The sequence below is a fragment of the Ensifer sesbaniae genome (assembly GCF_013283665.1).
Classification (GTDB): Bacteria; Pseudomonadota; Alphaproteobacteria; order Rhizobiales; family Rhizobiaceae; genus Ensifer; species Ensifer sesbaniae.
Window position 1 is genome coordinate 351,769 of sequence record NZ_JABEKU010000002.1, and the last position, 56,225, is coordinate 407,993.

53 protein-coding genes (1 of these 53 running past the window's edge) are annotated in these 56,225 nt (G+C 62.1%); 20 read left to right on the forward strand and 33 right to left on the reverse strand.

The annotated features are described in order from the left end of the window. The first annotated feature begins 287 nt into the window (after nt 1-287). Nucleotides 288-1,157 (forward strand): DMT family transporter, encoded by an 870-nt coding sequence (locus BHMPCIPO_RS19455; RefSeq protein ID WP_173518482.1) that lies wholly within the window; start codon nt 288-290, stop codon nt 1,155-1,157. Between the two features lie 251 nt (nt 1,158-1,408). Further along, entirely contained in the window at nt 1,409-1,705 is a 297-nt protein-coding gene (locus BHMPCIPO_RS19460) for a hypothetical protein (protein ID WP_312033053.1), read from the forward strand. A 24-nt stretch (nt 1,706-1,729) separates the two neighbouring features. On the opposite strand, the gene BHMPCIPO_RS19465 is transcribed toward BHMPCIPO_RS19460, so the two are convergent. Further along, the gene (locus BHMPCIPO_RS19465) at nt 1,730-2,224 is read right to left on the reverse strand and encodes an NUDIX hydrolase (protein ID WP_246304484.1); all 495 of its coding nucleotides are present in this window, start codon (nt 2,222-2,224) and stop codon (nt 1,730-1,732) included. 240 nt (nt 2,225-2,464) lie between these two features. Between BHMPCIPO_RS19465 and BHMPCIPO_RS19470 the strand changes: the two genes are divergently transcribed. Continuing rightward, a complete protein-coding gene (locus BHMPCIPO_RS19470; RefSeq protein ID WP_173518484.1) occupies nt 2,465-3,061 on the forward strand; it encodes a DJ-1/PfpI family protein in 597 nt (198 codons plus the stop codon). Between the two features lie 23 nt (nt 3,062-3,084). Further along, nucleotides 3,085-3,435: a ribbon-helix-helix domain-containing protein gene (locus tag BHMPCIPO_RS19475; protein ID WP_173518485.1), complete on the forward strand. Its 351-nt coding sequence runs from the start codon at nt 3,085-3,087 to the stop codon at nt 3,433-3,435. A 232-nt stretch (nt 3,436-3,667) separates the two neighbouring features. Here BHMPCIPO_RS19475 and BHMPCIPO_RS19480 read toward each other — a convergent pair whose 3' ends face one another. The 3 genes from BHMPCIPO_RS19480 to BHMPCIPO_RS19490 all read right to left on the reverse strand — a co-directional run bounded on the left by BHMPCIPO_RS19480 (nt 3,668) and on the right by BHMPCIPO_RS19490 (nt 7,632). Beyond that, nucleotides 3,668-4,093: a plastocyanin/azurin family copper-binding protein gene (locus BHMPCIPO_RS19480; RefSeq protein ID WP_173518486.1), complete on the reverse strand. Its 426-nt coding sequence runs from the start codon at nt 4,091-4,093 to the stop codon at nt 3,668-3,670. A 326-nt stretch (nt 4,094-4,419) separates the two neighbouring features. After that, a complete protein-coding gene (locus BHMPCIPO_RS19485) occupies nt 4,420-6,975 on the reverse strand; it encodes an SH3 domain-containing protein (RefSeq protein WP_210266610.1) in 2,556 nt (851 codons plus the stop codon). Nucleotides 6,976-7,416: 441 nt separating this feature from the next. Next, complete coding sequence (locus BHMPCIPO_RS19490; RefSeq protein ID WP_173518487.1) at nt 7,417-7,632, reverse strand: hypothetical protein; 216 nt, start codon at nt 7,630-7,632, stop codon at nt 7,417-7,419. A 191-nt stretch (nt 7,633-7,823) separates the two neighbouring features. On the opposite strand from BHMPCIPO_RS19490, the gene chrA reads away from it, so the two are divergent. Both chrA and BHMPCIPO_RS19500 read left to right on the forward strand, forming a co-directional pair. Beyond that, on the forward strand, nt 7,824-9,026 hold the full coding sequence (chrA, locus tag BHMPCIPO_RS19495; protein WP_173520106.1) for a chromate efflux transporter: 1,203 nt from the start codon (nt 7,824-7,826) through the stop codon (nt 9,024-9,026). A gap of 160 nt (nt 9,027-9,186) precedes the next feature. After that, nucleotides 9,187-9,408 carry a heavy-metal-associated domain-containing protein gene (locus BHMPCIPO_RS19500; protein ID WP_173518488.1) on the forward strand — a complete coding sequence of 74 codons (222 nt, stop codon included), beginning with the start codon at nt 9,187-9,189 and terminating at the stop codon, nt 9,406-9,408. Nucleotides 9,409-9,442: 34 nt separating this feature from the next. Here BHMPCIPO_RS19500 and BHMPCIPO_RS19505 read toward each other — a convergent pair whose 3' ends face one another. Beyond that, complete coding sequence (locus BHMPCIPO_RS19505) at nt 9,443-10,003, reverse strand: c-type cytochrome (RefSeq protein ID WP_173518489.1); 561 nt, start codon at nt 10,001-10,003, stop codon at nt 9,443-9,445. Between the two features lie 118 nt (nt 10,004-10,121). Between BHMPCIPO_RS19505 and BHMPCIPO_RS19510 the strand changes: the two genes are divergently transcribed. From BHMPCIPO_RS19510 to BHMPCIPO_RS19520, 3 genes are all read left to right on the forward strand, one after another. After that, complete coding sequence (locus BHMPCIPO_RS19510) at nt 10,122-10,484, forward strand: hypothetical protein (protein WP_173518490.1); 363 nt, start codon at nt 10,122-10,124, stop codon at nt 10,482-10,484. A 98-nt stretch (nt 10,485-10,582) separates the two neighbouring features. Then, nucleotides 10,583-12,034 (forward strand): multicopper oxidase family protein, encoded by a 1,452-nt coding sequence (locus BHMPCIPO_RS19515; RefSeq protein ID WP_173518491.1) that lies wholly within the window; start codon nt 10,583-10,585, stop codon nt 12,032-12,034. 82 nt (nt 12,035-12,116) lie between these two features. Then, nucleotides 12,117-14,336 (forward strand): copper-transporting P-type ATPase, encoded by a 2,220-nt coding sequence (locus BHMPCIPO_RS19520; protein WP_173518492.1) that lies wholly within the window; start codon nt 12,117-12,119, stop codon nt 14,334-14,336. A gap of 137 nt (nt 14,337-14,473) precedes the next feature. Here the strand turns inward: BHMPCIPO_RS19520 and BHMPCIPO_RS19525 are convergent, their stop codons facing one another. The 4 genes from BHMPCIPO_RS19525 to BHMPCIPO_RS19540 all read right to left on the reverse strand — a co-directional run bounded on the left by BHMPCIPO_RS19525 (nt 14,474) and on the right by BHMPCIPO_RS19540 (nt 19,073). Continuing rightward, nucleotides 14,474-15,454, reverse strand: a complete 981-nt coding sequence (locus BHMPCIPO_RS19525; protein WP_173518493.1) for an extracellular solute-binding protein — start codon at nt 15,452-15,454, stop codon at nt 14,474-14,476. Between the two features lie 63 nt (nt 15,455-15,517). Continuing rightward, entirely contained in the window at nt 15,518-17,158 is a 1,641-nt protein-coding gene (locus BHMPCIPO_RS19530; RefSeq protein WP_173518494.1) for an ABC transporter permease, read from the reverse strand. Then, entirely contained in the window at nt 17,155-18,216 is a 1,062-nt protein-coding gene (locus tag BHMPCIPO_RS19535) for an ABC transporter ATP-binding protein (RefSeq protein ID WP_173518495.1), read from the reverse strand. Before BHMPCIPO_RS19535 ends, BHMPCIPO_RS19530 begins: the two co-directional genes overlap by 4 nt. A gap of 32 nt (nt 18,217-18,248) precedes the next feature. Then, on the reverse strand, nt 18,249-19,073 hold the full coding sequence (locus BHMPCIPO_RS19540) for an inositol monophosphatase family protein (RefSeq protein ID WP_210266611.1): 825 nt from the start codon (nt 19,071-19,073) through the stop codon (nt 18,249-18,251). A 262-nt stretch (nt 19,074-19,335) separates the two neighbouring features. Between BHMPCIPO_RS19540 and BHMPCIPO_RS19545 the strand changes: the two genes are divergently transcribed. Then, nucleotides 19,336-20,124 (forward strand): DeoR/GlpR family DNA-binding transcription regulator, encoded by a 789-nt coding sequence (locus tag BHMPCIPO_RS19545; protein ID WP_173518497.1) that lies wholly within the window; start codon nt 19,336-19,338, stop codon nt 20,122-20,124. Between the two features lie 301 nt (nt 20,125-20,425). Continuing rightward, complete coding sequence (locus BHMPCIPO_RS19550; RefSeq protein ID WP_173518498.1) at nt 20,426-21,010, forward strand: tyrosine phosphatase family protein; 585 nt, start codon at nt 20,426-20,428, stop codon at nt 21,008-21,010. Between the two features lie 120 nt (nt 21,011-21,130). On the opposite strand, the gene doeB is transcribed toward BHMPCIPO_RS19550, so the two are convergent. The 10 genes from doeB to ehuR form a co-directional block, all read right to left on the reverse strand. Then, nucleotides 21,131-22,135 carry a N(2)-acetyl-L-2,4-diaminobutanoate deacetylase DoeB gene (gene doeB / locus BHMPCIPO_RS19555; RefSeq protein ID WP_173518499.1) on the reverse strand — a complete coding sequence of 335 codons (1,005 nt, stop codon included), beginning with the start codon at nt 22,133-22,135 and terminating at the stop codon, nt 21,131-21,133. Between the two features lie 3 nt (nt 22,136-22,138). Then, nucleotides 22,139-23,320 carry an ectoine hydrolase DoeA gene (gene doeA / locus BHMPCIPO_RS19560; protein WP_173518500.1) on the reverse strand — a complete coding sequence of 394 codons (1,182 nt, stop codon included), beginning with the start codon at nt 23,318-23,320 and terminating at the stop codon, nt 22,139-22,141. A gap of 34 nt (nt 23,321-23,354) precedes the next feature. Further along, nucleotides 23,355-24,347 (reverse strand): ectoine utilization protein EutC, encoded by a 993-nt coding sequence (gene eutC / locus BHMPCIPO_RS19565; protein WP_173518501.1) that lies wholly within the window; start codon nt 24,345-24,347, stop codon nt 23,355-23,357. Next, nucleotides 24,344-25,345, reverse strand: coding sequence for a hydroxyectoine utilization dehydratase EutB (gene eutB, locus BHMPCIPO_RS19570; RefSeq protein ID WP_173518502.1), 1,002 nt, complete (start codon nt 25,343-25,345; stop codon nt 24,344-24,346). Before eutB ends, eutC begins: the two co-directional genes overlap by 4 nt. 3 nt (nt 25,346-25,348) lie before the next feature. Further along, nucleotides 25,349-26,125, reverse strand: coding sequence for an ectoine utilization protein EutA (gene eutA, locus BHMPCIPO_RS19575; RefSeq protein WP_173518503.1), 777 nt, complete (start codon nt 26,123-26,125; stop codon nt 25,349-25,351). Next, entirely contained in the window at nt 26,125-26,787 is a 663-nt protein-coding gene (gene ehuD, locus BHMPCIPO_RS19580) for an ectoine/hydroxyectoine ABC transporter permease subunit EhuD (RefSeq protein WP_173518504.1), read from the reverse strand. Before ehuD ends, eutA begins: the two co-directional genes overlap by 1 nt. 2 nt (nt 26,788-26,789) lie before the next feature. Next, nucleotides 26,790-27,449: an ectoine/hydroxyectoine ABC transporter permease subunit EhuC gene (gene ehuC / locus BHMPCIPO_RS19585; RefSeq protein ID WP_173518505.1), complete on the reverse strand. Its 660-nt coding sequence runs from the start codon at nt 27,447-27,449 to the stop codon at nt 26,790-26,792. Nucleotides 27,450-27,518: 69 nt separating this feature from the next. Then, nucleotides 27,519-28,364 (reverse strand): ectoine/hydroxyectoine ABC transporter substrate-binding protein EhuB, encoded by an 846-nt coding sequence (gene ehuB / locus BHMPCIPO_RS19590; RefSeq protein ID WP_376741711.1) that lies wholly within the window; start codon nt 28,362-28,364, stop codon nt 27,519-27,521. Between the two features lie 71 nt (nt 28,365-28,435). Next, the gene (ehuA, locus tag BHMPCIPO_RS19595) at nt 28,436-29,221 is read right to left on the reverse strand and encodes an ectoine/hydroxyectoine ABC transporter ATP-binding protein EhuA (protein ID WP_173518507.1); all 786 of its coding nucleotides are present in this window, start codon (nt 29,219-29,221) and stop codon (nt 28,436-28,438) included. 122 nt (nt 29,222-29,343) lie between these two features. After that, complete coding sequence (gene ehuR, locus BHMPCIPO_RS19600) at nt 29,344-30,729, reverse strand: MocR-like ectoine utilization transcription factor EhuR (protein WP_173518508.1); 1,386 nt, start codon at nt 30,727-30,729, stop codon at nt 29,344-29,346. Between the two features lie 102 nt (nt 30,730-30,831). On the opposite strand from ehuR, the gene BHMPCIPO_RS19605 reads away from it, so the two are divergent. The 6 genes from BHMPCIPO_RS19605 (at nt 30,832) to BHMPCIPO_RS19630 (ending at nt 36,772) form a co-directional block, all read left to right on the forward strand. Continuing rightward, the gene (locus tag BHMPCIPO_RS19605) at nt 30,832-31,314 is read left to right on the forward strand and encodes an Lrp/AsnC family transcriptional regulator (protein ID WP_173518509.1); all 483 of its coding nucleotides are present in this window, start codon (nt 30,832-30,834) and stop codon (nt 31,312-31,314) included. 118 nt (nt 31,315-31,432) lie between these two features. Further along, nucleotides 31,433-32,929 carry an NAD-dependent succinate-semialdehyde dehydrogenase gene (locus BHMPCIPO_RS19610; protein ID WP_173518510.1) on the forward strand — a complete coding sequence of 499 codons (1,497 nt, stop codon included), beginning with the start codon at nt 31,433-31,435 and terminating at the stop codon, nt 32,927-32,929. 36 nt (nt 32,930-32,965) lie between these two features. Next, nucleotides 32,966-34,342 (forward strand): aspartate aminotransferase family protein, encoded by a 1,377-nt coding sequence (locus BHMPCIPO_RS19615; RefSeq protein WP_173518511.1) that lies wholly within the window; start codon nt 32,966-32,968, stop codon nt 34,340-34,342. A gap of 475 nt (nt 34,343-34,817) precedes the next feature. Beyond that, nucleotides 34,818-35,216 carry a hypothetical protein gene (locus BHMPCIPO_RS19620; protein WP_246304485.1) on the forward strand — a complete coding sequence of 133 codons (399 nt, stop codon included), beginning with the start codon at nt 34,818-34,820 and terminating at the stop codon, nt 35,214-35,216. Nucleotides 35,217-35,688: 472 nt separating this feature from the next. Next, nucleotides 35,689-36,372 carry an acyltransferase family protein gene (locus BHMPCIPO_RS19625; RefSeq protein ID WP_282439082.1) on the forward strand — a complete coding sequence of 228 codons (684 nt, stop codon included), beginning with the start codon at nt 35,689-35,691 and terminating at the stop codon, nt 36,370-36,372. Further along, a complete protein-coding gene (locus tag BHMPCIPO_RS19630) occupies nt 36,359-36,772 on the forward strand; it encodes an acyltransferase family protein (RefSeq protein WP_173518513.1) in 414 nt (137 codons plus the stop codon). The genes BHMPCIPO_RS19625 and BHMPCIPO_RS19630 overlap by 14 nt, the downstream gene beginning before the upstream one ends. A gap of 362 nt (nt 36,773-37,134) precedes the next feature. On the opposite strand, the gene BHMPCIPO_RS19635 is transcribed toward BHMPCIPO_RS19630, so the two are convergent. From BHMPCIPO_RS19635 to BHMPCIPO_RS19660, 6 genes are all read right to left on the reverse strand, one after another. Next, nucleotides 37,135-38,187 (reverse strand): alpha/beta fold hydrolase, encoded by a 1,053-nt coding sequence (locus BHMPCIPO_RS19635; protein WP_173518514.1) that lies wholly within the window; start codon nt 38,185-38,187, stop codon nt 37,135-37,137. 154 nt (nt 38,188-38,341) lie between these two features. After that, entirely contained in the window at nt 38,342-39,283 is a 942-nt protein-coding gene (locus BHMPCIPO_RS19640; protein WP_173518515.1) for a GlxA family transcriptional regulator, read from the reverse strand. A gap of 76 nt (nt 39,284-39,359) precedes the next feature. Further along, nucleotides 39,360-39,998 (reverse strand): VOC family protein, encoded by a 639-nt coding sequence (locus tag BHMPCIPO_RS19645; protein ID WP_173518516.1) that lies wholly within the window; start codon nt 39,996-39,998, stop codon nt 39,360-39,362. Between the two features lie 53 nt (nt 39,999-40,051). Continuing rightward, on the reverse strand, nt 40,052-41,395 hold the full coding sequence (locus BHMPCIPO_RS19650) for an epoxide hydrolase family protein (RefSeq protein WP_173518517.1): 1,344 nt from the start codon (nt 41,393-41,395) through the stop codon (nt 40,052-40,054). 87 nt (nt 41,396-41,482) lie between these two features. Next, complete coding sequence (locus tag BHMPCIPO_RS19655) at nt 41,483-42,283, reverse strand: SDR family NAD(P)-dependent oxidoreductase (RefSeq protein ID WP_173518518.1); 801 nt, start codon at nt 42,281-42,283, stop codon at nt 41,483-41,485. A 134-nt stretch (nt 42,284-42,417) separates the two neighbouring features. Continuing rightward, entirely contained in the window at nt 42,418-42,621 is a 204-nt protein-coding gene (locus BHMPCIPO_RS19660) for a hypothetical protein (RefSeq protein WP_173518519.1), read from the reverse strand. Here BHMPCIPO_RS19660 and BHMPCIPO_RS19665 point away from each other — a divergent pair. Next, complete coding sequence (locus BHMPCIPO_RS19665) at nt 42,608-42,802, forward strand: hypothetical protein (RefSeq protein WP_173518520.1); 195 nt, start codon at nt 42,608-42,610, stop codon at nt 42,800-42,802. The two genes, BHMPCIPO_RS19660 and BHMPCIPO_RS19665, sit on opposite strands and share 14 nt — an antisense overlap. Here BHMPCIPO_RS19665 and BHMPCIPO_RS19670 read toward each other — a convergent pair. From BHMPCIPO_RS19670 to BHMPCIPO_RS19705, 8 genes are all read right to left on the reverse strand, one after another. Further along, nucleotides 42,789-44,558: a cytochrome c biogenesis protein DipZ gene (locus tag BHMPCIPO_RS19670; RefSeq protein ID WP_173518521.1), complete on the reverse strand. Its 1,770-nt coding sequence runs from the start codon at nt 44,556-44,558 to the stop codon at nt 42,789-42,791. The genes BHMPCIPO_RS19665 and BHMPCIPO_RS19670 overlap by 14 nt on opposite strands. 300 nt (nt 44,559-44,858) lie before the next feature. Continuing rightward, entirely contained in the window at nt 44,859-45,632 is a 774-nt protein-coding gene (xth, locus tag BHMPCIPO_RS19675; protein WP_173518522.1) for an exodeoxyribonuclease III, read from the reverse strand. A gap of 16 nt (nt 45,633-45,648) precedes the next feature. Continuing rightward, a complete protein-coding gene (locus BHMPCIPO_RS19680) occupies nt 45,649-46,287 on the reverse strand; it encodes an alpha/beta hydrolase family protein (protein WP_173518523.1) in 639 nt (212 codons plus the stop codon). Between the two features lies 1 nt (nt 46,288). After that, nucleotides 46,289-47,374: a tetratricopeptide repeat protein gene (locus BHMPCIPO_RS19685; RefSeq protein ID WP_173518524.1), complete on the reverse strand. Its 1,086-nt coding sequence runs from the start codon at nt 47,372-47,374 to the stop codon at nt 46,289-46,291. Further along, entirely contained in the window at nt 47,374-48,258 is an 885-nt protein-coding gene (gene ku, locus BHMPCIPO_RS19690; RefSeq protein ID WP_173518525.1) for a non-homologous end joining protein Ku, read from the reverse strand. Before ku ends, BHMPCIPO_RS19685 begins: the two co-directional genes overlap by 1 nt. Before the next feature lie 26 nt (nt 48,259-48,284). Continuing rightward, nucleotides 48,285-50,747, reverse strand: coding sequence for a DNA ligase D (ligD, locus tag BHMPCIPO_RS19695; RefSeq protein WP_173518526.1), 2,463 nt, complete (start codon nt 50,745-50,747; stop codon nt 48,285-48,287). Nucleotides 50,748-50,881: 134 nt separating this feature from the next. Beyond that, entirely contained in the window at nt 50,882-51,892 is a 1,011-nt protein-coding gene (locus BHMPCIPO_RS19700; protein WP_173518527.1) for an HlyD family secretion protein, read from the reverse strand. Between the two features lie 10 nt (nt 51,893-51,902). After that, on the reverse strand, nt 51,903-53,555 hold the full coding sequence (locus tag BHMPCIPO_RS19705; RefSeq protein WP_173518528.1) for an MFS transporter: 1,653 nt from the start codon (nt 53,553-53,555) through the stop codon (nt 51,903-51,905). A gap of 83 nt (nt 53,556-53,638) precedes the next feature. Here BHMPCIPO_RS19705 and BHMPCIPO_RS19710 point away from each other — a divergent pair, with 83 nt between their 5' ends. Both BHMPCIPO_RS19710 and BHMPCIPO_RS19715 read left to right on the forward strand, forming a co-directional pair. Next, nucleotides 53,639-54,289, forward strand: coding sequence for a TetR/AcrR family transcriptional regulator (locus tag BHMPCIPO_RS19710; protein ID WP_173518529.1), 651 nt, complete (start codon nt 53,639-53,641; stop codon nt 54,287-54,289). A gap of 170 nt (nt 54,290-54,459) precedes the next feature. Further along, nucleotides 54,460-56,225: the 5' portion of a methyl-accepting chemotaxis protein gene (locus BHMPCIPO_RS19715; RefSeq protein ID WP_173518530.1), read on the forward strand. The gene runs 505 nt beyond the window's last position; the window shows 1,766 of its 2,271 coding nt (coding positions 1-1,766); the start codon lies at nt 54,460-54,462; its stop codon lies beyond the right edge, outside the window.

A 56,225-nucleotide genomic window follows, 5' to 3' on the forward strand; every position in this document is an offset into this window, starting at 1 on the left:
GCTGCCCCTGCTGCCATCCGATAGCGGCGCCTCGGTGTTACGGTTCGCCGATGAAGACCGGCTTGATGAAGCCCAGCTAGAATTGCAAGAAACCGGCCTCGGCAAATGGGAGACGCCGTTAGAAGGGCACAGAGCTCGACGGGTACCATTTCGCCATGACGCTTAGCCTGAACCGATGGGTGGGAAGGGTTGGCAGGTGGCGGCTGAGAAGCGACCATCGTTTGCTTCGAGCGCCTGCGAAACGACTATGCTAATCAAGTGGCGAACGATTCTGAGTTTAGAGTGTGATGAGTCTGAAGACCCGCGGCTATCTGTTTGCCTTCCTCGCCATCTGCATCTTCGCGGGCCAGGACGCGATAACCAAATATCTGGGGGATCGTTATCCGGCGCTCTTCATAACGATGATCCGCTTCTGGGCGTTCGCGCTCTTCGTATTTGCTTTTGCCGCGTCGTCGCCGAAAGGCATTCGGGGATCCATTCAAACGCGACATCCCTGGCTGCAGCTTGTCCGCGGCCTTCTGCTGGTCGCGGAGATCGTCGTCATCGTTTTTTCCTATGTTCACGCCGGGCTCGCCATGAGCCAGTCGATCTTTCAGGCCACACCACTGATCATCACCATCCTATCGATACCTCTTCTCGGAGAGGTGGTCGGATGGCGGCGCGGAACTGCGGTGTTGGTTGGTCTGGTGGGCGTTCTGGTGATCATCAATCCGGTGGACGTTCACTTCGACATCTCTCTTCTGCTGCCGCTTGTCGCCTCCGTGCTGTTCGCGCTTTACAGCATCGCCACGCGCGCAGTCAGCCGGGAGGATTCCGCTGTAACGAGCCTTTTTTATGCGGGCGTCGTCGGAGCACTGGCGATCTCGCTGATCGGTCCGTTCTACTGGACCGAAGTCGTCCCCTCCGACTGGTTCGCGTTGGCAGCACTTTGCGTCTGCGGCACTCTCAGCCACTACTTCCTCATCCGGGCCTACGGGCTGCTGCCTGCGGCGGAAGTTCAGCCGGTCACCTATTTTCAGTTGGTTCTCAACGTGATGTTTGCCGTCCTGTTGTTTGGCGAAACGATCACGTACAACATGCTCGTCGGCGCCCTCATCGTGGTAGGTGCGGGCCTTTTCACGATCTGGCGCGAACACCAATTGGCAAAGCGGTCATAGGCTGACCCTACTCCCGAAACGCGCCCTGTTTGCGATCCCAGTCGGACGCGAGGTCCGGGAGTCACAGCCACGCCAACACTTTAAGCGCCAGGCGGCGGAACTATTTCCACCTTCCCGTGTTGTCGGAACAGCGCGAGCCGATGCCAAAGGCGTCGCTGCGGATGGAGTATGCGATGAAGTGGCTTCTCCCAGTTCTGTGTATCGCGGCAGGGCCTGCCTACGCGCAGAGCCCCTCCCTCGAGTCGACTTGCATGGCTGTCGCCAAGAACTTCTTCATGGTCGAGGCCCTCAATGTCGGGGTGGTGCAATCCTTTCCCGAGATTGAGCCGCCGGGCGCTCGCTTCAAATATTCCGAAAGAGCCGACACCAAGAAGGCAGATATGACGGACACCTTTGATTGCCAGTTCGACAACGCGAACGCGCCGAAGAGGATCCTGCGCTTCTGCGTTTCACGCATTTGCTACGCTGCCGATGAGGACGATCCCGAGCGCAAGAGACGATTTCAGGAGATGCAGATTCTCCTGCAAAGAGCGAACGCAGCAAAGTGAATTCCGTGCCTCAGGCTGGTAGACCTACCAGGCCTCGCGTTCCAACCCGACAGGCAGCCCGTTTTCTGCAGCGACCAGCATCAGCTCGCGAAGCTTTGGATGAAAGATTTCCCGGACCGCAGTTTCAAAGGGCGCCCACAGCAGTCTCCGGCTTTGCTTCTCTGGGAAGTCCGAAATAGTTTCGTGGACTTCGAGCAGGTGCACGCTGAGGTGGTAGCTCAGGTCGATACTATCCTTTGTGTAAAGGAACGAGCCAACGGCACCAATCGATACCCTGCCTCGAACACCGGCCTCTTCCATCGCTTCGCGCGCCGCGGCGGCGCGCGACGTCTCTCCTGCCTCTATGCGGCCTTTTGGGATTCCCCAGCGGCCATTACGCCGACTCGCAACAAGCAGTACCTCCGGAAAGCTATCTGCAGAAGCTCGAAAACAAATCGCGCCCGCTTGCTGGACGCAGGTCATTGAGCGCGCAGCATTTGGTGACAACGCTTCGCATACCGGCGAGAATTGCTCGGACATATTTCTCGGTTCCGACGGATTGTAACCAGAAGTTTGCCTTCGTTTATGACAGATTTGCGACGGCCGGTCTCGCAAGGTGCGATTGAAAATGACCCCACGGCGCGTTCCTGTGCGCGAGTTTCCACCACGAAGCTGATCGCCAGCGACGAACCTCCTCGGAATTATCGTTGTAGTATTCCGTTAGTACCTGCTGGCACGCCTGCTCTGCTAAGCTCCTTTCGTCGGTTTTGGGAGGAACATATGACAGCTTCGAAAGTACTGATGATCACCGGTGACTTCACCGAGGATTATGAAACGATGGTTCCGTTTCAAACACTGCTGGCCTGCGGCTACACCGTTCATGCCGCCTGCCCCGGCAAGAAGGCCGGAGATACGGTCGCGACCGCGATCCATGATTTCGAAGGCGACCAGACCTATTCGGAAAAGCGAGGCCACAACTTCACGCTCAACGCCACCTTCTCCAACATTCGCGCCGAGGACTACGATGCGCTTGTCATCCCCGGCGGCCGCGCGCCGGAGTATCTGCGCCTCACCCCCGATGTCATCAAGGCCGTCCAGCATTTCTTCGAGGCCGGAAAGCCGGTGGCAGCCATCTGCCACGGGGCCCAGCTTCTCGCCGCAGCCGGCGTACTGGAGGGGCGCACATGCTCGGCCTATCCCGCTTGCCGTCCGGAAGTCGAACTCGCCGGCGGCATCTATGCCGATATCGCAATCGATGATGCGGTCTCAGACGGCAACCTCGTCACCGCACCGGCATGGCCGGCGCACCCGTCGTGGCTGCGGCAGTTCATGACTGTGCTGGACGCTTCGGCCCTGCTACAAACAGACGCCGCCTGAGGACGCGGCAAGGGAGGGTCGCGATGTGCGAGTTGTTCATCAAGGCGGACGCAAGGCTCTGGGAAAGTACGACCCGTTCGCTACGCATCGATGGCATGGTGACAAGCGTTCGGCTGGAGAATTTCTTCTGGTCGAAGCTCGAGGAGATCGCACACCGCGATCGCATGAACGTCACGCAGTTGATAACCAAGCTGCATCACGAGTCCATTGATGCCGGTCACGATCTGGGGAACTTTACCTCGTTCCTGAGGGTCTGCTGCGCGCGCTACCTCGATCTTCAACTGACCGGAGACATTCCGACGGATGTCAGCCAACCGATCGCCGGGCTGAACGCTCCGGCGATCCTCGTCCGCGAGCAGGAAAAATACCACTGAGCCAGCGGCCCGCGACGCGCGAAAGCTGGCGAACACCACCGCGCATTCGGCTGGTGCGCGATTAGAAGCGACTGACCAGCGTTCCCGCTGGGAATGCGAGGTTGCGGCAGCCACGAGTGTATCGCTGTATGCGGTGGCTTTTGCGACCTTTGCCTAGATCGGAGGAGACGACGACTTGCCCGCGCCGCGGTGACCGCCGGCGCAATCGGCCACCGCCGCGGCAGACCCGAAGCTACTTCGTAACTGTAAGCATCGTGTGCATGCCCGCCTCGAAGTGGCCCTTGATGTTGCAGAGTAGTACATAGGAGCCTGGCGTGAGCTTGGCCTTCATCTGCCCATCGGCACCTGGTTTCAAATCAGACACTTCGCCAAGGCTCTTCAACTGCTTTTCGTTGACACGATGCTTGGCCGCGACGACATCGATCTTCTGGTCGGGCGACTTCAGCTTGATCAGCACCATCTCGTGTTCTTCTGTCATTGCGTCGTTGTGAACCATAAAGGTCGTCTCGCCGGCCTTGATGGTCGATTGATCCAGTGTGAGGGTCATCGGTCCGCCGGCCTCGCCGCTCTCGACAACGTTGACGGTCGTCGCGGCAAATGCAGGCGGCGTCATGCAGATGAAAGTAAGTACTGCTAGGTTGTTTCGGGTGAACCGCATTTTTTAGTTTCCCTTTTGCTGACGTTATTGGCGAAGTTCGCCATATCGAGAGACCGATTGGCCTTGCTGCCGGCGGGCTTTTCCCTGTGTCGGCAAAGTATCGCGCGCTCAGCCCCGCCTATCCGCGGGAACCAACTCCGCAAAGCCGTGCGGTCGCGAAGCCTTTCTAGGCGACGCACCCTGTCCATTAACTGTCCTGCGGCCTGCTTTATTGCGCCGCCAAGTTTTCGAGGAACAGGATCGACCCGCCGTCGCTTGGTCGCAAGCCACCCCATCGGCGCTTCTTCCAAGGGGTCGAAAGCGCTTGTGGCCAATCAATCGCGTGTCTACCGCCGGCCGCCACCACCACGCCCGCCGCCGCCACGGAAGGCTGCTCCACCGCCCCGACTGCCGCCACCATGATAGCCACCGCGGCTTCCGCCCTGGAAGCCGCCGCCGCGATAGCCGCCGCCACCGTCGAAGCTTTGGAAGTTGCGGCCAGACTCCTGATAGAGCCGCCCATAGTTGCGGCTCAGTTCATTCTGGTTGCCGAACTGTCGTCCGGCCCGGTCGAAGGAAAGATGATCCGGCGCCCGCTGACGAACCTGCTGACTGCGGCGTGGTGCCGGCCGCGTCTCCACCCTGTTCTGAATACGTTGCGTGGCTTCTGGCCTGCTGGACGGCGCACCCTGACCGACATTCCTGAGGCTCTCTCCTTCCGGGCGCTGAACGGGCTGCCAGCCATCCGGCGTGTGCTTCTGCCACTGCCCGTCCTGGCGGCGATAGACGCTGCCGTCACGGCCGGCATAGACGTCACCGCCTTTGCTGCCGACGATAAAGCCTTTGTTGCCTTCCGTATTGCGCCAGCGCAGACCGCCGGCACTGCCCGTCGTTCCGCCGCTGATGCGTGCGAATTCTCCACCGTGTTTGACGGCAATGCTGCCCCAGGAACCGTAGACATTCTGCCCGCCCCGCGCCACCATCGCGTTGCCGGTGCGTGGATTGTAGGCGGAGATGAAGCCTCTTTCGCCGGCCGGTCCTGCCACCGCGCCGCCGCGGAACCGGGTCCCTGTGACGGGATTATAGGCCGCACCGAATACCAGGCCTCTCTCGGGACCATAGGCGTAGCCATAGCGGCCAAAGGTGCCGTAGGCAGGATTATATGAGGCGCCAAAGCCGTAGCTGATCGGAGGCGGATAGTAGGGCCAATCGTCGTCGTAATAGTCCCAGTAGGGCGGATAGTACCATCCCGAACCCCAGACGACGGTATCCCAGGCGAGATAGGTATAGAGATAGCCGAGGGTGTAGCCGTACCAGACAGCATCGGGTTCGGTGTCGTAAACCCGAACATAGGTGGCGTTATAGACCGGAGACGATGATGGGATCGTGTAGATCTCATCGGCTACGGCACGCGCAACGGCGAAGGGGCCGGTCGGCGTATCGCCCACGAACCAGATGCCATCCTTGAGGACGAAATACTTGTCCGCCACCTTGATGACCTGCTCGTTCGCGTTGACGGCATAAAACAGGGACGTGCCTTCAATCGGCTCGAACTTCGGCTCGCCATTATAGTGCACGTCCACCTTCAACGATCCATCGGTGGAAACCCGTGCAAGCTTCGGGATGCTCGCCCTCAGACGCGCCATCGCGCTTTCGGACGTGCCGGGTATCGATGCGCGTACGGCGGAATATGGGGCGCCGTCGGGTAGATTCAGGAAATCTTCCGGCAGATCGGGCGTGGCAAAACGCCAGGGTCCTTCGAGCGAAGCGGATGAAAACCACCGTCCGGAAAGAAGGGTGTACCAGTTCTTGCTGGCCCGATGGAAAAAGACCGAACTGGTCGTATTGGAAACCCAATCGAGCCCTGTACCGGCTATCGGTTCCAGGGCCGGCTTTCCTTCAAATATCAAAAGTTCAGCCGGCTTCTCCGAATAGAAGACCTTCGGTACCTCGTTCTCGTTGAAGCGCGTTGGCGGCAGGGAGGCCTTTACGCCTTTCCAGTTCTCGATGTCCGGCAGCTTTGAAAACAGGTCCGGAACCGTTTCGGTCTCGGTCCAACCGGTCTCCAATGTCTTCGAGGTGAGCCAGCTCTTGTCGCTTCGGACATAGTAGTCGCCCGACTGTTCCACTTTGAACAGGTCCCAGTTCGTATTGACCACGAACGACAGGCCCTCGACGCCCTTGACCGGAGCCGTCACGGCCTTGCCGTCCGTCTGCAACAGGATCGCTGGCGTTTCACTGACGAAGATCGGTGGCGGATCAGCCTTGATATCTGGAACATCTGCAAGCCGCTCGAAATCCGCAAGGCTTGCTGCCAGACGTTGCTGCGACACCACGATCGGGTCGGTAGGAATGAGCTTGCCGATATCGAGTGCCAGATCGGCAAGCTGCTGACGATCCAGTGCGGAGAAATCGAGCCGCGTGGTTCGAACATCGGTCAGCGTGACGTTTTCGGATGCATCGTCGGCGACAGTTTTGGCCGAAAGCCCGATGATCCCATAGACCGGTTTCGCATCGGCGGACGATTTGAGTTCGGTGGCTACGAGCGCCTCGAGTTCCTTGAAATCCTTCCACGACGTTATCTGCGGCTGGAAGAGAGTGATCGTCGCGCCCTTGTCGGTGTTGAACACCCTTGGCCAGGCCGGCGCGGTGGCATCGGACTGGTTGAGATATTTGCCCGCGACGAACCCATTTGCGCCGGAATAGCTCACGGCACACCAGGAAGCCTCCGCATCACACCCCTTGATATCGACTTCCTCGCCCTGAGGGATAACGCGCATCGCGTCAAATCCGGTGCCCGGCCCCACCCGGAAATTCACATTTGCCGTCAGGACGGCGGGATCCGCAAAGGCAGAGGTCGAGACGAACGACGCGATCGTCAGATACGCAAGAATTCTACGCATGATCACAATCCCTCAGTCTAAGATGTTCGAAATCCCTGTGCGCTGGAAGTGTCCCCGGAACGGCTCGCTGCGACGAGCGCTCTCGCAGCCGATTAAAGTCGTTTAATTTCAACATCATTGCACATTCGATGACGAGTGCAACCGGCAACGCCGCCAACTTCTAATTAAACCGGGCGATGCCGCGCTTGATCCTTACGTGTTCGGCCACCTCGCCGACGGAATTCTCCATATCGTTCTCAATGCAGCCGACGGCGATGTTTCGGCCGAAAAGGCGAAAGCCGTCGAGACGATCCTGGACAGGCAATGAAGACGTCATAGCTGTCACAGTCACATGCCTGTCACCGAAGCCAGCAATATCTCGGTTCCAATTTGACAAGGATCGAGGACTTGATGCTGGGCGGACACTACCGTGCGCGTATCATTGGTGGCACCGGTCGAGTTCTAGCGGGACCGCCATGCTGCCTCGTTCTTCTGTTCGTAGTCGCTGAACGCCTTCTTGAGACCACCCAGGACCTCGGCCGCCGTTTCGAACATAGCCTTCAACTGCGGCTCGTCGACCTTCCCGATATCTTCGCGCAGATGATCCATGGTGTCCTGCAGGCGCATTTGCATCCTTTGCGTATGATGACGAAGCTCGCGATCGCTTTCACTGGCCATCAGAGGCTCTCCTTCGGTTTCGGCTTCAATCGACCGCCATCATTTGGCGGAATATATCCTAACCCATTGCCTCTGCTGTCGGTTCCGGTATCGAGGCAGAGATGTGATGCCATGAAGACGCCTGGCTCGCGGCATCGGAATTGGTCAACGAGATGACCCAGGAGTTGTTGGTGAAGTCATCGGCGAAAGCAATGCAGGAACAGGTAACTGGGGCCCATCAAGGCACTCCGGCTGAAGTCTTCGCGGCATTTTTGAAACTCGGTCTGACATCGTTCGGTGGACCGATCGCTCATCTTGGTTACTTCCGAGACGAACTGGTCGTGCGCCGGAAGTGGATCGATGAAGCCGGCTATGCCGATCTCGTCGCGCTTTGTCAGTTTCTGCCCGGTCCCGCCTCAAGCCAGGTCGGTTTTGCTCTGGGACTCCTGCGCGGTGGCCCGCTGGGCGCACTCGCCGCCTGGGCCGCATTCACGCTGCCGTCTGCCCTCCTGCTGATCATATTCGCAATGGCGGCGACGGCCTTCGACGGTCCGATCGGAACGGGCCTGCTGCACGGGCTGAAGATCGTTGCCGTAGCGGTCGTTGCGCAGGCTGTGTGGGGCATGGCGAAGAGCCTCACTCCGGATCGCGAGCGTGCCAGTATCGCCCTTGCTGCCGTATTGATCGTCGTGTTTGCGGCGGGCGCGATCGGGCAAATCGCAGCGATCACGTTTGGCGGCCTCGCCGGGCTCCTGCTGTGCCGCAACGGCCCGGTCGCGGGATCCACACATCTGACGTTCCGCGTCACGCGCCCCGTCGGCATCATCTGTCTCGCGGCCTTCTTCGTTCTGCTTGGCGTCCTGCCGATCGTTGCAGCCGTTTCCCATAGTTGGGCGCTATTCGACGCCTTCTATCGATCAGGTTCTCTCGTCTTTGGCGGCGGACACGTGGTCTTGCCGTTGCTCCAGGCCGAAGTGGTCGCTCCCGGTTGGGTTTCGAATGATGCCTTCCTCGCCGGTTATGGCGCGGCGCAGGCAGTACCGGGTCCCCTCTTCACCTTCGCCGCCTATCTCGGTGCGGTCATGGGACCGGCACCGATTAGCATCCTCGGTGCGGGCATCTGCCTCGTTGCGATTTTCCTGCCCGGGTTTCTGCTGCTCGTCGGCGCTCTGCCCTTCTGGGACAGTTTTCGTAAACGGCCCCTTGCTCAGGCTGCAATGCGCGGCGCGAACGCGGCCGTGGTCGGCATTTTGGGAGCGGCACTTTACAGTCCGGTCTGGACCAGCGCCGTATCGAATCCCAACGACTTCGCGCTCGCCCTGACGGCATTCATCCTGCTCGTCGTATGGAAAGCGCCGCCATGGATTGTGGTCGTGGCCAGCGCGATAGGCGGAGCGTCGCTCCAGCTTCTCTGAGTTCGTCGGAAGCGGCCGTGGGCATACTGTCCTGGCGTGGGGAGAATCGTGTCAGTTTCATCTCCTGGAGGAAAGAGAAAACTGTTTGCGGCTTTGCTCTTGACCTTGCCACCGTTGGAAGCCCCACATTCACACCGGTCAAATCGAACGGAGTTTCCAAATGCACCATCTCAACATCCCCGACATGACCTGTGGGCACTGCGCCGGAGCGGTCGAGAAAGCAGTCAAGTCGGTCGACCCCAACGCCAAGGTCGCTGTAGATCTCGATGCGAAGACCGCATCGATCGACTCGGAGATCCCCTCCGATGCCTTCGTTGCCGCGATCGCAGAAGCCGGCTATCAGGCCTCCTTCAAGAAATCCTGCTGCAGCCACGTCGGATGATCCTGGTTTTGCGACGCCCGCCTGCTGCCGTTGACTAGTTGTCTTTCGTGCGGAACTTGGCGTGGCAGGACGTGCAAACCTGCAGCATCAGGTGGAAAGCGTGCTCGGCGGGCATGGACATCGGGTCGGGCATTGCCGAGTTTCTCTTGGCGAGTGGCCCGCCCATCCGCGCATCGACACCCTTCATCCGCATGTCAGGCGCAAGAACATCAGGATTGCGGTCTGCCGCAACTGAAAGCACCTCGGCGTAAGCGCCAAGTTCGGTCGCCAGCTTGTCGAATGTCGGTCGCTCTGCCTCGATATTGGCGCTGGCCTTGGAGCCCTCGGCGACGACGGGCGCCTCGAACAGTTTCGACAGGCGTTTCCCCGAATACGCCCTGATGGTTTCGGCGGCCGATTTGAACGCCTTCGCATCGTAAGGGGACGTGCCTTTGAAGACGGCGTCGATGCTCTTGGCGGCAGCCGCCACCGCCTTCATATCCCGCTGCCTCTCACGAACGACGTCATCGCCAGGCTGTGCGGTCGCAGCCGAGACCGACAAGACCGCAACCACAGCAAGAATGAGGCCGGACGATTTAACCGCATTCAAACACATTCGGGTGCCATCCTTTCATCGAGCGCCGTGCCATTGTCGCCTCTTGATCAAGGTCAAGGCGAAGCCGGCGAGCATCGCGCATTGTGGGTGAATACAGCATGAGGTGTCGGACGAAAACATGATCGCCGCCAGCCAGACCGTCCGGAAACATGCAAGAGGATTGCTTGCCGCCTTGGTCGCCATCCTGTTTCTGGTCGCGCCGATTGCCGAGGCAGCCCCCATCGCATGCGAGCCACACGTTGCCGGCAGCGAACATGTCATTTCCTCACAGGGGAAAGCCGATCTCCGTGGCAAGACCGAAACAGGCGATCATAAAGCATGCTGCAAACGCATCTGCAGCCTGTGCAACACGCTTTTCCCGGCCCCTACCTTCGGTGCAATCACCCTGAAGTCGGGCGGGCACCGGGACCTCGCCCCCCAACCGCCCATCGCCGGCATCATCTCCCGGCCGCCCATCGGCCCTCCTCGACCCACCGGATGAGCAGGCCAGCCGCCGTTGGGCGGTGGCCCTCCGCGGCCGCGCCCGCTTGGCGCGGCCTTCGCCGGCATTGCCCGGCATGGAACAAGAGGTCAATGAGCATGAAACGCCGTGAATTCCTGGGCGGGCTGATGTCGGGCGTCGCAGTCGCCGCATCGGCTGCCGCCCTACACCCAAGCAGAAGCTGGGCTGAGGCCAGCAAGGCAACATCTTCGGGCGCGGGCGCGCGCTCGCTTGCAATCACAAAACGCGTCATCGAGGTAAACGGCAGAGCCGCCGACGTCTTCGGGCTTCTCCAACCGGATGGCACCGTCGGACTGACGCTCGACGCCGACAGCCCGTTCGACGTCGCGCTTTCAAACCAAGGCGGCGAAGCGACGCTCATCCATTGGCATGGGCTCGCCCCGCCATGGGACATGGACGGTGTACCGGACAATCCTGCAGCACTCCTGAAGGCAAAGGAGACCCGGCATTACGCGTTTCCGGTCGGTGCGGGCGGCACGCACTGGATGCATGCGCATACGCTCCAGGAACAGAACCTGCTCGCCGCGCCTCTGATCGTGCGAACCGCCGACGACAGGCAGCGCGACGAGCAGGAAGTCGTTATCCTGCTGCACGACTTCTCCTTCACGCCTGCCGAGGAACTGCTCGCCAAGCTGAAGGGATCGTCAGCCGGTCATGGGATGGACCACGGCGCGATGATGAAGAACATGGCATCCAATATGCAGGGAGGCGGGATGGCGATGCCGGGCATGGCCGCCATGGATCTGAACGACATCGAGTATGACGCCTACCTCGCGAACGACCGTACGCTCGATGATCCGGAAGTCGTCGCCGTCGAAAACGGAGGACGGATCCGCCTGCGCATCATCAATGGCGCAACGGCCACCGCCTTCACGGTCGACACCGGCGCCCTGACCGGACAATTGATCGCGGTCGACGGCCAGTCGGTGCAGCCGGTTTCCGGGAACCGTTTCCCGATTTCCATGGGCCAGCGGCTCGATATCCGGCTTGAGCTTCCGAAGTCAGCAGAAGCCCAACCCATCCTCGCGCTGCGGGAAGGAAGTGACCATCGTACAGGCATCATCCTGGCGCAGTCAGGGGCAAAGATCGCCAAGATTGCATCGCGTGGGAAGGAGCCAGGACCGGTGGTCGGGCTCGACCTCGAAGAGCGGTTGGCGGCCGTCGCGCCCCTTTCCGCTCGTCCTGCAGACCGTCGGTTCGAGTTGACCCTGACGGGCAGCATGAGCGGCTACGACTGGCGGATCGAGGTTGGCGACGGCCTTGGCGTCCGCGAAGGCGAAAGGATCGAGATCGCCATGCGCAACATGTCGATGATGTCCCACCCGATGCATCTCCACGGTCATCACTTCCAGGTCGTCGACATAGGTGGAAAGGTGCTCGGCGGTGCCGTGCGGGATACCGTTCTCCTGCCGCCGATGGGAAGCGTGAAGGTCGTGTTCGACGCCAACAATCCGGGCCGCTGGCCGCTCCACTGCCATCACCTCTATCACATGGCATCGGGAATGATGTCCTTCGTCGCCTACACGTAACGAGGGTGAGACGGCCCGGAAGGCGGGGAGGCGCCGGGCCCTATCCTTGATATCGGCGAGTACCGTTTACGGAGACGCTCCAATGGACGACCATAAGCATCACCACCGACATGAAGGTCACGACCATCATCATGCCGAAAAGAGGGCGGCACCTGCCAAAGCCGCAGACAAGCAAAGCTCGGAGCAAGAGGGGGTGATCTACACATGCCCCATGCATCCGCAGATACGGCAAAACGGCCCTGGCAACTGCCCGATCTGCGGCATGGCCCTCGAACCCGAAGTCGTCACCGCCGACGCGGGGCCCAGTCCAGAGCTTGTCGACATGCGCCGGCGGTTCTGGATAGGGTTGGTCCTGACGCTGCCTGTGCTGGCGCTCGAAATGGGCGGTCACCTTACAAACCTGCATATGCTGCTCGGTGTCCAGACTTCGAACTGGCTGCAGTTCATCCTGGCGACCCCGGTCGTCCTTTGGGCGGGCGCTCCTTTTTTCGAACGGGCCTGGCAATCGATCGTCACCCGGCACCTCAACATGTTCACGCTGATCGCGATGGGCACGGGCGTCGCTTGGATTTACAGCGTCGTCGCAACCGTCGCTCCCGGTCTGTTTCCGACTACGTTCCAATCCGGCGAAGGGGCCGTTGCGATCTATTTCGAGGCGGCCGCCGTCATCACCGTGCTGGTGCTCCTCGGGCAAGTGCTCGAACTGCAGGCGCGCGAGCAGACCGGCGGCGCGATCCGGGCGCTTCTCGACCTGGCGCCGAAAACCGCCCGCATCATCCGCAGCGATGGAACCGAAGAGGATGTGGAACTCGAGGCCGTCGCCGTCGGCGATAATCTGCGGGTGCGTCCGGGCGAAAAAGTCCCGGTCGACGGCACCCTCGTCGAAGGCCGCAGTTCAGTCGATGAATCGATGATCACCGGGGAGTCGATGCCCGTCACCAAGGAAGTCGGGGCAAAACTGATCGGTGGTACGATGAACCGGACGGGCGGCTTCGTCATGGAGGCTGGCAAGGTCGGCAGGGATACCATGCTGTCTCGGATCGTCCACATGGTCGCCGAGGCGCAACGCTCTCGCGCCCCGATCCAGCGGCTCGCCGACGAGGTCTCCGGCTGGTTCGTGCCTGTCGTCATCCTGATCGCCGCTGTCGCTTTCGCAATATCGATGCTGGTCGGCCCGGAGCCGCGCTTCGCCCATGGGCTGGTCGCGGCAGTCGCGGTGCTGATCATCGCCTGCCCCTGCGCTCTCGGCCTTGCAACACCGATGTCGATCATGGTCGGCGTCGGTAAGGGTGCCGGCGTCGGTGTGCTGATCAAAAACGCCGAAGCGCTCGAGCGCTTCGAGAAGGTCGATACGCTGGTGGTCGACAAGACCGGCACCCTGACCGAGGGCAAACCCAAGGTTACCGAAATCGTCGCCGTCAGCGGGGTATCCGAGGACGAATTGCTGCGGCTGGCCGCTACGCTGGAGCGCGCGAGCGAGCATCCTTTGGCAAGCGCCATCGTCGACATCGCCAGCGAGCGCAATGTGAAACTCGGATCTGCCGAGGACTTCGACAGTCCGGTCGGCAAGGGCGTGACCGGCGTCGTCGATGGCCGCAGGCTGATCATCGGCAGTCATCGGATCATGTCCGACGAAAAAGTCGATGTCTCCGCCCTCTCGCAGAAAGCAGAAGACCTGCGCAGCGAAGGAGCAACCGTCATCTTCGCCGCCATTGACGGTCGCCTGGGCGGACTGTTTGCAATTTCCGATCCGATCAAGTCGACGACACCTGCAGCGGTCGAAGCGCTGATCAAGGACGGCGTGCGCGTGGTGATGCTCACAGGGGACAACAAGACCACCGCCAGTGCGGTCGCCCGCAAGCTCGGCATCAAGGAGGTCGAGGCGGAAGTGCTCCCGGAACACAAGAGCGAGATCGTCGCTCGCCTGCGCAAGGAAGGCAGGATCGTCGCCATGGCGGGTGATGGCGTCAACGACGCCCCTGCCCTTGCCGCCGCCGACGTCGGCATCGCCATGGGAACCGGGACCGATGTGGCGATCGAAAGTGCTGGCGTGACGCTGCTCAAAGGCGATCTGCAAGGCATCGTCCGGGCGCGGCGGCTCAGTCACGCGACGATGGCGAACATCCGGCAGAACCTCTTCTTCGCCTTCATCTACAACGCCGCCGGCGTACCCGTTGCGGCGGGCATACTCTACCCTGCCTTCGGGCTTCTGCTGTCGCCGATCATCGCAGCCGCCGCCATGGCGCTTTCGTCCGTCAGCGTGATCGGCAACGCCCTTCGATTGAGGAGCGCGCGAATCTGAGGCCGTAGCTCGTCGACGGCCGCCCCGGTTGACTGCAGGACGGCATGCGGACGGGAGAACGTCCGCATGCCGTCTCCCGCAGGCAAGGAAACCGGCGCAAGCTTTGCAGGGACCGGCCAGCCTCCTTGCGCAGGCTGCTATTTGCTCGAACCGGCTTTCGGCAGGGTCGCCCACTCAGCGAGGAACGCATCGCGGTTGCGAGCCGCCTCTTCCTCGTCAATCTTGACGACCTTGATCGAAGCGAGTTCCGGCAGCTTGACGTAATCGGAAACCTTGATGTCCATTCGGCTCGGGCGACGGAACGCCACCTTCAGCAATTCGATCTGCGCCTCCTTGGAAAGCAGCGCGTCAATCGCCTTCTTGGCCACTTCTCCGGCCGGCGCGCCTTTTATCAGCGCCGCATATTCCGGCGTCGTGAATGTGCCGGAAGACGGATAGACGATACTGATTTCCGTCTGGCCACCGTCGACATAACTGTAGCTGTTGGTCTCGAATGTAACCCCGGCTGCGTATTCACCCATGGCTACGCCCTTCGGCACGGCTGACGAGGAACTGCTGACGACGACGTTGCTGACCAGGCCCTTGTAAGTCACCTCGTCGAGCAGTTTCGACAGACCCCAGACGATCGTATAGCCGGTCGAGCTATTAGCCGGATCGGGAAGAATGATCCGTCCTTTCCAGACCGGATCGGCGAGATCCTTCCAGTCGGCAGGCGGCGCTGTTCCGTTCAACTGGTCAGTGTTGACCATTACCGTCACGACATGGACGTTGGCCGGCTGGAAATAGTCGTCAGCAACGCGCAGTTCCTTTGGCATGGCCGCAAGTTCCGGTGAGGCATAGGGTTCCAGCGCGCCTTTGAACGCCCCCATCGTATTGGCCGAAGAGGACCAGAAGACGTCGCCCTGGGGCGCGGCCTTCTCCGCCTCGACGCGGCGCAGCAGCACGCCGCTGCCGCCGGTAATGACACCGGTCGGCGTGCCCGCCTTCTCCTGGATGACGGCCTGTACGGCCTCAACGGCCGGCATGGGGTTGGTGGTATAGATCACCGGATCGGCCGCGCTGGCGCTCGTTGCCGCCAGGCAAGCGAAAAACATGGGCGTTGCAATTCTTACTGTCATGACAGTTCCTCTCTCTTGGTTGGCACCCGACGCGTCCCTCGCGCGATCGGCTTTGGCTTGGCCTCACTTGGAGGCAAACAGGTCGACCTTGAACATCGTCGTGGCGATGACCACCGGCACCAGGATGACGGCGACCAGCACAAGGCCATAGGCGGAGGCGTAGGCCATCAATCCGGAGTCGATCAGCCGAAAGATCTGGATCGGCAAGGTCTCGCGGCCGCCGGAATAGACCAGCAGCGAAGCCGACAGCTCGGATACGGTCGTCGTCCATGTCAGGATCGCGGCGGAGGCGACAGCGGGCAGCATCATCGGCAGCACGACGCGCAGGAAGGTGCGCAACGGTGGCGAGCCAAGGCTGATGGATGCCTCTTCAATCGAGTTTGGTATGTTGTGCAGGATCGCCTGGCCGTTACGCATCCCGAAGGGCATGCGGCGGATGACGTAGGCGAGAACGATGATCGTCGACGTACCCGTCAGTGCCAGGAAACCGTCATTGAAGGAAGCAAGAAGCCCGACACCGAGAACCGTGCCTGAAAGCGCGAGCGGTATTGCCGAAACATAGTCGATGAATGGTGTCACCAGGTTCGACTTCTTGACGACGAGGTAGCTGACAAGCGTGCTGAACATGACAGAGATGAGCGTTGCGACACCGGCGTAGAGGATCGAATTGACCAGCGGTCCAGGAGCGGTGATGAAAACGCGCGCCATGTTGTCGAGCGTCCACTCTCCCCAGCGCAGAACCGGCCCGCGCGAGGCAGTGAAGGCACCAACCGCGATCGTGACGAGCGGCAGGAGGGAAACGGCGACAACGATGCCGCCCGAAGCACTGACGAGGACACCATGCATGCCCCGAAGCGGTTGTGGCTTGGCTCCTCGGCCTTGGACGATTTCGAAGCGCCCTTTGGCGATAATTCGCCGGTTCAAAAAAAGTACCGCCATGACGATCAGCACGGAGGTGCTGGCAAGCGTGCTTTGCATGGTGAGGTTCGTCGCCCCCTCCGCCACGGCCGCCTGGTAGATCGCGACCGAAAGCAGTGGCACGTTGTGGCCGAGGATCGTCGAGATCGCGAAATTGCCGACCACCATGGTGAAGACGAGCAGCGTCGAGGCCAGGATGGCTGGCCGGATAACCGGCAGCATCACATGGAGCCGGGAGCGAAGCGGCGCCGTTCCGAGACTCTGGGCGGCCTCTTCCAATTGCGCATCGAATTTGCCGATCGCCGCCACCGTGCCGATGTAGACATAGGTGTAGTAGATGAAGCTCATCGAGGTGATGAGACCGAACCAGCCGTAAAAGCTCGGCAAAAGAATGCCGTAGCCCTTCAGGAAACGGGTGACGACGCCGTTGTTGCCAAGGATCATCAACCAGGTCTGCGCCGTTACCACCTCCGGAATGACGAGGGTAATCAGGGGCAGAAGCGTGATCAGCAGCTTGCCACGAAAACGATAGCGCGCCGAGACATAGGCGAGCGGCACGCCGATCAGTGTCGAAAACAGCGTGACGATGCAGGCGAGCACAAGCGTGTTGCCGATAGCGGCGAGGCTGTGTCCGTCCCCGACGAGCTGGAGCCATCCGGAGCGCCCCTCGCCGAGAAAACTCGCGGTGAAGACATAGAGCAGCGGGTAAAGGACGAAGACCCCGAGAAGACCGAGGGCAAGGGCGGAAAGCCAGGGCCAGGGAGAGCGAAGAGCAGAAGCGTTCATGACCGGATCACCCGAGCGGCGGCCGGATCGAAGCCGAGGTGCACACTGGCGCCCGGTTGAAATGCATCGTGCCCCGCACCATGCATTTCCGCGTTGAGGACGAGGCCGCCGGCGCATTCGACGCTGTAGCTCGTTCGGGAGCCGAGATATTGGCGGCCGCGCACGACGGCCGGAAGCGATTGCAGACCAGAAACGACCGTGGCCGAAATCTTGAGGTCTTCGGGCCGCAAGACGAGGAGGCCGCGTTCGGCCGGGCCGTTCAGCGAATCCGTCGCGAGCAGCCGGCTGCCGGCGACATCAACCTCGACGCGTCCCGAGGCAGCAGCGCGGACGGGCACCTCGGTCCGGTTTGCCGCGCCAACGAAATCCGCCACATAGCCAGTGCGCGGTGTCGCATAGATCTCGTGTGGCGTACCAAGCTGTTCGACCTTGCCTCTGTTCATGACGCCAATCAGGTCGGACATCGACAACGCTTCCTCCTGGTCGTGCGTCACGAAAACCGTGGTGATGTTGGCCTCTCGCTGCAATTCGATGATGGTCTCGCGGATCTGGACCCTGAGCTTGGCATCGAGGTTGGAAAGCGGCTCGTCCATCAACAGCACCTGAGGCTTGATGACGAGCGCGCGGGCAAGCGCCACGCGCTGGCGCTGACCACCAGAAAGAGCGGCGGGATGCCGGGAAAGAACATGCCCGAGACCGACGCGATCAAGCGCAGCCTTGACCTTGCGCGCCGCGCCTTCGCCCTTCTCGCCGCGAGCGCGCAGACCGTATGCGACATTCTCGGCCACGGTTTTGTCCGGGAAGAGCGCATAGTCCTGGAAGACCATCCCGATCGCCCGCTTGTGTGGTGGCAGCTCGGTGACATTCCGTCCACCGAAACGAATTTGGCCTCCGCTTGCCGGCGCAAAGCCCGCGATGGTGCGCAAGAGCGTGGTCTTGCCGCAGCCGGACGGGCCGAGCAGCGTAAAGAAGCAGCCCTCCGGAATATCAAGGGAAAGTCCGGATATGACGGTCTCAGCCCCATACCGAACCGAGAGGTTGGAAATTGCTATACCCATAGGTTCCCCTTCTTTTTTATGATCGCGTCGCCTCAGTCCCGCGGGCCGGCCAACAGGTCTGCGGCGGGTCTGAGATCTGCGATGATTTCGAGCGCCTGCCGGTGAATGCGCGCGTCACCCGCCCCCAATAGTTGCCCCGAGCTTTCGAGTGTCAGCGGTTCGCCGAACCAGTCGGTGACGATGCCGCCCGCCCCCTCGACAATCGGCCGGAATGGCGCAAAATCGAAAACCTTCTGGCCACCATCGAGTGCAAGATCGGTCCTCCCGTCGGCGAGCAGACCGTAGTTCAGGCTCGCCCCCCCGTAGACGCGGGCGCTGGTGACGGAACGCAGTCGGTCGAGAGCAGGGCGCTCATGCGCAGCCAGATAGTCCTGGTTGCTGTTCGTCATGATTGCCTGGGCCAGCGACGGACAGTTCCGCACGCTGACAGGCGCGCCGTTGCGCGTCGTCTGCCGGCCGTCGGCGCCGATCCAGCGTGAATCGATCGCCGGAATATCGATGATGCCGATGCGTGGTATACCGGCGACGGCGAGCGCGATCAGGGTGCCATAGACGGGCATTCCGGCAATGAAGGCCGTCGTACCGTCGATCGGATCGAGCACCCATACGTACTCGCTGCCCGGGCGGACCCACTCCCGCTCCTCGCCGATTATGCCATGCGCGGGGTAGCGCGTGGTAATCATGCTGCGAAGCCGATCCTCGATCAGCATGTCCATCGCTGTCACCAGGCTGCGATCCGGCTTCACCGAGGCATCGAAGCGAACCGCGCCATTTTCCCTGAGCACGGCACGGGCGACATCCGCCAATTCGGCAGCGAATGCCACATACTGGCCTTCTATGAGGGGGGTGCTGCTCATTCTCGCATCGACACTTTCCCGGTTCTTGGCAGCCGACATCGCTCCCGCAGCATGTGCGAGCTCGTTGCCGGACAATGCTTCCGACCGATTGAAGGGTTTTCTCCAGCCGTTTCTGGCCTTTGTTTCTCCTACCTACATGCGATCGGCGTTTGTGGCAATATGTGTTTTTAGTGGCATTATGTGTTTTTGTGCGACAACCTGCATGGCGCTTGTGGCAATACGAGGCATCGCGTATCTAGCTTGCGCAAAGGGAGATGGGACGATGTGGCAAGAAGAGCGCCAACAGAAAATCCGTTCACTGCTTGCGGCCTACGGCCAGGTGTCGATCGATCGCATCGTCGAGGATTTCGGCGTGTCGCGCGAAACGATCCGCCGTGACTTCATGGAAATGGAACTGGCCGGGGAGTTGCGCAGGGTGCGCGGCGGGGCTGTACCTGTTGCGCGCGAGGACACGACCTTTGGCGTCCGCATAACCCAGCGGCTCCAGGAGAAACGGGCAATTTGCGCGGCGGCGTTGAGCTTCCTCGAAAGCGGCCTGACGGTCTTCATGGATGCCGGCTCGACAAGCTCGACGATGGCCGAGGCGCTTGCCGGGCCGACCGGGCTTACCAATCTCACCATCCTCACCAATTCCATTGACGTCGCAAGCCAACTGACCGAGCGGTCAGGCGAACTTTCACGTGGCACGCGCGTCATCCTGCTTGCCGGCAACGTGAAGCAGGATCCGTTGGAAACCTACGGCGAGGCGACGATCAACGACATCCAAAGGTATCGGGCGGATGTCGCACTGCTCGCCCCTTGGGGCGTCGATGCCACGATGGGCGCGATGAACTACTTCCTGCATGGCGCGGAGATTGCGCGTGCGATGGTCCGCAACGCCGGCCGGACGATCATCCTTGCCGACCACTCCAAGATCGGGGTGGTCAGCCGTTCGGTCTTCTGCGAGACGCGCGAGATGGCCCACCTCATCACCGACGCAAAAGCGCGGCAAAAGGCTGGTTTCGAGGCACTTTGGACCGCAGTGCCCGGCCTTATCGTTGCAGGCGAGTAATTCGCCTTGAACGTGGGTTTTCGCCGAGCCGGCTAGGTGGCGAAAAACTGATGTAGCTTTCGTACATTTCGAACATCGAGATTGCCAAGAAGGCCGGCGCACGTATAGTTTCCATCTTCCCTGGCGGCTTCGTCGTCGCCTCCCTCGCCGATGGAAACATCAATCTCAACGCCTGCCACGCGCCGACCCATCCCTCATCATGCCGACGCCCCCGATGTCTGTGATGCTCGACGTGCTCTTTGTCCTGCTCGCACGCAAATGCGAGGCAGACGCTTCATGAAACCGATGCTAGGATATGGACATGGAAACGATCCTTTCTCCAATGCTGACCGTTTGCGGTATCGAGGAACTACCGGGTCAGAGCAGCCGAAACGTGACCCATGTTCTGTCGATCGTCGACCCGGAACTCCCGGAGCTGGAAGCTTTCGACGCCTACGGTGAGCATTACCGCACGATCTTGCGCTTCCACGATATCATTGAGGCGGCGCCAAACCGGGTGATGCCTCGCCCGGACCATGTGGAAGCCATCCTTCGCTTCGGTACAGATTTCCTGATGCGTGAAGATCGGGAAGCCGCCAGCCATGTGCTGGTTCATTGCCACATGGGCGTATCACGCTCGACGGCAGCCATGCTGACCCTGATGGCGCAGGCAAATCCGGAGGAGTCCGGTGAAAAGCTCTTTGCCCGCCTCGCCGCAATCCGCCCCCAGGCCTGGCCGAACTCCCAGATGATCGTCTTTGCCGATGAACTGCTCGGGCGCGCGGGCGAGCTCACCACTGCACTCGGCCGCCATTACGGCCGCCAGATCAAGAGCCGCCCGGAGTTCAGCGATTGGATGACGTCCCTCGGCCGTCAGGCCGAACTGCAGATGGCCATCCACGACTGACGGCTGAAGGCGCACCCCTCGTCCGGCATCACCCGCAAGGGCAGCTAACGCGGACCCGCTTCCGTCGACGGGTCCGCCGATGGACGGCACCTGCAAGGACCAGTAGGTGCGCTTCCGTCCTCATGTCTCGACGGCAAGCACGCTGACGCAATCGCCGGCCTTGACGAGCCCGGGGAAGTGACGGGCCGCGAGGATGCCATCCATCTTCGCCTCGACGTCCAGTGGTCGAACGCCCGTGCGGCCGATGGGATAGATACGGGCGACAACCTCCCCCTTCTTCACCTGATTGCCGAGATCGAAGAGCGGTTCGATGAGGCCGGCGTCCTCGGCGAAGGAAAAGCAGTTTTCATCCGGCATGTCGAGCCAGGTGGTCGTTGCACTTTCAACAGCCCCCTTGAGGATACCGGCCGCCCTCAACACGTTCGAAACGCCTGTCTTGGCGATGCGAGCGCTTTTGGCCGTGGCCGTCCCCCCTCCGCCAAGCTCTGTGGTGACGAAGATCTTGCCCATCTCCTCCGCTGCCGTGTCGTACATGCCGACGGCGTCGATCTCCAGCATCTTCATCGACCACGGGGCGCCGAAGGCGCTGACGAGGTCGAAGGCTTTTGCCTCTTGCGCCTTGTCGGGCAGGATATGGGCGGCGCAGAAGGGCAGGAAATCGAGCGTCTTGCCGCCCGAATGGAAGTCGAGCACGATGTCGGCGAGCGGCAGCAGGGTGCGCTGGAAATAGTCGGCAATCTTCTGGGTGACTGTGCCGTCCGGCGCACCCGGAAAGCTGCGGTTCATATTGCCCTTGTCGATCGGCGAGGTGCGCGTGCCGGCGAGAAAGGCCGGATAGTTCATCGCCGGCACGATGATGACCCGGCCTGTCACGTCCTCGGCCTTCAATGTGCGGGCGAGATCGAAAAGCGCGATCGGCCCCTCATATTCGTCGCCATGGTTGCCGCCGGTGAGAAGGGCCGATGGGCCCTCCCCATTCTTGACGACCGTGACCGGAATCATCACCGAGCCCCAAGCGGAATCGTCGCGACTGTACGGCAGACGCAGAAAACCGTGCTGTACGCCTTCGGCCACAAAATCGACCGTGGAGCTGATCGGCGAAGGACGAAATATGAGGTCCCGCATGGCTCAATCCTTCACGAGAAGCTTGCGCGGCACATTGGCGAGGCACTCGACGCCGGTCCCGGTAATCAAGATGCTTTCCGTCGTCTCGAAACCCATGTCCTCGAGCCAGAGCCCCGTCATGAAGTGGAAGGTCATGCCCGGCTTCAGTTCGCTCCGGTCGCCGGGACGCAGGCTCATCGTGCGCTCGCCCCAGTCCGGCGGATAGGAAACGCCGATACCGTAGCCCGTGCGGTTATCCTTCACGATGCCGTATTTCTTGAGCACGGCGAAGAAGGCGTTGGCGATATCCTCGCAGGTATTGCCGGGCCGCGCCTTCTCGAGGCCCGCTTCCATGCCTTCGAGCGTTGCCTTTTCGGCGTCGAGGAAAGCTTGTGTCGGCTTGCCGAGGAAGACGGTGCGTGAGAGCGGCACATGGTAACGGTGGTAGCAGCCGGCGATCTCGAAGAAGGTGCCCTCGCCGGATTTCATCGGTCGATCATCCCAGGTCAGGTGCGGCGCGGAGGCCTCTACGCCCGAGGGCAAGAGCGGCACGATCGCCGGATAGTCGCCGCCGATGCCGTCCACGCCACGCGTCCCGGCATCGTAGATTTCCGCGACGAGGTCGCACTTGCGCATGCCGACCTCGATCTTGTCGAAGATGCGCTCATGCATTTTCTCGACGATCTTCGCGGCATTGCGCATGTAGCGGATTTCCGCCTCGCTCTTGACCGCGCGCTGCCAGTTGACAAGCGCGGTCGCGTCGACGAAGCGGGCATTCGGCAGGTGTTTCGTGAGCGAGGCGAAGGCGGCGGCGGAAAACCAGTAATTGTCCATCTCCACGCCGATCGTCAGCTTGTCGAGGCCACGCTCGGCGAGTTTGGCCGAGAGATAGTCCATCGGATGGCGCTCGGTGGACTGCACGTAGTGGTCCGGATAACCGATGATGTTCTCGTGTTTCAGATAGGCGGTGAATTTGGCGCCGTTGGCATCCTGCCCGCGGCCGTACCAGATCGGTTCGCCCGTCGGCGGAACGACGACGCATTGGTGCACGTAGAAGGACCAGCCGTCATAGCCGGTCAGCCAGTTCATGTTCGACGGATCGCTGACGATCAAGACGTCGATACCCTTGGCTTCCATGGCAATGCGCGTTTTTTGAAGACGCGCTTCATACTCCGGAAGTGAGAACTTCAGGTTCGCTTGTTTCATCGGTTTTTCCTCTATACCCGGCGAAAAGCCGGTCTCAACTCTCGAAGATCGTGCCGGCGCCCGCCGTTGCCGCGCGGGCGGCAGCAAGTGTTGCGATGGCCGTATCCTGAATGCCCGTGCCGGTAAGGTCCGCCACGGTGATCTCATCGGGGCCGCTGCGGCCCGGCTTACGCCCGGCGATGATCTCGCCGAGTTCGGGGAAGATCGCGCTGTCCTTCACAAGGCCCGCCTCTATGGCATGATGCAGTTCGCCGAGCTTGCGCGTCTGCTTGAGGCTATCGGCGACATAGAGGCCGGCGCCGGCAATCACGGCGGGCTCGATCTCATTTTTGTGCTCAGCATCCGAACCCATGGCCGTGACATGCTGGCCAGGCTGGAGCCATTCGGCCTTGAGCACCGGTGTTTCCGAAGGGGTCGTGGTAACGACGATGTCGGCGCCATCGACCGCTGCCCTGCCATCGACTACTGTGCGAACGGGAAAACCGAGGCTCCTCGCCAGCTCCGTTGCCGCGGCTTCGGCCTTTGCTGCGTCCCTCGCCCAGATGCGGGCTTCGCGGATCGGCCGCACCAGCCGTAAGGCTTCGAGCTGAAGCCTGGCCTGCATGCCGGCGCCGAAGATGGCAGCAACCGCGGCATCCGGGCGCGCGAGATGCCGAGCCGCGACCGCGCCGGCGGCCGCGGTGCGCACATCCGTCAGATAGCCATTGTCGAGCAGCACGGCCTGTACCAGGCCGGTCTTCGTCGAAAGCAGCACCATCAGGCCGTTGGTGCTCGGCAGGCCGATCTTCGGATTGTCGAAGAAGCCGGGGCTGATCTTGATGGCAAAACCGTCGAGGCCCGGCACATAGGCGGTCTTCACATCCACTTCGCCGCGCGCTTCGGGCATGTCGAGCCTGAGGATCGGCGGCATGGCGACTGCCTTGGTGGCGAGCGCGTGGAACGCTTCCTCCACACAGGCAATGGCTTCAAGATCGAGCGGGACGATGCGCCGGAGTTCCGCCTCGGTGAGAATTTTCATCGTCGTCATGCCGCTGTCTCCTGCAACGCATCGGCACTCCCATTGATGACCCGCCGGTGCAGGTCCATGTCCACATTGCGACCGGAGAGGATCACCGCCACCGGCCCGTCCAGTCGGCCGAGCCGGTCGGAAAGCAGCGCCGCGATGCCGACGGCCCCGGCCCCCTCGATCACCTCGCGCTCCTCGGCATAGGCATGCCGCATGCCGGCCGCGATCTCGTCTTCCGAAAGCAGGATCACCCCTTCCAGCAGAGCGCGGCACATCTTAAAGGTCACGGCATTGTCAAGGCCGATGCCGCCGCCCAGCGAATCGGCAAGGCTTGCCACTTCCTCGACCTGCACCGGCCGCCTGGCATCGAGGCTGGCCTTCATCGCCGCGCCGCGCTCCATGGTGAGACCGATGACGCGGGTTTTCGGCAAACGCCCTTTCACCGCCGCAGCAACACCGGCCGCAAGCCCACCGCCGGAAAGCGGCACAAGAACCGTTGCCACATCCGGCATTGCCTCAACGATCTCCAGGCCGAGCGTGCCCTGCCCCGCCACGACGGCTCGATCGTCGAAGGGCGGCACCATGACGAGGCCGTCTTCGGCCACCAGCCGGTCGACCTCGACCTGCGCCTCGTCCTGCGATTTGCCGACGATGCGGACATTCGCGCCAAGCCGGCGGATTTCCGAAACCTTGTTGTCAGGCACGAGCCGCGACATGCAGATCGTCGCGACCGCGCCTTCCGACTTGGCGGCATGGGCAAGCGCCCGGCCGTGATTGCCTGTCGAAGCGGCGACGACGCCCCTCGCCCGCTCTTCCGGCGTCAGCGAAAGCACCGCGTTCGTCGCGCCGCGCAGCTTGAAACTACCCGTCGTCTGATGGTGTTCGAGCTTGAGGCCGACAGGCACGCCACAGCGTTCGGAAAGCGAAGAGGAAGGCACGAAGGGCGTATGCAGAACCCGGCCCTTGATACGCCGGGTCGCCTGTTCGATATCCGCCAATGTCACGGGAAGGTTCGACATGGGTCACCGGTCCGAATAGGCAAGCGTCATCAGGCGGCCGCGCTCCGGTCGCACCGTCTCGTCGCCGCAAAGGCGCAGGCAGGCCCAGGCGGTGGCAAGGTTGCTGGTGACGACCGGCTTGCCGATCGCAGCCTCGATTTCGGCTGCCACCCCCGCCGCGCGAACCGCCGTGCAGGAGATGAAGAGTGCGTCGCTATCGGGCGCAGTCGCTTCCTTCGCGAAGGCAACGATTTCCTCCGGGGAAATGCGTGCCATCTCCCGATCGTCGGTGAGGCCAAGGCAGGTGAAGCGGGCGAGGTCGAAGCCGAGTGCCAGGAAGTAATCGGCCATCGGCTTGCTGGTTTCGATCGTGTAGGGCGTCAGCACCGCAATCCGCTTCGCGCCGAAGGCCCTGAGGCCCGAGGCAGCAGCAGCCGTCGGCGTGACGACGGCGGCGGTGGGCTTGGCGGCCCGGATGGCCGCCCGCACCTCCGCGTCGCCTATGACGACGGAGGCGGAGGTGCAGGAATACATGACGACGTCGAGAGGTTCGTCCGGCAGGATCAACGCAGCCGCCGATGTCAGCGAGGGCTGCATGGCGCGGAGGTTTGCCGGCGTCACCGGGTTGGCGTAGGGGATGCGGGTCGCGTAGACGCCGATCCGCTCGTTCGCCACCATCCGCTGGAAGTCCACTTCCGTCGTGTGGTCGGTCGCAAGGGCGATCAGGCCGACGCGTTTGTCGAGCGGGCGATCGTCCAATTTCGGCGCTCGCGCGGCGAGCTTAAGGTCGAGCGTCTGCATCAGTGTTCCTCCACCCGGGCGTAACGGTCCTCCAGCCAGCGCAGGAAGACGACGGAGATCAGGCTCATAATCAGGAAAAACACACCGACCAGCGTCATCGGCTCGATATAGCGATAGCTGCTGTTGGCGACGCTTTTCGCCTGATTCATCAGTTCGAGCACGGTGATGGCCGAGAGCAACGGCGTCTCCTTGAACATGGCGATGAGATAGTTGGCGAGCGCCGGGATCATTGGCGGGATCGCCTGCGGCAGGATGACGTGGATCCAGGTCTGGCGTCCCGTGAGGTTCGTCGCCTTCGCCGCTTCCCATTGACCGCGCGGCACGTTCTCGATGCCGGCGCGGTAGACCTCCGCCGCATAGGTGCCGTAGTGCAGCCCGAGCCCGATGATGCCGGCGAGCAATGCCGGCAGCCGAATGCCGATGTCAGGCAGCACATAGAAGATGAAATAAAGCTGCACGAGCAGCGGCGTGCCGCGAATGAACTCCACGACGAAAGCCGTGGCGCGGGCGATCGGCTTTGGCGCAGTCATGCGCAGGATGGCAAAGACGAGGCCGATGGCGGCGGCGAGCGCCGCACCGAACACGGTGGCCAGAATGGTGATCTTCAGGCCCTCGATAAGGGTCGGCATGATTTCCCAGACGAAGTTCCAGTCCCATTCCATCGTCAGGTCCTCACGCCATCGAGGCCGCGTGTAACCCGGCGTTCCAGCCAGCGCATGCCGTAGGAGATGGCAAGCGCCATCAGGAAGTAGAGCACGAGGATCGTTGCGAAAGGAACGAGCGTGCTGCCGGTCTGGGCGCGCACCACCTGCGCCTGGAAGGTCATGTCGGTCAGCGAAATCAGCGAGACGACGGCCGTGCCCTTCAAAAGTTCGATCGCATTGTTGCAGAAGGTCGGAAGCATCAGCGGCAGGGCCTGCGGAAGAATGACGTAACGCATCGACTGATAACGCGAGAGATTGAGGGCAATGCAGGCTTCGCGCTGCTCACGGCCGATCGCCTTGACGGCGCCGCGTACGACTTCGGCCCCATAGGCACCGACATTCAGCCCCAGCGCCAGGACACCCGCTTGAAGCGGCGACAGCGTGACTCCGGCGAAAGGCAGGACGAAATAGACCCAGAAAAGCTGGACGAAGATCGAAGTACCGCGGAAAAATTCGATATAGGTGGTAGCGAGCGCGCGAACCGCCAGGAAGCGGCTGACGCGCCCGAGGCCGGCGACGAACGCCATGACGAGAGCGAGCACGGAGCCGAGCACGGTGAGCTCAAGCGTCACGAGCGCACCCTGCAGGATCAGTCCTATGTAACCGGGCCAATCGGTCATCGTTCTTCCATATAGCAAGGAGATGGCTGCCTCTCCCCGAACTGGGGAGAGGTCGGATTGCTGCGGCGCTTACTTGGCGGCGCAGAGCTTCTCGCGTGTCGTTGACATCGCGGCCGCAGCCGAGAAGCCATAGGGTTCGATGATCTTGGCGAACTCGCCCGACTTCTTGAGCTTGGCGAGTTCCACGTCGAAGGCGTCGCGCAGCGCTTCGTCACCCTTCTTGAAGGCCGCGCCGTCGCAATAAACCGGCGCGCCTTCGACCGGCGCCACGACTTCGACACCGGGATCGTTCGCCTTGGCGACGAGATCGTTGATCGAAAGCACCGGCAGCGAATAGACGTCGATACGGCCATCCTGCAGCATCTTCAGTCCGCTCTGGCCATCCGGCACGACAATGACGCGTTCGCGCGGCACGCCAGCTTCAAGCGCGAGCTTCTCTTCCGTACCGCCACCGGGCGCCCCGATCTTGGCATCCGGATTGTCGGCGATATCCTTGTAGCTCTTGAGCTTGAGCGGGTTGCCCTTCTTCAGCGCGAAGGCCTCGGCGTCACAGAGGATCGGCTCGGAATAGGCGACGGCGGCGCAACGTTCCGGCTTCATGAAGAGGCCGGCGGTGATGACATCGTGCCGGCCGGCCTGAAGACCCGGGATCATCGCGCCATATTCCGAGATCGAGGCAACGATGTCGTTGACGCCGAGGTGCTTGAAGACCTCACGCGCCACATCAGGTGCAGCACCTGAAACCTTGCCGTCGGCGGCGACCGCCGTGAAGGGCGGTTCGTTCGCGATCGCGACACGGGCGAACCCCTGTTCCCGCAGTTCCTCAAGCTTGCTGTCGTCGGCCGAAGCGGGCGCCGCGGCGACAATCGCCGTCAGGACGCCCGCGCCGGCGGTCATGGTCAAAAAGGTCCGCATGCTCATTGTTCCGAACTCCTCTCGCTGTCCCTGTTGTTGTTTGGAGCATTGTTTCCGGGTGACGAAACCACTCAGACGCGGTGCCCTGCCGCGATGATCTTGCGCAGGAAGGTCTGCGTGCGCTCCTGCTTGGGATTGCGGAAAATCTCGTCCGGCTTGCCTTCCTCGACGATCTTGCCGCGATCAAAGAAGAGGATGCGGTCGGCAAAATCATGGGCGAAGCCCATCTCATGCGTGACGAGCAGCATGGTCATGTCGGTCTCGACGGCGAGCTTGCGCATGACGTTCAGCACTTCTTCGACCAGTTCCGGGTCGAGCGCGGAGGTGACCTCGTCGAACAGCATGATCTTTGGCGAGAGCGCGAGCGCACGGGCAATGGCAACGCGCTGCTTCTGTCCGCCGGAGAGTTGCGCGGGCATGCTCTTCGCCTTGTCGGCCATGCCCACCATGTCGAGAAGTTCCATCGCCCGTTTCTCGGCGGCCGCCCTTGCCACGCCTTTCGTCAACATCGGAGCCAACGTGACATTGTCGAGAACGCATTTGTGCGGGAAGAGATTGAAGTGCTGGAAGACCATGCCAATCTTCTCGCGCATCCTGTGAAGATGGCGGTCGTCGGCGGGCGCGAGGCTGCCATTCTTCGGTATGTGATAGAGCTGGTCGCCATCGACCTCGATATGGCCGCCGCTGATCGCCTCCAGCGTCATGAGAATGCGCAGGATCGTCGTCTTGCCGGAGCCGGAAGGGCCGATGAGCGCCAGCTTTTCGCCTGGCAGCACCTCCATCGACAGACCGTCGAGTACGGTCAAGGGACCGTAGCGCTTGGTGATGTTGTCGATGCGGATGATCGGCGCGACCATGCATGTCTCTCCCTGTTGAGACAAGTGATGGAGCAACGATGCGCGGCAATCGAAATCATGTCAATCCGAATAATAATATCAGTACAATTATTGTTGTACTGCCCAATTGGCAGGCATCTTCCTCAGATCGCGAGCAGCAGCGCCTCCGGGTTTCCGCTGGCCAAAGAGGCGAGAATGCCGAGGCCAGTACGCAGTTCCTGCTCGGTCGTCGAGCCGAGCGAAATGCGCACCGCCGGATGCCAGCCCTGGTCCGCGGTGCGGAAAGAAGAGCCAGGCGCGATCGCAACGCCGCGCAGACGTGCCTGAGAAACGAAACCTTCTTCCGTATGCCCTTCCGGCAGCGGCAACCAGACATGCAGGCTCTGCGGGTGGGAACAGTGAGGCAGGCCCGCAAGGGCCTCCTCCGCAATGGCATGGCGAACGGCGAGCGCCCGCCGTTGCCAGTTGACGAGCTCCATTGCCGTGCCGTCGCTGACCCACAGCGTCGCAATCTCCGCGATCGAGGGCGTCGCCATCCAGTTGGAGACGAGGTGTCGGTTGGCGACGGCCGCGACGTAGCGGTCCGGCGCAGCAAGATAGCCGATGCGCAGGCCCGGCACCGTGATCTTAGTGAAGCTCGTGACGTAGAGAGTGCGCTCCGGCGCATAAGCCGCGATCGGCGGTGCCCGCCCCTCCACCAAGGGCCCCAGAATGTCGTTCTCGATGATCGCGATATCGTGGCGCCGCGCGACCTCCGCGAGCGCCTGCCGACGCTCGGCACTCATCAGCGCCGCGGTCGGATTGATCACCGAAGGCTGGAGAAATACGGCACGGATGACACCCTTGCGGCAGGCCTCGTCAAGCGCCTCAGGAACCATCCCTTCGCGGTCGATCGGCAAACCTTCGAGGTGGAGGCCGAGATAGGTGGACAGCGGAACGAGCGTGTGATGGCTGATCGCCTCCGTCGCAACGGTGGAACCGGGCGGCGCAACGCTCATCAGCGCGACCGTCATGCCCGAGGTGGCACCGTTCGTGAGGCTGATGTTGAGCGGTGAAATATCGAGGCCGCAGCGCGCCAGCCAGTCGGCCGCGACATTGCGATGGCGCGGGAAGACCATGTTCGGCCGGAAGGAGAGCGCCGAACTCGAGGGCAGGTTTTCCGCCAGCCACCCGAAGGCCCCCCGCATGCGCTCCAGGTGGAGCTGCTCGCAGACGGGCTTAAGGATCGAGAGATCGACCAGCTCGCCGAGCCGCTCGGGCAAATAGGGCGGCTCGGGTTCCTTCGGCCTTGTCTGAACGAAGGAACCGCGCCCGATCTCGCCGGAAATGAGCCCGCGCCGAATAAGCTCGTCATAGGCGCGACTGACGGTTTGCACGGAAAGCTTCAGGTCGTCGGCAAGCTTTCGATGCGGCGGAAGGCGCGTCCCGTTCGGCAAATGGCCTTCCTGGATGGCGCGGGCGATCTGCTCGGCAAGGGAGAGATAGGCCGGCCGGCGCAATTGGGATATGTCGGGTCGCCAATTTGTCATGATTTTAACAGTGCGCAAAATCAGTTCAATTGACAACGCCAAAATGCCTTCCCATTGTCTTTTTCTCCACTTTGACGTGATCTTCGCCCGGAGGGCGCCGGAATGAAACTCGACGCCATTGACCTGCGCATCCTCGAAGCGATTCAGCAGAACGGGCGAATTACCAAGCTGGCACTGGCGGAAAAGGCGGGCCTTTCACCAACCCCTTGCTGGCTGCGCCTGCGAAAGCTGGAAAAGGCGGGCATCGTGACGGGCTATCATGCCCGCGTCGCCGTGCGGCGCGTCGCACCGGTCGCCAGCGTGATGATGGAGGTGACGCTCGCCAACCATCGGCAGGCGGATTTCGAACGATTCGAGCGGGCAGTCGCGGCAACGCCTGAGATCGTCGCTTGCTGGTCGGTCGGCGGCGGCGTCGATTACATCCTGAAGATCATGGCGCCCGACATCGACGCCTATCAGCGCCTCGTCGACAGCCTGCTCGACCGCGAACTCGGCATCGACCGTTACTTCACCTACATCGTCACCAAGACGGTGAAGGAGGAGACCGTACTGCCGCTCGAGACGCTGCTTCCCGCCTCTGAATAGAGAGATTGTCTACGACCGCACCTGTCTTTGGCTCAAGTCTCTGCCGACCACCCTGGCTATAGACAATCTGTCGCCGTTGCTCTGGCAGACTTCCTTTACACAACAAGAGGAGGCCGCCATGACCGCCGTATTTGCCCGCACAACCTTTCACGACGCCCTCAGCCGCCTTGCCGACCCGCACCTCTTACGGGAGCTTTCCTATGTCGGGGGCCGCTGGATCGCCGGTCGTGAAGGCGCGAGCTTCAAGGTTACCGATCCTGCCTCCTCGGCAACACTCGCCTGGGTCGCGGCCCTCGATGCCGAGCAGACCGGAGAGGCCATCTCGGCCGCCGCCGATGCGCTTGGCGCCTGGCGCAGCATGCTGCCGCAACAGCGCGCCCAGATCCTTCGCAGATGGCATGCCCTGATGCTGGAAGCCCGCGAGGACCTTGCGCTCTTGATGACGCTGGAACAGGGCAAGCCGCTTGCCGAATCCCGCGGCGAGATCGACTACGCGGCGTCGTTCATCGAGTGGTATGCCGAAGAAGGAAAACGGCTTAACGCCGAAGGCGTCACCAGCCACCTTCCCGGAGCCGAGATGATCATCCGCCGCGAGGCCCTCGGCGTGGTCGGCATCGTGACGCCATGGAATTTTCCCTCCGCCATGATCACCCGGAAAGCGGCGGCCGCACTTGCTGCCGGCTGCACCGTCGTTGCCCATCCCTCCAGCGAAACACCGCTTTCAGCACTCGCCCTTGCCGAACTCGGCGAACGAGCCGGCATTCCAGCCGGTGTCTTCAACGTGGTGACGGGAGACGCCGCCACGATCGTCAGGCGCATGAATGCCGATCCGCGCATTCGCGCCATGAGCTTCACCGGGTCGACGGAAATCGGCAAGCTGATTGCGAGCCAGTGTGCATCGACCATGAAGCGGCTGATCATGGAACTCGGCGGCCATGCGCCGTTGATCGTCTTTGCCGATACCGACATCGGGAAGGCCGTCGACATGGCAATCGCCGCAAAATTCGCGACGTCCGGTCAGGACTGCCTTGCGGCGAACCGCATCTATGTCGAGCGTTCCGCACTCGCGGACTTCACGGCGGCCTTCAAGGCGCGCGTCGAAGCGCTGAAGGTTGCTTCAGGCCTTGAGCCGGGTGTCGAGATCGGCCCGCTGATGCACGAGCGCGCCATCGCGAAGGTCGAAGAACAGGTCGCCGATGCGGTGAAGCGCGGCGCAAAACTCCTGACCGGCGGCAAGCGCCACCGGACAGGCACGCTCTTCTACGAGCCGACGCTTTTGACTGATGTACCCGACGATGCGCTGATCATGCGTGAAGAGACCTTTGGCCCGGTTGCCGCCATCACCGCCTTCGACAGCGAGGACGAAGTGATCGCCCGCGCCAACGACACCGACTACGGCCTCGTCGCCTATGTCGTGACCGAGAACGGCGCACGCCAGTTTCGCCTTGGCCGAGCGCTCGAATACGGAATGGTCGCGATCAATCGCGTGAAGATCACCGGCGCGCCAGTCCCCTTCGGCGGCTGGAAACAGTCGGGTCTCGGCCGCGAAGGCTCGCGCCACGGCATCGAGGCCTTCACCGAACTCAAATATCTCTGCATCGACACGGCCGCCTGAGCCCGGGCGCCACATCCATACGCGAAAGGAAAGACCATGCTCGACAGAAGCAACGAACTCACGGCCTGGGACCGCGATCACTTCTTCCACCCATCCACGCATATGGGCATGCATGCCCGCGGCGAGACGCCGACCCGTGTTATCGGCGGCGGTGAAGGGGTCTATATCACCGACACGAACGGCAGGACGAGCCTCGACGCCTTTGCCGGCCTCTATTGCGTCAACGTCGGCTACGGCCGTCAAAAGATCGCCGATGCGATTGCCGCGCAGGCCAAGAACCTCGCCTATTATCACGCCTATGTCGGCCACGGCACGGAAGCCTCGATCACGCTTGCCAAGATGATCATCGACCGTGCGCCTGAGGGCATGAGCCGCGTCTATTTCGGTCTCTCTGGCTCGGATGCCAACGAGACCAACATCAAGCTGATCTGGTACTACAACAACATCCTCGGCCGGCCGGAGAAGAAGAAGATCATCTCGCGCTGGCGCGGCTACCACGGCTCCGGCGTCATGACCGGTTCGCTGACCGGCCTCCATCTCTTCCACAACGCTTTCGACCTGCCGCGTGCGCCGATCCTGCACACCGAAGCGCCCTATTTCTTCCGCCGCCCGGACCGCTCGATGGATGAAAAGCAGTTCTCGCAGGATTGCGCCGACAAACTCGAAGAGATGATCCTGGCCGAAGGCCCGGAGACGATCGCCGCCTTCATCGGAGAGCCGATCCTTGGCACTGGCGGCATCGTGCCGCCACCGAAGGGCTACTGGCAGAAGATCCAGGCCGTGCTCGAAAAATACGACATCCTGCTCGTCGCTGACGAGGTCGTCACCGGCTTCGGCCGGCTCGGCACGATGTTCGGCTCCGACCACTACGGCATGCGGCCCGATCTCATCACCATTGCCAAGGGTCTCACTTCGGCGTACGCGCCGCTTTCGGGTACGATCGTCTCGGACAAGGTGTGGCAGGTGCTGGTCCAAGGCTCCGACGAGCTGGGCGCAATCGGCCACGGCTGGACCTATTCCGCCCATCCGATCTGCGCGGCCGCGGGCGTTGCCAATCTCGAGCTGATCGATGAGTTGGGGCTCGTTGAGAATGCTAGCGGCACGGGTGCTTATTTCCGCTCCGAACTGACGAAAGCGCTTGGCGGCCACAAGCATGTGGGCGAGGTGCGCGGCGACGGATTGATGGCCGCGATCGAGTTCGTCGAGGACAAGGACGACCGGATCTTTTTCGACCCGGCAAAGAAGGTCGGCCCGCAGGTCGCGGCAGCCCTTCTCGAACGCGGCGTCATCGGCCGCGCCATGCCGCAAGGAGATATCCTCGGCTTCGCACCACCACTCTGCCTCACAAGCGAAGAGGCAGACATCGTCGTGAAAGCAGCCTCTGACGCGATCACGTCCGTGCTCGGCTCGTAGTAAACCCGGCGAGCACGAAACCGTGACAAATGAGGCGAGGCCCAATGGCGCGATCGTGCGTTCCCAATCCTCGCCTGCCCGGCCGCGCGAGCGGCCGGGCCTAAGCTCGAATCTGGTCGAGACACTCCCGGATTATCCTTCCCTTGAGTCCCCTCCCCGTCTGCTGTATCGCAAGCAACGATATCCATCGCCGCGACGATGACCTATCCGGCGTCTGCAGGACCCGCCCCTCCGGGCGCGCTGCACGATCTTCCCAAAACATCAGGACGAGGACCATTCCCCCGCTCGTGCCCGCTGCCTGACCAGGCGTCTTGGCAGCGAAAAACTGTCCGTCTTTGCGCTAGTTCAAAGAACCCGGCCCCACTTGCTCTTAGGCTCGACGCCGAGAGTGCCGGATCGAGCTTGCCCAGAGGCGGAAGTGCCGCCACGCAACCTTGGACATGGAACAAATGCAATGCGAACAGCGGACCCTGCGATGACATTGGCCCAAACCAAGGAGGAGATCAGCGGCGCGATTGGGCGCATGCATGGTGCGGTCCTGAGCAGCGCAATCGACTGCGAATGCCGAGACCGCGTGGGCAAGGCGCTGCGCGACCTCGAAAGGCTCGAGCGAGAGCGGATCGAGCGGAACCTGCTCGCCGCGGCCGGCGGGCAACGCCAAAGGATCGAAGCGCTTCTGGAACTGCTTGGTGATTTCGACCCGAACGAAACAGACGCGATTGACGATGGCACCCTGGCTGAGGCGGGCCTGCTCTTCGCCGATATCGCTGCAGCCGCAGAGTTGGGGTCCCATCTGCTACGACAGTCGCGCCAGGTGCGCCATTCATGCGAGGTGATGCAGGAGGCTACCGATCGTGCCGCGTCCGAAGAGTGATCTTCGCACAGTTCAATTTGAAGGGTTTCAGCGACGCGAGGCCTCACAGCGGAGCCGGTCCAGGGACGCGCTACTGGACATCGCCATGTCTCAAACAATTGCACTCGGAGAAATGAGTGTGGTTCTTGAAACGCTGCAAGACGATAGCGGTGCCGGCGGCTCTGACTGGCGCTGACGCGGCCAGCCCTCCGGCGATTGCGCCGCGAATCTGGCGCGCAAAATCAGTTGGCAGCGAGATTCTCATGCCTGCGCACTATCCCCTCAGCGACGTCGATGGGCCTACCAGTGGTCGGGAGTTTCGTACCCATATGACCCGTGCTATCTTCCAGCCAGGGTCGTTGGGGCAGGCGAGTGCAATCGTCTTCAGAGCAATATTTCGAAAAGCTGGATCACGTGCGAGCGTTCGCCGCCTTCATGGTGTTCACTTGGCTTCATCCATGCTGCCGGAGTTCCAGTAGATTACGTCCCGGCTTTGCCGCTGCTCTCATTACTTGAGGAAGGGCATACGGGCGTTTCGCTATTCATGACGCTGAGCGGCTACCTGTTCGCCAAGCTCCTGGACGGGAAACAGATCATCTATAAGAACTTCCTGCGGAACCGGGCCGTCCGCCTCCTGCCCTTGCTGGCAGTCGTCCTGTTGCTTAAGGCAACGATCTGGGTCGCCAACGGAACCCCGGTTCAAGAGGCTGCGGCATGGATCGCGCTTGGAAGCATCCTCCCAAGGTGGCCGAACGGTGCTTGGAGCATCGCGGTAGAATGGCACTTCTACCTGATCCTTCCTGCTCTTCTCTTCGCCGTCGGCATACGACGGGAATCGGCTTTGATGCTGGTCTTTGCGGCGATCGTCTTGCGCCTAAGCCTATTCATGGCTGGCTGGGAGATCCAGCCGATCGGCTACTGGACAATCATCGGTCACATCGACCAGTTCGTCGCCGGGATATATGCTTGGCATTTCTACCGAGGCGGACGCGTGAGGCCCTTGGTGGTCATTGCGGTCGCCATGGCGTTCGTCACCTGCTATCACTGGTTCAACATCGGCGGCGGTTTCTATGGGACTCAAGCGTCGCCGGTGTGGATCTATCTTCCTGCCGCCGAGGCCGCGTTTTACGCCGTGATGATCGCCCCCCTACGACGGATCGAAATTGACGCTGCCTAAGCGGCTATCGGCCTCGGTCTCCTTCGTGGGCACGGTCTCCTATTCGATCTACCTGCTCCACTTTTGGTACTACGGCCCCGTTGCAAAAGCCGTGATGCATTATGTTGGCCCGCTATCCTTTGGGCTTTCGCTTTTGTTTCCCCTGCTGGCTTTTGTGTTCTTCCTGCCTATCGCAGCGCTCAGCTATCGGTGCATCGAACAGCCGTTCTTGAAGCTCCGCACAGATACGCAAGGCGCGGCCCTTCTGCGCCACCAACTCATCACGCCGACGTTTCCGCGCCGATCGTGCAGAAGCTTCCGCTCGCGTTCAGGTTTGAGTATTCCGCCGCAGCCCAGGCGTCGAAAAGTGTGCTGGCATCACCCACCAATTTGCCGCCTGACTTTCAAGAGTCCGGGTTGAAGCATGCCGACCAGCCGACCGCAAAGAGTTACTCCGGGTTCGTCGCTCATGCTGTTCTGCCTTTCGACAGGTGTTCCTTCCAGGCCCGATTACCCTTTTGCGACGAGAAACAGATGGCGCCCCGCAGGTGTGAAGGATGTTTCACCGAGATGCGCAAATGTGTGGAAGTCTGCCAAGGTCAGGGACGGATGCACGCTGATACGAAGGCGGCCGTCCGTCCCGGTGCGCTCAGCTACCCACCGATGGGCGGCCCTGGCCGGGCCGCGCCACATGGCGCCGGGCGCGTTCCCAACGCCCATCGGCGCGGAAAGAACGCGGGACCGGCGAACCGGAACCAGCGCTTCCACGTCTGCGGGAGAAAACTAGAAACGGTCGACGTCGACGACTGCCTCGGCGAAGGCGGACGGCGCCTCTTGCGGCAGGTTGTGGCCGATGCCGGCGGTGATCAGCCGATGCTCATACTTGCCGGAGAAACGCTTGGCATAGGCCGCAGGATCCGGATGCGGCGCGCCGTTGGCGTCGCCCTCCAGCGTGATGGTCGGGACGGTAATGGTCGGGAGTTCAGCGAGCTGTTTTTCGAGGTCGTCATACTTTGCTTCGCCCTCGGCGAGACTGAGGCGCCAACGGTAATTGTGGATCGAGATGTCGACATGGTCAGGGTTCTCGAGCGCCTCGGCGCTCTTGTCGAAGGTGGCATCGTCGAAATTCCACTTGGGCGAGGCAAGCTTCCAGATCAGCCTGGCGAACTCCTTGTGGTTCTGCTTGTAGCCGGCATAGCCCCGCTCGGTGGCGAAGTAGAACTGGTACCACCAGGCAAGCTCGGCCTGCGGTGACAGCGGCTTCCTGTTCGCCTCCTGGCTACCGATGAGATAGCCACTGACCGAAACCATCGCCTTGCAACGCTCGGGCCAGAGGGCGGCGATGATGTTGGCGGTCCTCGCACCCCAATCGCAACCGCCGATGACGGCCTTCTCGATCTTGAGGGCGTCCATCAGAGCGACAATATCGGCGGCGATCGCCGCCTGTTGGCCGTTGCGAGGTGTGTCGGCGGAGAGAAAGCGGGTCGTGCCGTAGCCGCGCAGATACGGCACGATCACGCGATAACCGGCATTTGCCAGCAACGGCGCAACGTCCACATAGGTATGGATGTCATAGGGCCAGCCGTGCAGCAGGATCACGACCGGAGCGTCGCTGGCGCCAAGTTCGGCATAACCGACGTTCAAGACACCCGCATCGATCTGCTTGATTGCAGCAAAGGATTTGTTCGTTCCGGGGGTGATGGCCGGCAGGCGCGCAGCCTCGCTGTTTCCCGATTGCGCTTTGGCGACGCTTGCCGAAACGAACTGCGTCGCCGCCAGCGAGAGCGCAATTGCGCTGATGAAACGACGGCGCGGGTGGTTGATTTCGTCGGACATTGGCTGCCTCCAGTGAACTGAACTGTCATCAGATATGGAGCGCCGATGTATCGCGGTCGTGTGCTCAGCGGCTCACATTGAAAGCGCATGTAGAAAAGGCAGGCCTTGGATACACGGCGATACATCATCCTGTAGCGGTCTCTGCCGTCTAAGGTCAGGCGATGCCCTCGCGCGCATTGCGCCGGATCGTCTGCGGTGGCTGTCCGAGCGTGCGCAGAAAAGCCCGACGCATGCGGTCGCTGTCGGCAAAGCCGGTTTCCTCGGCGATCACGTCCATCGAGTGGCGCCCCTGCTCCATCAGCAGGCGCGCCGCTTCCACGCGCAAATGCTCGACCGCTTTCGCCGGCGATTGTCCCGTCTCGGAACGGAAGGCCCGGCTGAACTGGCGCGCACTCAATCCTGCCGCATCCGCCAATTCCTCGACCGACAACACGTTGCGCAGGTTGGCCTTGGCATAGTTGACCGATTTCTGGATGCGATCCGACTTCGGGTCCAGGTCGAGCAAGGCGGAAAACTGCGATTGGCCGCCGGCGCGTCGCTGATAGACGACCAGCTTGCGGGCGACCTGGCGCGCGATGTCTTCGCCGTGATCCTTCTCGATCATCGCGAGCGCCAGATCGATGCTGGCCGTCATGCCGGCTGAGGTCCACACGCTGCCATCGACGATGAAGATGCGATCTTCTTCGACCCGCACCTCAGGAAAACGCTCCCGCAACTGACGCGCGAATACCCAATGGGTCGTTGCTCGACGGCCGTCGAGCAATCCGGACTCCGCCAGGATGAAGGCACCGGTGCAAGGAGCGGCCACCCGCCGCGAGGCCTTGAGCGCGTGGCGTGCGAAGGCGACCAGCCCGGGAGATACCGGTTCGATTTCGGTGCCCGCGCCAAACATGACCGTGTCATAGATCGTCCCGTCGAAGGCTTTCGTCAGGACGCCGAAGCCGGCGGACGACTTGATCTCGCCGCCCCCTTCCGACAGCAATTCGATCTCGTAGGCCTGTTCGCCGAGCGCCAGATTGGCAACCTCGAAGGCGGTGACCGCCGCGAACCCCATGAGCTGGAATCTTGGAAAGACGACGTAGCCGATCCGGTGCATGTCAAACACCCTGTCTGGAATGGTCGTTTATACCATATTTGCGCCATAGCGGAAACGCGACGGTCAAGGCCGCAGCCTATTCGGGAAGCGGCTTTCCGGCCTGCTCCGCGACCATGTATTCGGCATACCAATCCGGCCAATTGTGATCGTGCTCACCGCCATTGCGTTTCTCATGCTCGCCGTGCGCGGCGGCGGCGCGACGCAGTGCTGCTGCAAGATCGGCAACCGAAGCGAAACCCGTGACATCGCCATCGACACGTCCGGGCAAACGCTCGGTCACTTCCTGAAGCAGCCAGCCGTTACCATCGGGGTCGCTGAAGGTCGCGTAGGAGCGGTAGCTGCGGCGCGCCGGATCGCGCCCCGCGATTGGCGGTTTTCCGGGGCCTTCGCGGTGGAAGATCTCGCTCACTTCGGCGCCGCGTTCAACGAGCTCATCACGCGCGGCTTCGATATCCGAGACGACGAGATAGAGACCATCGGCCGAGCCGGGAGTGGCCGAAGTCAGCCCCGTGCCGAAGTGGATCGACGCCGGCGAGCCCGGCGGCGTGAACTGGACGACGCGAAACGTATCGCCGACGGGAAAGTCGGCATCGAGCCGCCAACCAAGACGACCGTAGAAGGTCTTGGCGCGATCGACGTCCGAGACCGGAATGACGGCGACCTCGAACTTCAGGTCAACCGAAGGCGCTCTGTTGTTGCTATCTGCACGTGTCATGTCACTTCTCCTGTTGTTGCGACGCCGGGCGCGGTTGCGCACGCCCCTTTCCGTCAGCTCGGTTGACGCAATGACTTGAAGGAAGCTCTCAGTTCATCGACCAAGGCCTCCGGTTGTTCCCAGGCTGCAAAGTGTCCCCCCTTGGCGAGGCGATTATAATGGATGAGCTTGGGGAACGCCTTTTCTGCCCAGGACTTTGGTGCCTGATAAAGCTCGTCCGGGAAGGCGCTGACGGCCACCGGGATTTGCACGCCCTTCGGCTGGAAGAAGGCGAGCTTGTTCTCCCAATAGAGACGCGCCGACGATACGGCGGTCTTGGTCAGCCAATACAGCGTGATATTGTCGAGCACATCATCGCGCGTCAGACCCTCTGGCTGGCCATCGAAGACGCGGGCGATCAGTTCGTAGCTGCGGGCGTCATGGTCGAGCATCCAGCTCGCAAGGCCGATCGGGGAGTCTTCGATGCCATAGAGCGTCTGCGGACGCTTGCTCATCTCCTGGGCATAGGACAGCCCGTTCTTGTAGAAGAAATCGAGCTGATCATAGGCACGGCGCTCGTCGGCCGAAAGATCGGATGGTGCCGGGCCGCCAGCATCGAGGCTCTTCTGGATTTCGGTCGGAACGGTCGCCGGCATGTTGGTGTGAATTCCGAGCAAGCCGGCCGGCCGCTGCAGGGCCATCTGCTCCGTGACCGCGTCCCCCCAGTCGCCGCCCTGCGCGACATAGTGGGTATAGCCGAGACGCTGCATCAGCACCGCCCAGGCCCGCGCGATCCGGACGGGATCCCAACCGCGTTCATTCGGCTTGCCGGAGAAGCCGTAGCCCGGCAGCGAGGGAATGACGATGTCGAAGGCATCGGCCTCGCTGCCGCCATGGGCCGTCGGATTGGTCAGGGGATCAATGATCTTCAACTGCTCGATGATCGAGCCGGGCCAGCCGTGGGTGATGATGAGAGGCATCGCATTCTTGTGCTTCGACCGCACGTGAATGAAATGAATATCGACCCCGTCGATGTTGGTGACGAACTGCGGCAGGTCGTTGAGCTTCTTCTCCACCTTGCGCCAATCATACATGGTCGCCCAATAGTCGGCGAGCTTCCGCATGGTGGCGAGTTGCACGCCCTGGGTGCCGTCGTTCACCAACTCGCGGTCCGGCCATCTGGTGGCCGCGATCCGCTGCTTGAGGTCGGCAAGCGCGACGTCACTCGCATGGAACTGGAACGGCCGAATGGATTCGTCGGCCGCAGGCTTTGCGGCCGCCACGATCGGAGCGCCGCCCGCCGAGGAAGCACCCGCGGCGTAGGCGGCGAGCGGAGGGAGCAGGATTGCGATCGCTCCCGACAGCGCGAAGGCGGCCAAGCGACTGCCCTTGGCGACCGGCAAATGGCGTCTGGACATCATCATTCTCCTAGTTCGAGTGTTGAGGCGATGCCGACGGCATCGCCATGCGGTTCCGGGATGGGAGGACCCGGAAGGAGATCGGAGCTATCCCCCGACGTTGTAGCGAGCGGCGGGTGCGCTCCTGGAAAGGTTCGGCATGAGTTTCTGCCGGGCCGCCTCATAGGCCGCCCAATCACCGGCATCCGGCAGCGCCGGAATGGTGATCACTTCGCCCTGATCGAGGCCGGCAAGCGCTGCATCGACCATGTCCTCGGCCTGCATGACGATCTCGCTCGGCACGTGGTCGAGCGGCGTACCGGCGATGCCCCAGAAATCCGTCGCCGTCGCACCGGGCAGCACGGCCTGGATACGGATGTTGTTGTCGGCCAGTTCTTTCTGCAGCGACAGAGTGAACGCCAATACGAAGGCCTTCGTACCACCGTAGACGCCGTTCAGGAGTTCAGGCGCAACGCCGACGATCGAAGCGATATTGATGATCGTGCCGGTACCGCGTGCGACAAATCCCGGCGCGGCCGCATAGGTCAGCCGCGTGAGCGCGCTGACGTTCAGCGTGATCATGTCCTCCATCTTGTCGACATCCGACGCCAGTAACGGCGCGGTCGCGCCGACGCCGGCATTGTTGATCAGTACCGTGATGCTCGCGTCGCTCTGAAGCAGAGCTTCGATCCGCTTCAGATCTCCCTTCTTGCCGAGGTCTGCAGGCACGACCTCAATGGCGCGCCCGGTCTCGTCGGCAAGACGATTGGCTAGGTCATTCAGGCGCTCACGGTTACGGGCAACGAGGATAAGGTCGAAACCCCGGCGCGCCAGCCGATCAGCGTAGATCGCGCCGATGCCGGAGGACGCGCCGGTGATCAATGCAGTTCCTTTGGAATTCGTGTTCACTTCAGGCTCCTTTGCCTTGGGTTTGGAGCCTCGATGGTAGGGCCGGATGGCCATGGCTCAAATGTCATAATTCCGGCATTTTCAGCCACTGCGCTCAGCAGTGAGACCGGCTTCATCCGCGAACACGGGTGGCCCTAGAGCCCAGCCTCGGCTTCCTCCTGCAGGACCTCGTCGGGAAAGGCGGCCTCCTGCGACGGCGAGGCATCGCCGCTCGCCACCTCGGACACCGAACTGGCAAAGATCGCCGCCAGGGGCCCGGGCTCTCTCGGGTCACTGTCCCATGCACAGGGCGCTGCTGCCAGCGCGGCAATGGCAAAAGCTGCGATGAAGGTGCGCATGGTCTGCTCCTGTTTTGATATGGGTTCACCGGGCCAAACCGATCTGGCCGCCAGTTTCGGGCTCGCACGTATTGCTGTTGTGTTCGGAGCGCCGCAAAATTGTATCGGCCTGTACGAAGAGAAAGGCGCCGTCGGAAATGCGGACCGCCGTCAGGCCGTGTCCGAGATCATCCAAAAGTGAAAACGAAGGCTTCGGCGCCAGGCTTGAGGAAGCGGATCTCGAAGGTCCGTTCGCGCGCTTCGCCGGATTGGCGAACGAGCTGGTAAAGGCGGGTCTCCGTGACGGTGCCCTTGCCCGCCGCATCGATATCCGAGCCATGGTCTGCGCCGGGCGGCATCCCGTCGACCGTCACCTGAAACGGTACGGGCTTGCCGCCGGCGCGCGGGCCGAGCACCAGGTGCAGGTCGCGGGCACGGAACCGATAGGTGATGCCACCGCCAGCTTCGTTGAGGCTTGCCTGTTCGGCGCCGACCGTCCAGTTGCCGGTAAGACCCCATTCATTGAGGCGCGGTTCGGCGATGGTGTAGCGCTGGGCTGTGTCAGCCGACACACCTTCCGGCGAGACGAAGTTCGCAGCCCGTGCATAGCCGATATAGGTCTCGCCGGAGCCAAGCCGGGCCAGGTCCGGCGACGCTTCGGCGCCCTTCGCATTCGGCGTGACGAACTCGTTTTCGGCCTTTTGCTTGCCTGCAGCTTCCGCCAGCAGATCCTGGATCACCCGCTCGGAACCTTCATAGTCGCCCTCGCCGAAATGGGTGTAGCGGATCTGCCCTTCGCCATCGATGAAGTAATGGGCCGGCCAGTAGCTGTTGGAGAAGGCACGCCAGATGGCGAAGTTGTTGTCGATTGCGACCGGATAGCCAATTTTGAAGTCACGAACCGCCTTTTCGACGTTTTCGATCTGCTTTTCAAAGGCGAACTCAGGAGTGTGCACGCCGATGACGACAAGGCCCTGGTCGCGATATTTTTCCGCCCAGGCCCGAACGTAGGGGATCGTGCGGATGCAGTTGATGCAGGAGTAGGTCCAGAAGTCGACGAGAACGACCTTGCCGCGAAGCTCGGCGGGCGTCAGCGGCTTTGAATTCAACCATTGAACGGCGCCATCGAGCGATGGCAACGTGCCTTCTACCGGAAGGTCGCTGCGAAAGGCCGCCTGGCGCCCATCCTTCGCGGCAAGAGGCAAGCGGGTGCCCGCGACGTCCACAGGGGCGGCATTGCCACGCAACTGATCGAGAATTGCCTGTTCGAAGCCGGTCGTGCCCGCATAGGAAAGGCGTGCCAGTAGCCCGGTATCGAGGCCAAGAGCGATCGCCGCCACGCCGGTAAGGACCGCAACGCCCAAGCCCTGTCGGATGCGGTCACCAACCCCGAGGAAGCGCTTCATCACCGCAAACACCCTGGCGCCGGCAAGAACCGCCAGTGCCAGTGATGTGGCCGTGCCGGCCGCGTAAGCCGTGAGCAGCAAGGTCGTCTGAACATTTGCCCCGTTCAACGCCGCACCGGTCAGCACCAACCCAAGCACGGGGCCGGCACAGGGCGCCCAGAGCAATCCGGTCGCAACGCCGAGGAGGATGGCGCCGCCAACGCTCCCCTTCTCTTCGGTTGCCACTTTCCTGGACAGGCGACTGCCGAGCGCGACGAGCGGGCCCGTCACGAAAGCGGCGGCACGCGTCGACAAAAGCGTCACGCCAAAGACCGCGAGCAACACGATCGCGGCGTAGCGGCCAAATGCGTTCGCCTGTACCGCCCAGTTTCCCCCGAGTGCGGCGAGCGAAGCGATGCCGGCAAAGGTCACGATCTTGGCGAGCAGCATCGGAAGAATGCTCGTGGAAAAGGGCTGCCCTGCCCGCGCAAACACAAATGGCAGAACCGGGAGGATACAGGGGCTGACGATGGTCAGCACGCCTGCGAGATAGGCTACAACGAACAGGATCATCATCGCTCTCCGCACTGGATCGATGCGCCAGGGCATCGATCGCGCTTGATATGCGCGGCAGAGAACCAGCGCGACGTATCGGCGATGTTTCCGATCGGGGCCGATTTGTATCGTAGTGCAGCGGGGCGCCTTGTTCGTCACATGATCCTTGCCACCCGGCTCGACAGCCCTGCCTTCCCGCTTTCCGCAGAATGCCCGATCAACACAGTCGGAGGGACGTAACGCCGTGCCATAGCTGTCGCGACCAGGCCTTCTCGCTATCGTGGAGCGGCACTTTCGCTGCCTGCAGGCAGGAGCGCCTCAATTGCGCAGTTCGATCCATACCGGCGCATGGTCGCTCGCGCCTTCCATACCGCGGATTTCCCGGTCGATGCCCGCGCCGATGAGTTTGCGGGAGAGCTTGCGACTGAGGAGCATATGGTCGAGCCGAAGCCCGGCATCGCGCTGCCACCGGTTCCGGCGATAATCCCAGAACGTAAAAAGCTCCTGCTTCGGATAAATCTTGCGCAGCGCATCGAGCCAACCCTGATCAAGGAGCTCGCGAAATGCTGCGCGGCTTTGCGGCTGGACCAGGGCGTTGTCATCATAGGAGGTCGTCGGGTAGATATCGCGCGGTTCCGGCACGATGTTGTAGTCGCCCGCAAGCACGACCGGCAGGTCGAGGGCGTAGAGCTCGGCGGCATGTTTGGCCAAGCGCTCATGCCAGGCGAGCTTGTAGGCGTATTTCGGGCCGGGCTGCGGGTTGCCGTTGGGCGCATAGAGACAAGCGACCAGGGTGCCGCTGACGGCGGCCTCGATGTAGCGCGCCTGGTTGTCCGACGGATCGCCGTCGAGCCCGATGCGGGTCAAGATCGGCTCGCTGCCGCGGGCGAGGATCGCCACACCGTTCCAGGCCGATTGTCCCTGCCAGACCGCTCCGTAACCGGCCGCCTCGATGGCCGATTGCGGAAACTGGCGGTCGGTCGCTTTCAATTCCTGCAGACAGACGATGTCGGGCTTGGCCTGCCCCAGCCAGGCGATCAGGTTTTCGAGCCTCTTGTTGATGCCGTTGATGTTGAAGGTGGCGATCTTCATCCCGGCGTCAAGATCATTACGTCAGCCGCGCGGCCCAGGCTGCAACCGCGTCGGCCACGGTCCTCAGGTGATCTGCCGTCGAAAAGCCGGAAATGCTCTTGCGCGGCTTGAGATCATGGTCGCCGTCCTCGAGCCACAGGACTTCGATCGCATCGGAAAGCGTATAAGCTTGAACCTCCTCGCAGGTGCCGAACTCGTCGCGGGTTCCCTGGCAGATCAGGGTCGGCGTCCTAAGGCCCGCCAGATGCTTCGTGCGCAACTGATCGGGCTTTGCCGGCGGATGGAAGGGATAGCCGAGGCAGAGAAGCCCGACGATCCTGCCGGACGCATGAAGATCGTCGGCGATCATGCTTGCAACCCGCCCGCCCATCGATTTGCCGCCGATGACGAGCGGGCCTTTCGTGCCGAGCGCGTCGACGGCGGCCACATATTCCGGGTTGAGCGTCTCAGCGCGCGGCGGCGGTTTGCGTCCCTCCGACGTTCGTCTTGCCGCCATATAGCCGAACTCGAATCGCGCGACGCGAAAGCCTGCTGCGGCGAGCGCCTTGGCGGTCGCGTTCATCGAAGCGGAATCCATCGGCGCGCCGGCACCATGGGCGAGCAGAATGGTGACGGGCGCATCCTCAGGTCCATCGAACAGGAATTTTTCGCCCATGTCAGCCCGCCGTCCTTGGACGCAGATGCAGATCGACATACTGCACACCGCGTTCGGCCGTTCGCGCCCACTCGCTATCGCTGTCGAGTTCGAGATAGCGGCTCCACCAGCGTCTGGCCTCCGCAAGGTCGCCTGCATCAAATTCGAGTTTTGCCAGATTGAAAACGGCGTCGGCATAGTCACCGTCCAGCTCGATCGCCTTCTTGAGGTGCCTGCGGGCGGCATCGATCCGCCCCCGCTCGCTCATCAGCCCGGCCAAATTGAACCAGGCCTCGACAAAGGATGGATCGAACTTGATTGCGCGGGCATAGTCATGCGCCGCATCCAAGTCCCGCCCTGCGGCCTTGAGGCAGTTGGCGCGGTTGAAAGCCGCGACTGAATCCGTTCGGTCCATCGCGAGGTAGCGCTGATAAAAGGCGGCGGCTTGCTCATAATCGCCATTCGCCTCCGCCTCCTCAGCGAGATCGAAGAGGTCCTCCAGAGCGGCATCGTCGGGCGTGTCGAGATCGAAGAGCAGTTGTCCATTCAGCTCACTCAAACCCGCGGCGCTGCGAGCGTATATCGTATTGGTACCATCGTGATGCAGGGAAAGCGCCGTCAGCGAGGCGACCTGTCCGGAGCGATGCACGGACCGGGCGATTGCAACCCAACTCGCCCCGCTCGTGATCAGTTCTGCATATTTCCTGGCGAGGATCAGATCGCGGAACGAATAGGGTTCGCTGTCATGCTCGAAGGCATCGAACAGGGACAAGAGATCGAAGACCCGCGGGGAAAGCTTGGCCTGATCGACCAGCGACTGGCGCGTGAGCGCCGATGCCACCGGCACCGACAGCAGTCCCAAGAGGCGAAGAAAGCCGTTCTCGCTGACGAGCCACCGCCCGGCTGCACGCTCCGCCTCGAAGCGGGCTTCGATTTCAGCTTCGCTCCACTTCATCAGCAGACTGCGGCCGAAGACGAGATATGTCGTCTGCCGTGTGACGCCGCGCCGCAAATGCCCGAATTGCCGCTCGACCTCCCGCGCCACGAGCCGTCGTGGGAAGGCCGAGAGAGCACCAACAATTCCGAATGTCTGGCCAGCAATCGCCATCAGGCTTTCTTCTTCGCGGTCGACTTGGCGGCCGTACGCTTGGCCGGGGCTGCCGCCTTGGCGGTTTCCTTGGCCGCCGGTTCGGCCTTGGTCTTGCTCTTTGCCGGCGGCTTCGACTGCGAAAGGCTTGCCTTCAAGGCATCCATGAGATTGATGACGTTGCCGCGTTCAGGCGCTGCCGCGATGATCGGCTTGTGGCCTTTGAGCTTCTCGCGGATCATCTTCATCAGCGCGATCTCGTAACGATCCTCGTAGTTCTTCGGATCGAAGACCGTCATCTTCTGCTGGATCAGCGCCTCGGCGAGTTGCAGCATTTCCGGGTCGGGATTCCCCACAGGGATATTGCCGAAATATTCAGCCGTTCCGCGCACTTCGCTCGGATTCCTCAGCGTGCACACGAACATCCCCGTCTCGCGTGCGCCGATGGTCACCACCCGCTCGCGGCTCGAAAGAACGAGCCGCGCTATCGCCAGCTTGCCGGTCCTCTTCAGCGCCTCGCGCAGGACCACGAAGGTTTCCTCCGCCATCGCGCCATCGGGCGCCAGATAATAGGGCGCGTCCTGGTAGATCACGTCAACGGAGCCTTCATCGACAAAGGCCTCGATGTTCATCGTGTGATTGGATTCGATCCTGACGCTTTCGAGATCGCTGTCCTCGATGATGATGTATTTCTTGTCCTCGTATTCGTAACCCTTGACCAGGTCCGAGCGCTCGACGAGCCCGAGCTCGGGGTCGACCGGCTTCATGTTGATCCGGTTATGGGTGTCCTTGTGAAGCTGATTGAAGCTGATCCGTTCGCTCGAACTGGTCGCCGGATAGAGCCTGACGGGACAACTGACGAGACTGAGTTTGAGATAACCCTTCCAACTTGCCCTGGGCGCCATGATTGTCTCCTACGCGGCCAAACGCGTTATGTCCTCGGTTCGGACAGAAGCGGCAAATCCTTGGCAAAGTCGTCGATATCCGCCCAGGGATCGCCGAAAGTATCCAGAAGTCCAGGCAGCGAAGAATAGTTCAAATCCTCTGGAGCGTCGATAGTCTCCAGATCCGCCCAGTTGAGCGGCGTCGAGGCGGGTAGATTTGTGCGTGCGCGCAGCGAATAGGGTGCGGCCGCCGTATGGCTGCGGGCATTGCGATGGAAATCGATGAAGATGCGCTTGATGCGGTTCTCCTTGCCCATCGTGGTGGTGAAGGTCTGCGGTGCGGTCGCCGCCAGCCGTGTCGCGATCGCGCTCGTCGCCTGATGCGTCTTCTTCCAGTCAAGCTTCGGCGTCACGGGCACGACGACGTGGATGCCGCTGCCGCCGGAAGTCTTGACGAAGGGGACGAGACCGAGCGCTTCCAGTTCGCCGCGGATGTGGATCGCGGCCTCGACCACGTCGCGCCAGGCGATGCCCTGGCCGGGATCGAGGTCGAAGACGATACGGTCGGGCTCTTCCAGCCGCTCGCGCTTTGTGCCCCAGCTGTGAAGCTCGATCACGCCGAACTGTGCCAGTGACAAATACCCCTTCGTGCCTTCGATCGACAGAAAGGACTTGGTTTCGCCTTCGGAATTGGTCGACTTGAAGCTGACGATCGAGGACGGCATTCCGGTAAAGGGATGACGCTGGAAGAAGCAATCCGCGCGTTTTCCTGTCGGGCAACGGAAGAGCGACACCGGGCGCCCGAGAATGTGCGGCAGCATGAAGTCGCCGACGAGCGCGTAGTAGAGGGCAATGTCGAGCTTGGTCGGTCCGGATTTGCCGAATACCCGGCGGTCGGCATTGGTGACCTGGATGCTTGCGAGATCGGCATCGGTGATCAGCCGCTTGCGCGGCGACCGCGCCGGCGCCGAAAGCTCGACATCGCGAAGCCCCTTGAACACCGCATGGCGCAGGAGATTGTCGGGGGTGCGATTGGAGTAATGGATGCGAGCGCTCAGAACCGGCCGAACCCAGGTGATTTCCCTTGGCGCGCCTTCGAGCGCGGCCGCGTCGCCGCATAACGCCTTCAACCGGGTGAGTAACTGCCCGGCGGTTTGCGCATCGAAGCCGGTTCCGACCTTGCCGCGATATTGCAGCTCGCCGTCTTGCCACTCGCCGAGAGCCAGGGAAGCAAGACCTTCAGCCGCCTGCGAGGTCGTGTACCCGGCGATTACGAAGTCACCGATCTGAAGCGCCTTCGTCTTGGTCCAGGTCTGCGTGCGGCCACTTCGATAGGGCGCCGAGGCGCGCTTCGAAACGATCCCCTCCAACCCCAATGCCGAGGCTTGATCGTAAAGCCCGTGCCCGTCGCCCTCGACATGATCGCTGAACTGGATGGCCGAGCGGCTGGATACCTGCCCCTGAAGCAGTTGCGCCAACAGCCCTTTCCGCTTTTCCAGCGGGACTTCGGTCAGGTTCCACCCATCGAGGTAGAGAATGTCGAATGCATAGAAGACCAGCTTACTGTCGGCACCGGTCGAAAGCGCGTCCTGCAAAAGCGCAAAGCGGCTGATGCCGTTGTCGTCGAGAACGACGATCTCTCCGTCGATGATCGTTTCGCGGCAGGGCAGCTTCCGAAAAGCCTCTGGCAGGTCGCCGTAGCGTTTCGTCCAGTCCAGTCCGCTGCGCGTCATCAGCCGGACTTCGCCATCCGAGATATCCGCCATCGTCCGATAGCCATCGAACTTGATCTCGTGCAGCCAGACATGCTTGTCCGTCGGACCGCCCGGCGGCTTCGGCGTCTGGCTGGCAAGCTGCGGCTCGATCCGCTGCGGCTTTGGACCTTTCACCGCGCCTGGCAGCGCGCCGGGTCTGAGAACGATCCGCTTTGCAGGCTTCTTCGGCGGCTGGACCAGTTCCTCGATCCGCCGTCCGCTTTTTACGCTTTCGGGGCGCAACGTCAGGATGTCGACCTCGGGGTCGGCGGCAAGGTCATGCTCCTTGAAGAGCAGCCAGTTGCGCTGCCCCTCCTCACCCGGCTTTGGCTTCAGCCGTGTCAGCATCCAGCCGCCGTTGAGTTTTTCGCCGGCCAGACGAAACTTGAAGGCCCCTGTCCTCAGGCTCTTCTCGATATCGTCCATCGGCGCCCAGACGCCGGTATCCCAGACGATCATCGGCCCGCCGCCATACTCTCCTTCCGGAATGACACCTTCGAAGTCGATATAGTCGAGCGGGTGGTCTTCGGTCTCGACCGCCAGCCGCTTGTCGGCGGGGTTGAGAGATGGTCCCCTCGGAACCGCCCAGCTTTTCAGGACGTCGCCGACCTGAAGCCTGAGATCATAATGATCGGCCGTGGCGTGGTGCTTGTGCACGACAAAACGATTGCCCTCCCCGCCGGTTCTTCCGGCGGGCTCCGGCGTCCTGGAAAAGTCCCGCTTCGCGCGGTAGGCCGTGAGCTTCGACGTCGCCATGTCGCAAAGCTAGGGCGTGTTCGCAAAGGCCGCAATATCCGCCGGAGCGGATGGCGTAGCGATCAAGGGTGCCCGCACGGGCACGTTCGTAAGCCGGCGGCCGGAGTGGGCTCCTTACCCTCAACGCGCCTGCCCTACCTGATCGTGATAACCGCCGACATGCCGGGCCTGAGATCGCCGAGACCGCTCTGCCCCTCGTTCAATGTGACCTTGACCGGGACACGCTGCACGATCTTGGTGAAGTTGCCTGTGGCATTGTCAGGCGGCAACAAGGCGAACTGCGCACCGCTCGCAGGCGAGATGCTTTCGATCTTTCCCTGCAACGTGACGTCCGGCAGTGCATCGACGCGGATTTCCACGGTCCCGCCGAAGCGCACGCCCGGAAGCTGGGTCTCCTTGAAATTTGCAATGATCCATTTGTCCTCGCCTACGAATGGAATGAGCGCGGTCCCCGGGCGCACGAACTGCCCGGACTTTGCCTGGCGCTCGCCGACGGTGCCGTCCGCCGGCGCGCGGATCAAGGTGTTGTCCAGTTCAATCTGCGCCAGTTGAAGCGCCGCGGCCGCGCCATCGGCGTCCGCCTGAAGTTGTGGCCGCTGGCTTTCCAGAACGTCGATCTCGGCCTTGGCCGCGGCCAGATTGGCCACGGCCTCCGAGACGCGTGCGGCCGCGTTGATGTCGGTCGAGCGCGCGGTTTCGAGGCTCGCCTGCGACACCGTGCCGGATTTGGTGAGATTTTCGATCCGGACGAAGTCGCGGGCGGCGCGGTCGGCCTCGGCTCGCGCGCCCTGAAGATTGGCCTCGGCATGTTCTATGTTCGCGCGCTGGACGCTGAGCCGGCTCTCCAGATTGGCGATCGCCGCACGCTTGCTGGCGAGGGCCGCCTTTGCGGAGGCGACGCGCGCCCGGTATTCGTTGTCTTCGATCCGGTAAAGGACCTGGCCCGCCTTGACCGGCTCGTTGTCGGCAACGGCGACCTCGGCGATGTAGCCTGTTATCTTTGGGCTCACGGGCACGACATCGCCGCGAACATAGGCATTGTCGGTCGATTGTCCGGACCAGCCGTCGACCATGGAGATTGATGTCACGCCAAAGACTGCGCCGGCAATTGCCACTGCCCCGATGGATGCTTCAAGCAGTTTCATGTCGTTGATCCTATCCTTCGATTTTTTGAGGCGCCGAATTGTCCGGCACGGCAAAGGCCACGAGTGCGGCAATGACCAAGATGACGCCGACCACCAAAAAGCTGTCGTTGAACGCAAGAACCCACGCTTGCTTGCGGGCAGCGGCGGCGACCAACGAGGCCGCGCCGGCGAGCGACGCATCACCGTCGGCAACCCGGCTGGATAGGTGCATAGCAAGGCCTGTCAGCTGGTCCGAGACCCATGGGCTGTACGGCGAGAGGTGTTCGGTGAGAACGTTGGAATGAAACTTCTCCGCCTCCGTTGCCAGGTTGGAGGCAAACCCGGTGCCGAGCGTAGTGCCGCCGATCGTCGAGATGTTGAAGGCGAACGACGCCGTGGGAAGTTCGGGCAGCTTCAGGGGAAGCGCACCGATTCTCAGATCGGCGGCAAGGAAGAGCGCCACACCGACAACGAAGCAGATCGCCACCCATTGAAGCTCCGGCCCCGACGTCAGGCTCGTGCTACGGGCGGCGGCAATCGCAGACAGACCGCACATCAGCAAGCCAAGCGTCATGATGTTCCGGCCGCGCATGAAACGATGCAGGTGCCAGGCCAAGGGCATGGACAGAAGCTGGAAGAGCACGGCCGAACCCAGCAAAGTTGCGACTTCACCGGGCCGATAGCCCTGAACGGTCGCGAGGAACTGCGGGATCAGGTAGCCGGTCACCACCAGGCCGGCACGCGCAGCAAGGTTGAGCAGGATCGGGATAGAGAAGCCGCGCCTCAGAAACAGCGCGGGTACGAGGATCCCGATCGGCGAGAACAGGGTCACGAAGATGAAGCCGGCAGCCGCCGAAACGGCGCAATTGAACGCAAGCACGATGGTGGCGCTCTCAAGCCAGAACTGACGCGTGCCTTGGCTGAGCACGATCGTCGTCGCCCCAAGCGCTGTGGCGAGAAGCAGGAGCGCGACCCAGTCCGCCTTCAGTCCCGGCCAGGAGACCGGCTGGCGCGGCAGGACGAATAAGCCGGCAACCGCCATGACCGCGCCGCTTGCCACTTGCGCAACGAACAGGCTTCCCCAGCCGGCCGCCTCCTGCAGGTATGAAGCCAGCACCGGGCTCAGCGTCGGGGGCAAGACCAACACGAAACTCAGAACCGTGAGCCCCAACGGCAGGCGCTGTTTGGACATCACGATGAAGGTCGAGGCAAAGGCCATCGGGCCGAAAAATCCGGCCGTGAACCCTTGAAGCCCGCGCCACGCCGTTAGCCAAACGAGGTCCGTGGACCTCAGGCAAAGGATAGCCGTGAGCGTGAAGACGGCGGCGGCAGCGACATAGGCTCGCCTTATGCCGAAAGCCTTGACGATCGGACCGGAGAGGATCACGCCCATCAGGCTTGCGGCCAGATAGCTGGTCACCAGCCAGGAGCCTTCGTCCGGCGTCAAGCCGACGCCGCCCTGGACGTCAATGATGTTTGCCGCAACGAGCGGACCCGAGACATTCACCAGGAACGACCCGCTGAGACCAACGACCAGCATCGCCTTCTGCTGCCACGAGAGCGCGACCGATGCCGCGGGCGCCGGCTCGGCAATTGCGGCTGGAGCGGCCTCTATCGCCTTCACGGCATTATCGGCAGTCTCAGGCGGAGGGTCTTCTTCCAGAGTCACGGCAAGCGCAGACATGACCAGAAACCTATTTAGGAAAACAGTTGCTTTCCTAAATAGTCCCGATTAAGAATTTCGTCAAGAGAATTTGGAAAGTCACCATGGTCGAAAAACGGGATGAGACGCCCCGCTCTCGGGGCCGGCCCCAGATCCGCTCGGATGACGAGACCCGTCGGATAATTATCCAGGCGGCCGAGCGGCAGTTCTCGGAACTCGGCTACGGATCGGCCAACATCAACGTCATCGCACAGAACTCGGGCGTTTCTACCAAGACGCTCTACCGTCTGTTTCCGACCAAGGCGGATCTCTTCGAGCGCGTCATTTCCGTCAGGATCACCGAGTTCGTGCTTGAGGCCGACGAGGAGAAGTTGGCGAGGATGGATGTGAAGACCGGCCTGGTGCGGTTGCTGACGGCCTATGGAAACCTCGTGCTTTCGGCGCACACGATAGCCGTCACGCGTCTGGTACTCGCCGAGGCTGAGCGCTTTCCGGAAATCGCCGCCACATTCTGGGAGCGGGCTGTCGAGCGGACAAATGCAACGCTAGAGAGCTGGCTCAAAACGCAATCGACTCTCGGCCGGCTTGTGATCGAAGATCCATATCTGGCGGCGGGCATGCTGCGGGGCATGATGGCGATGGAGCCGCAGCGCGCTGTCATGATGGGGCGCCTCAACACCATCGACGCGGCAACGATCCCAGCCCGGGCCGAAAGCTGCGCCGAGATCTTCCTAACGGGTACGCTGCCACGGTAGGCTGAGACGCGGCGCCTATTTCCACAAGCATTCTTTCGTATTGTCATCCAAACGTCATCAACCTGTAATCTGAGACCGTATAACTCTCCGCGCGGGAACGCTCCCGCCGCGCGCATGAGGCGTCGCTACCAGCCCTTCGGCATGGCCTCTCTTGATGCTCGGTGATTGTTATGCGTTTGTCCGCAAAGCTACCCCTCGCAGCGGCGGCCCTGGCTGCCTTCTCCATCGCTGCTACCAGTCTTGCCAGCCTGACGGTCAGTGGCGACCTGTCATCGCGCGCGGCGATCGAGAAGCTGGAGGCGCTCGCCGATGCCCGCCGCAACGAGCTTCGCCATTACCTCACCACGATAGAAAACGACCTGCGCAATCTCCAGGCGCAAAAATCGGTCTCCAAGGCGCTCAGCGATCTCAACGGTGCCGCCGCCAAGCTCGGCGACAGGGCAAGAAGCGAATTGCAGCGCCGTTACCTGACGGAAAACCCCAATCCTGAGGACAAGCGCGCGCTTTACAGCACCGCCGGCGTCGATGCTTACGATGCGCTCCATGCACGCTATCATCCGTTCTTCCGCCGCTTCGCGGAGGCCTACGGTTATCGCGACGTGTTGCTCGCCAATCTTAGCGGTGACGTCGTCTACTCCCTCAACAAGAAGGGCGACTTTGCCGTCAACCTGAAGGACCAACCCTGGAAGGATACAGGGCTTGGCCACATTTTCCGCGAGACAGCCGAGGGAACGGAAAAGAGCAAGCTGGCCTTCGCCTCCTACGAGGCGTATTCGCCACTCGCCGGCAGCCCCGCGGCATTCATCGCCATCCCGCTGGAATCGATCGACGGTAAGATCGGCACCTTGATCCTGGAGATGCCGGACGCGCGGATCGGCGAGATCGTCGGCAACCGGACGGGCCTTGGCGAGACTGGCGAGACGGTCCTTCTCGACGGCAATGGATTTTTTCTCGCCGGCAGCGCTGCCACACCGGACAACGATATGCTCAAGGCCCGGATCGTGGCCGATCGACTGGCGGAAGATGGCATCGTCAGCAGCAAGCTCGCCGATTTCCGCGGTGAGGAAGCGCAGATGGCTGCCACCAGCCTCGATGCTTTCGGCACCCGCTGGACCATGGCCGCGGTCATGACATCACGGGAAGCCTTTGCCGCCGTCACCGCCTTGCGCAACTGGACGCTTGCGACGGCTCTCGCCGTCCTTGCAGCGGCACTGGCGATTTCCATCTGGTATTCACGCCAGCTGACGCGCCCGATCACGGGGCTTGTCCGTGATATGAGCCAGCTCGCTGACGGCGATACGACAATCGGCGGCGTCGGCCGGAACCGGAAGGACGAGATTGGCGACATGGCCCGGTCCGTGCTCGTCTTCCGCGATGCGCTTCTCGATCGCGCCCGCCTTGAAACCGAGGCGGCGCAAACGCGAACCATGATCGAAGAGGAACGGCAAGTGCGCGAGACGACCCAGGCCGAAGTGTCGCGCCAGATCAACGAGGCCGTGGAGATGCTGGCGTCCGGGCTGGAGCGGTTGTCTCAAGGCGACCTGACAGCACGCATCGACCGGCCCTTCGGGGCCGGTTTCGATCGCCTGCGCTCGGACTTCAACCTGTCGCTGGAAAGCCTTGCCGTCACCCTCGGCGACGTGAAGGCGAGAAGCGCTGACATCGACGGCGAAACCAGCGAGATGCGCGACGCCATCGGCCAGCTTGCCAAGCGCACCGAACATCAGGCGGCGACATTGGAGGAAGCAACTGCGGCGCTGAGCGCCATCACCGCGACCATCGAGCGCACTGCCGAACACGCCTCATCGGCCACGACGATCGCCGCTGCCGCCAAGGCCAGCTCCGACCGCTCGGGTCACGTGGTCATGAATGCCGTCGGCGCCATGGCCCAGATCGAGAAGGGATCAGCCGCCATTTCCCAGATCATCGGCACGAT

Coding starts and splice junctions, on each gene's coding strand:
- xth (WP_173518522.1), bottom strand. CDS start 45,632: ATGAAGATCGCCACCTTCAACATCAACGGCATCAACAAGAGGCTCGAA.
- BHMPCIPO_RS19665 (WP_173518520.1), top strand. CDS start 42,608: ATGAAGGTGCGCATGGTCTGCTCCTGTTTTGATATGGGTTCACCGGGC.
- BHMPCIPO_RS19545 (WP_173518497.1), top strand. CDS start 19,336: ATGTGGCAAGAAGAGCGCCAACAGAAAATCCGTTCACTGCTTGCGGCC.
- BHMPCIPO_RS19520 (WP_173518492.1), top strand. CDS start 12,117: ATGGACGACCATAAGCATCACCACCGACATGAAGGTCACGACCATCAT.
- BHMPCIPO_RS19710 (WP_173518529.1), top strand. CDS start 53,639: ATGGTCGAAAAACGGGATGAGACGCCCCGCTCTCGGGGCCGGCCCCAG.
- BHMPCIPO_RS19620 (WP_246304485.1), top strand. CDS start 34,818: ATGACATTGGCCCAAACCAAGGAGGAGATCAGCGGCGCGATTGGGCGC.
- ku (WP_173518525.1), bottom strand. CDS start 48,258: ATGGCGCCCAGGGCAAGTTGGAAGGGTTATCTCAAACTCAGTCTCGTC.
- BHMPCIPO_RS19660 (WP_173518519.1), bottom strand. CDS start 42,621: ATGCGCACCTTCATCGCAGCTTTTGCCATTGCCGCGCTGGCAGCAGCG.
- ehuD (WP_173518504.1), bottom strand. CDS start 26,787: ATGGAATGGGACTGGAACTTCGTCTGGGAAATCATGCCGACCCTTATC.
- BHMPCIPO_RS19475 (WP_173518485.1), top strand. CDS start 3,085: ATGTGCGAGTTGTTCATCAAGGCGGACGCAAGGCTCTGGGAAAGTACG.
- BHMPCIPO_RS19645 (WP_173518516.1), bottom strand. CDS start 39,998: ATGACACGTGCAGATAGCAACAACAGAGCGCCTTCGGTTGACCTGAAG.
- BHMPCIPO_RS19700 (WP_173518527.1), bottom strand. CDS start 51,892: ATGAAACTGCTTGAAGCATCCATCGGGGCAGTGGCAATTGCCGGCGCA.
- BHMPCIPO_RS19500 (WP_173518488.1), top strand. CDS start 9,187: ATGCACCATCTCAACATCCCCGACATGACCTGTGGGCACTGCGCCGGA.
- BHMPCIPO_RS19605 (WP_173518509.1), top strand. CDS start 30,832: ATGAAACTCGACGCCATTGACCTGCGCATCCTCGAAGCGATTCAGCAG.
- BHMPCIPO_RS19540 (WP_210266611.1), bottom strand. CDS start 19,073: ATGAGCAGCACCCCCCTCATAGAAGGCCAGTATGTGGCATTCGCTGCC.
- BHMPCIPO_RS19465 (WP_246304484.1), bottom strand. CDS start 2,224: ATGTCCGAGCAATTCTCGCCGGTATGCGAAGCGTTGTCACCAAATGCT.
- eutA (WP_173518503.1), bottom strand. CDS start 26,125: ATGCAGACGCTCGACCTTAAGCTCGCCGCGCGAGCGCCGAAATTGGAC.
- ehuA (WP_173518507.1), bottom strand. CDS start 29,221: ATGGTCGCGCCGATCATCCGCATCGACAACATCACCAAGCGCTACGGT.
- BHMPCIPO_RS19650 (WP_173518517.1), bottom strand. CDS start 41,395: ATGTCCAGACGCCATTTGCCGGTCGCCAAGGGCAGTCGCTTGGCCGCC.
- BHMPCIPO_RS19470 (WP_173518484.1), top strand. CDS start 2,465: ATGACAGCTTCGAAAGTACTGATGATCACCGGTGACTTCACCGAGGAT.
- BHMPCIPO_RS19485 (WP_210266610.1), bottom strand. CDS start 6,975: ATGCGTAGAATTCTTGCGTATCTGACGATCGCGTCGTTCGTCTCGACC.
- BHMPCIPO_RS19530 (WP_173518494.1), bottom strand. CDS start 17,158: ATGAACGCTTCTGCTCTTCGCTCTCCCTGGCCCTGGCTTTCCGCCCTT.
- doeA (WP_173518500.1), bottom strand. CDS start 23,320: ATGAAACAAGCGAACCTGAAGTTCTCACTTCCGGAGTATGAAGCGCGT.
- chrA (WP_173520106.1), top strand. CDS start 7,824: ATGCAGGAACAGGTAACTGGGGCCCATCAAGGCACTCCGGCTGAAGTC.
- eutC (WP_173518501.1), bottom strand. CDS start 24,347: ATGACGACGATGAAAATTCTCACCGAGGCGGAACTCCGGCGCATCGTC.
- ehuR (WP_173518508.1), bottom strand. CDS start 30,729: ATGACAAATTGGCGACCCGACATATCCCAATTGCGCCGGCCGGCCTAT.
- BHMPCIPO_RS19515 (WP_173518491.1), top strand. CDS start 10,583: ATGAAACGCCGTGAATTCCTGGGCGGGCTGATGTCGGGCGTCGCAGTC.
- eutB (WP_173518502.1), bottom strand. CDS start 25,345: ATGTCGAACCTTCCCGTGACATTGGCGGATATCGAACAGGCGACCCGG.
- BHMPCIPO_RS19610 (WP_173518510.1), top strand. CDS start 31,433: ATGACCGCCGTATTTGCCCGCACAACCTTTCACGACGCCCTCAGCCGC.
- BHMPCIPO_RS19670 (WP_173518521.1), bottom strand. CDS start 44,558: ATGATCCTGTTCGTTGTAGCCTATCTCGCAGGCGTGCTGACCATCGTC.
- BHMPCIPO_RS19505 (WP_173518489.1), bottom strand. CDS start 10,003: ATGTGTTTGAATGCGGTTAAATCGTCCGGCCTCATTCTTGCTGTGGTT.
- BHMPCIPO_RS19480 (WP_173518486.1), bottom strand. CDS start 4,093: ATGCGGTTCACCCGAAACAACCTAGCAGTACTTACTTTCATCTGCATG.
- BHMPCIPO_RS19550 (WP_173518498.1), top strand. CDS start 20,426: ATGGAAACGATCCTTTCTCCAATGCTGACCGTTTGCGGTATCGAGGAA.
- ligD (WP_173518526.1), bottom strand. CDS start 50,747: ATGGCGACGTCGAAGCTCACGGCCTACCGCGCGAAGCGGGACTTTTCC.
- BHMPCIPO_RS19460 (WP_312033053.1), top strand. CDS start 1,409: ATGGCTGTCGCCAAGAACTTCTTCATGGTCGAGGCCCTCAATGTCGGG.
- doeB (WP_173518499.1), bottom strand. CDS start 22,135: ATGCGGGACCTCATATTTCGTCCTTCGCCGATCAGCTCCACGGTCGAT.
- BHMPCIPO_RS19640 (WP_173518515.1), bottom strand. CDS start 39,283: ATGCACCGGATCGGCTACGTCGTCTTTCCAAGATTCCAGCTCATGGGG.
- BHMPCIPO_RS19535 (WP_173518495.1), bottom strand. CDS start 18,216: ATGGGTATAGCAATTTCCAACCTCTCGGTTCGGTATGGGGCTGAGACC.
- BHMPCIPO_RS19685 (WP_173518524.1), bottom strand. CDS start 47,374: ATGGCGATTGCTGGCCAGACATTCGGAATTGTTGGTGCTCTCTCGGCC.
- ehuB (WP_376741711.1), bottom strand. CDS start 28,364: ATGCGGACCTTTTTGACCATGACCGCCGGCGCGGGCGTCCTGACGGCG.
- BHMPCIPO_RS19615 (WP_173518511.1), top strand. CDS start 32,966: ATGCTCGACAGAAGCAACGAACTCACGGCCTGGGACCGCGATCACTTC.
- BHMPCIPO_RS19455 (WP_173518482.1), top strand. CDS start 288: ATGAGTCTGAAGACCCGCGGCTATCTGTTTGCCTTCCTCGCCATCTGC.
- BHMPCIPO_RS19705 (WP_173518528.1), bottom strand. CDS start 53,555: ATGTCTGCGCTTGCCGTGACTCTGGAAGAAGACCCTCCGCCTGAGACT.
- BHMPCIPO_RS19525 (WP_173518493.1), bottom strand. CDS start 15,454: ATGACAGTAAGAATTGCAACGCCCATGTTTTTCGCTTGCCTGGCGGCA.
- BHMPCIPO_RS19490 (WP_173518487.1), bottom strand. CDS start 7,632: ATGGCCAGTGAAAGCGATCGCGAGCTTCGTCATCATACGCAAAGGATG.
- BHMPCIPO_RS19510 (WP_173518490.1), top strand. CDS start 10,122: ATGATCGCCGCCAGCCAGACCGTCCGGAAACATGCAAGAGGATTGCTT.
- BHMPCIPO_RS19635 (WP_173518514.1), bottom strand. CDS start 38,187: ATGTCCGACGAAATCAACCACCCGCGCCGTCGTTTCATCAGCGCAATT.
- ehuC (WP_173518505.1), bottom strand. CDS start 27,449: ATGACCGATTGGCCCGGTTACATAGGACTGATCCTGCAGGGTGCGCTC.
- BHMPCIPO_RS19680 (WP_173518523.1), bottom strand. CDS start 46,287: ATGGGCGAAAAATTCCTGTTCGATGGACCTGAGGATGCGCCCGTCACC.